Here is a 57,671-nt window from a genome sequence, read left to right as displayed (position 1 = left end):
CGGTGCCGCGGGCCCTGCAGACCGTGGATATGGCTTCTGGCGATGCTGCCACCGCCATCCACCAGCGCTCCGATGTGTGCGCCGTCCCCGCCGCCGGAGTGGTGGCCGAAGCGATGGTTGCTCTCGTCCTCGCCCGCGCTGTGCTGGCGAAATTCGGCGGTGATTCGCTTGCCGAGACTAAGCGAAATGTCGATACTTATACCGAAAGCGTTGCTAAGCGATTGGAGTTCTAAAAACACATGGGAACCCCTCGAGTTGTTCTCGTTGGCCTGCCGGGTGCGGGGAAATCCACCATTGGTCGCCGCCTATCGCGGGCGCTGAACATCCCCCTTGTGGATACTGATCAGATGATCGAGGAGCGCGAAGGCGAGCCGTGCGGCGAGGTATTCTCCCGCCTCGGTGAGCAGAAGTTCCGCGCCCTCGAGGCAGAGGTGGTCGCGGAAGCCCTCGATCAGGACGCCATTGTCTCCCTCGGCGGCGGGGCAGTGGTCACTGACTCCGTGCGCGCCGCACTCGATCATCACTCCGTGGTGTGGATCGATATCTCCGTGGAGGAGGGACTGCGCCGCACCGCCCAGGATTCCTCGCGGCCCATTCTGCAGTCCGAGAATCCGCGCGAGCGCTATCAGCAGCTCTACAACGAGCGCATCGGCTACTACAAGGATGTGGCCACCTTCCGCGTTCGCTCCAATGAGCGCAGCCCACAGCGGGTGGTTGCCGATGTGCTCGCCTATCTCGAGACCGTCTGCGAACCCGAGCCCAGCGTCTAATACCCCGTAGCAAGGACAATCATGCGTTCCATCCCCGTTAACGGCGCCTCTCCCTATGAGGTCGTCATCGATCACGGTATCGCGCCGGCGCTGAGCGAGCTGGTGAGCAGCGCCGCAGACGTCCGCAAGGTGGCGATCATCCATCAGCATTCCGTGGAGCACATCGCGGCGCGGATCGGCGCCGCCCTCAGCTCCGCCGGCATGGAGGTCCATCCCCTGGAGCTGGCCGATGCGGAATCCGGCAAAACCCTCGCCGAGGCGGGGCGCATGTGGGACGAGCTGGGCAGGCTCGAATTCTCCCGCCGCGATGTGGTGGTCTCTGTGGGCGGTGGTGCTTGTACCGACGCCGCTGGTTTCATCGCCGCCTCGTGGATGCGTGGAATCAAGGTGATTCATTGCCCCACCACGCTGCTGGCCATGGTGGACGCCGCTGTCGGCGGCAAAACCGGCATCAATACCGCGGCCGGGAAAAACCTCGTGGGCGCCTTCCACGAGCCCTTCGGGGTCTTCATTGATCTCGACTGCCTCGCGACCCTGCCGCGGGAGGAGATCATCGCCGGGTCCGCGGAGATCATCAAAACCGGGTTCATCCGCGATCCGGAGATTCTCGCCCTCTACGAGTCCGATCCGGCCGCCTGCGTGGACCCCACCGGGCATCTGCCGGAGTTGATTGCTCGCTCTGTGGCGGTCAAAGCCGCCGTCGTCGCGGCCGATCTGAAGGAATCGAATCTGCGCGAAATCCTCAATTATGGCCACACCTTCGGCCACGCCGTGGAACTCAATGAGCAGTTCCGCTGGCGGCACGGCAATGCGGTGGCGGTGGGCATGATGTATGTTGCCGCGCTCTCGCAGATTCGCGGCGAGCTCTCCGCGGCCGAGGTGGAGCGCCACCGCGCGATCATCTCCAGCGTGGGCCTGCCCACCGGCTACAACGGTGCCAGCTTTGAGCAGCTGCTCGCCGGCATGCGCAAGGATAAAAAGAACCGCGGCGGCTCCATTCGCTTTGTTGGCCTCACCGGGGTGGGGGAGACCACCCGGCTAGAGGACACCACCGACGAGCAGCTGCGCCAGGCCTATGAGCAGGTGGTGGCATGGACGTCCTAATTCTCAACGGTCCGAACCTCAACCGTCTCGGCAAACGCCAGCCCGAGGTCTATGGCAGCACGACGCTTGACGACGTCGAGCAGCGGCTCGCCAGCCGCGCCCAGCAGCTGGGCCTCGCGGTGGAGTGCCGCCAATCCAATCACGAGGGCCAGCTCATCGATTGGGTGCATGACGCCGCCGATCAGGGCGCCGCAGTCATCATCAACCCCGGCGGGTTCACCCACACCTCGGTGGCGCTGCGCGATGCCCTCGCCGAGATCGCTGATGGCCACGGCTTCGTCGAGGTGCACATTTCGAATGTGCACGCCCGCGAGCCTTTCCGCCACCATTCCTATCTCAGCCCGATCGCGCTCGGGGTGATCGCCGGCCTCGGGGTGAAAGGCTATGAACTCGCCCTCGAGTACCTAGCGGAGCGCATCACCTAGAGTTGAGCTAGATCCAAACCACCCACGATTTGAGCCGAGAGGGGCCCTGAATAGATGTCTTTGAGCGATACCCGATTCCTCACCCGCCGCCGCGCACTGTCTGCCGAGCTGAACAGCCAGCGCGTCGATGTCATGCTGGTCACCCATCTCACCCACGTGCGCTATCTCTCCGGGTTCTCCGGATCCAATGCGGCACTGCTGGTGAATAAGGATCTCACCGCCAGCATCGCCACGGATGGCCGCTACACCACTCAGATCGCGGAAGAAGTCCCGGATATTGAGGCTGTGTTGGAGCGTCGCTGCGCCACTGGGCTGCTCAAGCGGGTGGAAGGGCATCGCCGCGTGGGCTATGAGGCCGACTATGTCACCGTCTCTGAGCTGGAGGCCCTGGAGAAGGCCTGCCCGGAGGACGTCACCTTGGTTCCGGTCAGCGGCATCATCGAGAAGCTGCGCCTAATCAAGGACGATGTGGAAAAGCAGCGGCTGCGCGACGTCGCGGCGCTGGCCTCCCAGGCCTATCTGGACATGCTCGCCGCCGGCGAGGTGGCCGCGGGCCGCACCGAGCGGCAGGTCGCCGCGGATCTGGAGTACCGGATGCGCATGCTCGGCTCCGAGCGGGTGTCCTTCGATACCATCGTGGCCTCCGGCCCGAACTCGGCGAAGCCGCACCACGGCGCCGGCGATAGGGTGCTCGAGCACGGCGATATCGTCACCATCGACTTCGGCGCCCACGATCGCGGCTTTAACTCGGATATGACCCGCACCATCATCATCGGCGAGGCCAGCGACTTCGCCCGCGAGATCTACGAGGTGGTGCTCAAGGCCCAGCTCGCCGGCGTGGAGGCCTCGCGACCTGGGGCGAAGCTGGTCGATATCGACCGCGCCTGCCGCGAGGTCATCGAGGAAGCCGGATATGGCGAGTACTTTGTGCACTCCACCGGCCACGGTGTTGGCCTCGACGTGCATGAGGCCCCCGCTGCCGCCCAGACCAGCACCCACGTGCTGGAGAAGGACATGACGCTGACCATCGAGCCGGGCATTTACGTTCCCGGCAAGGGGGGCGTGCGTATCGAGGACACCCTCATCATCACCGACGGCCAGCCCGAGATTATTACCAAGGTGAGCAAGCAGCTCACCGTGGTGTAGTCTGGTTTGGTCAAGTACACGCTTTCATATTGTTGAGTGCTCGCGCCGCGCGGCGGCGGGGAAACCTTTCCCGCAGCCGACGTCGTTGGGCGCGGGCCCGAAGGAGCTAAACACGTGGCAACTACCGCCGATTTCAAGAATGGTCTTGTGCTGAAGATTGATAACAAGCTGCAGCAGATTATCGAGTTCCAGCACGTCAAGCCGGGCAAGGGGCCCGCATTCGTGCGCACCAAGCTGAAGGACGTTGTCTCCGGCAAGACCGTAGACAAGACCTTCAACGCCGGCGTGAAGGTGGAGACCGCGCTGGTGGATCGCCGCGACATGACCTACCTGTACAACGACGGCACCGCCTACGTGTTCATGGACGATAAGACCTTCGAGCAGGTCGAGCTGGAGCCGCACCTGATCGGCGACTCCGCCCGCTTCCTGCTGGAGAACATGCCCGTGCAGGTCTCCTTCCACGAGGGCGAGGCTCTCTTCGCCGATCTGCCCGTGGCCGTGGAGCTGAAGGTGGAGCACACCGATCCGGGCCTGCAGGGCGACCGCTCCACCGGCGGCACCAAGCCCGCCACCCTCGAGACCGGCGCCGAGATCCAGGTGCCGCTGTTCCTTGAGACCGGCAACGTGGTGAAGGTCGATACCCGCACCGGCGAGTACCTGTCCCGCGTGAACAACTAAGCACCACACTGCACATGCACGTCTCGCGGACAAGTGCCGCGCGGCGTGCGCATTGTTTTTACTATCAGGAAGTTCTGAGGAGACTGTGACTGACTTCAAGCGGCGGGGAACTCGGTATAAGGCGCGTCGCCGCGCCGTCGATATCCTCTTCGAGGCAGAGGCCCGCGATATCGATCCCGTGGCCTTGGTGGAGGAGCGCGCGACGCTCTCCCAGGACCAGAATGCCGGGGTGGCTCCCATCAAGCCCTATACCCGCGAGATCGTCGAGGGTGTGGCGGTCGAGCTCGATCGCATCGATGAGGTTATCGAGCGCTTCCTCGCCGCCGAGTGGGAACTCGATCGCCTGCCTGCCGTCGACCGCGCCATCCTGCGCGTCTCTGGCTGGGAGCTGCTCTTCAACCCGGATGTGCCGCGCCGCACCGCCGTGGTGGAAGGGGTAGAGCTCGGCAGCGAATACTCCACCCCCGTGGCCTCGCCCTATATCAATGCCGTGCTCGACGCGATGGCGAAGAACCTCGAGGACATCAAGGCCGAGGAACTTCAGCCCGTGGAAGACGCCGCAGATGAGGACACCCTCGACGAGGCTAACGAGACCCTCGAAGGCCCCGTGCCCGTCACGGTCGACGATGAGCAGGCGCCGCTGGACGGTGCGGACATCCCGGCTGAGAGCGATGCCGCCGTAGTGGCTGAGCAGGAACAGGAGCGCTAAGCACTCGCACTGGTCGCTGAGGTTCCTCCTCTTCTCGAATACCGAATACCGCCGAGAACTCCACTGCGTAGTAGCAGAGTTCTCGGCGGTTGTTGTCTGTGTTGGCCCGGTTCTAGGCGCGTGTATCCGGCTCCGTCCACGGCCCGTTGAGTGTGCGGGGTAACCACTCGGGGTTAGGGGCGGGAACGATGGTGGGGGTATCGAGGGTGGTACTCAGCCAGTGCAGCGCGTCGGCAATGTCGTAGCAGCAGCGTAAAACATGCCGCTCCAGGCGGGCGGTGGTGAGCGAGTCCACGAGGAAGGTCGATGCGGTGCCCATGGCGGTGAGCGCCTCGGACTGGCCGAACTGGGCTATTCCGAGCTTCGCGTGATGGCCCTCCTGGTGGTAGCCATTGGCGGCGAGGACGGCGTCGTGGCGCTGCTCGGCGGTATAGGACTCCCGCAAGGCTTCGCTCGCGGAAATGAACATCACCGCCGGGGCGCGCAGATGGGCGTGAAAGACCAAGGGATGATCGGGAAAGCAGAACCGTATTCCGCGGCGCCGATCGATGATGCGGGCGTGGGCGGAGACCGCCTCCACGAGATGGAGATAGTGAACGCTCATCGGGGCGGGCTTTCGATAATCGGCATGGTGGGCAGCCGCAGCATATAGGGGTGGTGATCCACGGTGGTACCACACACATCGGGCAAGAAGTGCTCCATTTCGATGAAGAAGATGTCCACCATCGCCAGGTAGTGATCCACAGCATCGCCCAATTCTTCCGCACTGCACTGGGAGGCATCGGGAAGATGCACCACACAGCCCACACCGAGGGAGGCGTCCTCGCCGGTGAGCATATAGCCGATGGGCTGGATGCGGTTGACGTTCCAAAAGTCCACGAAGTTCGTCAAGCGCTCGAGGGTATCGACGGTGGCCTCCTTGGGCCACATACCGTGCACCGCCAGGGCATCGCGGTAGGGATCGTAGGTGATTTCCACCGCCGCATGGTCGGTGGTGACGAGAAAGGACTCATGGCCGAACCTCACCGGCAGGCGCACACTACGCAACCAGGCATGAACAGCCTCGAAGATGCGTAGTGCTGCGGGATGGGAGCGGCGCGCCACGATAGTGAACTTACTTTTTCCCGAGATCCTGCAGGGCCTTCATGCCGGCAAGAACCAGATCGATGCGGATCTCCAGCGACTCCTGCAGCTGCGCATCGCTCATATAGGCAGAGACAGGGAACTCGGACTCGGTGCGCAGGCCGTGGGTATCGCCGGAGGTGGCGACTACCGCTTTGACCCCGTGCAACCGGGCATTGAAGTGGTTGCAGGCGGCAAACCACGGGCCCTCGAGGGACTCGAGAGGATATTCGGCGCGCACGATCACGGACTGATTGTCCAGCACGGCGATGAAGGTATCGATGTTATTGAGGCGGGCGTGACCCACATCGGGGAAGTCGATGTCTTCCAGCTCCACATCGACACTGGCCAGGGCGTCCTTGACGCGGGCATAGGTGACTGCGTTGAGTTCAGGCACGGCGTGATCCTTTAAGCGTTGTCGTTCTCGGAGGTGGTGGCGGGCGCATCGGCCGCGGGGGCGGACTCCGCCTCGGGGCGCTCCCAGGTGACCAGATCGGGGAAGGAGTTGGCCAGATAGTCGCAGGCGGTGGCCGTGGCGGTGAAGAAGGAGACCACAAATAGCCCCAGCTGGTTATGGGTGTAGCCGCCGGCTTTATTCAGCGCCGGCAAGGCCCGCTGCAGGTGCACTTCCACACCGTCCTCGCTGCCGGAGGCGGCCCCGACATACATGGTGGGTTTGATCTCCAGCACGTTCCACTCATGGGCGGCTTGGAGCAGATCATTGCCCTGATCGGGGCTCGGCTCGCCGCGCCAGCGGGCGTCGAGCAGCAGGGTGCCCTCGTGTACCACGATGCCGATGGCGGCGTCATAGAAGCCGGTGCGAATAGCGCCCTCGATGGCGTCGAACTCGAGGTCCTGTTCGCGTAGCACGGCGGCCACCCGCTCGATAGTGAGGGGCATGAGTAGCTGCTCGTCGGCAGCGGTGTCGGCTGAATCCACTGATTCACTCCTTAAAGAAGGTGATGGGGGATAGGTTGAGATGCGGACAAGGGTTAGGAATCGTCGCCGGAGGTGGCGTCGAAAAGCGTCTCGCCGCCAAGCTCGTGGGCGAAGGTCGCCGCGAGCGTAGGGTGGGTGAAACGGTGGCCCAGCTTCTCAAACTTGGTGGGCACCGCGTTCTGCGAGGTCATGAGCAGCTCCTCGGAGGCGATGGGGCCCATCATCAGCTTGGGGGCAACCGCCGGAATCGGCACCACGAACCTGCGGTGCATCGCGCCCTGGAGGGTCTCGCCAAATTCCTCGGAGCGCACCGGCTGCGGGCCGGTGGCGTTGAAGGGGCCGGACATCTGCGGATCAACGGCAGCGCGGTAATACATGGAGGTGAGATCATCGATGCTCACCCAAGGCAGATAGCCGCCCTCAGTACCCACCTGTGGGGCCAGACCCGCGCCGAAGGCGGCGCGCAACCCAGGCAGCATGCCGCCGCCGGCGCCCATGACCAGCCCGGTGCGAAGATTCACCACGCGCTTTCCGGCCTCGCGGGCCGGAGCGCAGGCCTCCTCCCATTCAGCGACCACATCGGCCAAAAAGCCCTCGCCGCGCTCGGCGGACTCATCCAGCAGCTCATCGCCACGGTCGGGGCCGTAGAAGCCCACCGCGGAGGCGACGATCATGGCGTGGCAGGTCTCCGATGTGGCCACCACTTCCGCGAGACGGCGGGTGGGGGCGACGCGGGAGTGGCGGATCTTATCGCGGTGGGACTCGCTCATGCGGCCGGCGATGGACTCGCCGGCAAGGTGGATGAGCACATCCACACCATCGAGGAGATCCTCATCGGGCAGGGTCGTATGCCAGCGGCGCTGGCCGGGTGTCAGATCCGAGCCGCGTTTGAGCTCGATCACGGTGTGTCCAGCGGTGCGCAGCTGGGCGGCGAGATGGGTGCCCACGAATCCGCCGGCACCGGTGAGCGCAATGGTGAGCGGCTCGGTGGGGGCACCGTCGAGCGCCTGGAACTCCGCTATACGGGTGAGATCCTCCAGCAGCTGGTGCTGCCGATAGGCGAAGGTGGCCTCGAGGAAACTCCCCGGAAGCCGGGTGTGCACGGTATCAGTGATACGGGTGCCGGCCGGGCTGTCGGCGAAGGCGTGTATGTGGCGCCACTGCGAGAGCGCCCGCATGGGGGCGTTGATACACACATCGGTAAATTGGCGTCCCTCGTGGTAGCCGGCGAGATCGTGCTTGGCCACCCATTTCAGGCCTGCTGGCAGGGAAAACTCGGTGGTTCCGGTGGCCAGCGAGCTAGCCTGCTTCACAGGGGTCATGGGTACGAAAGGCGGGGTCAGTCGCACCACCGCACCAGGGCGGGTGTGCCACTGCCAGACTTCTGAGCGGGGGAAGGGAAGAATGTGCTCGGTTGAAATACCCACGTGGGTTGGTGACCTCCTCAAAGCGGCGGCAAGTGTATGAGTGTCGATTATACGGAGACAGCCGGACACTGCCATGAGATTCAGCTCTCGCCTGGTGTGGGACGCGGGGCAGGTGAGCGTCGATAAGCGATAGCCCCGCGGGTGGGGTGAGGGGTGGAGGTCATTTCCTAGTGGCGTGCCAAGGCGAGTGCTAAGCTAAGAAAACGATAAAGTTCATAGGATTCAGTGGCTGCATAGCGACTGCAGTCTCGGTGTCTGAGGGCATCCTTTAACGGACCGCACAGAGAGGCGGGGAAGGAGGTCACGATGGCAACGCAATTAATGAGCGCCGACGATGTCGGACGCACAATTGCGCGCATCGCGCACCAGATTATTGAAAAAACAGCACTTGATGCTGCGAAGGAATCAGCGCACCCCGAGGTGTGTCTGATGGGTATTCCTTCGGGGGGAGTGCCGCTGGCCCAGCGCCTGGCGGCGAAGATTGAAGAATTCTCGGGCGTGGCCGTGAGTGTCGGCACCCTCGATATCACCTTGTACCGCGATGATTTGCGCCACCGTGCGCACCGCGCGCTCAAGCCCACCACCATTCCTGATACCGGCATCGATGACATCACCGTGGTGCTGGTCGATGATGTGCTCTATTCCGGTCGCACCATTCGCGCCGCCCTCGACGCGCTCCGCGATATCGGCCGCCCGCACTGCGTGCAGCTCGCGGTGCTGGTGGATCGCGGCCACCGTGAGCTGCCTATCCGCGCGGACTATGTGGGCAAAAACCTGCCCACGGCCGTCAGCGAGGGCGTGAGCGTATTGCTTGCAGAGATCGACGGCGAGGATGCCGTGGAGATCTCCCGTACGAATCATCCCGGCGAATCCGCCACCACCCGCGAGTAGCGCGCGCCAGCCGCGGCAGCTGCGAACGCCGCCACGGCCTGCACGTGCTGTCGAGAACCTAGTGAGCTAGAGGCTAATGAAACACCTGCTTTCCATCGAGGACCTCAGCAAAGACGAGATCCTGACCATCATGGATGAGGCGGATAAGTTCCTAGAACTGCTGTCTCACCGCGAGATCAAGAAGCTGCCGACACTCCGCGGCCGCACCATTTTCACCCTCTTCTACGAAAACTCCACCCGCACCCGCTCCTCCTTCGAGACCGCCGGCAAGTGGATGAGCGCGGACGTGATCAATATTTCCGCCTCCTCGTCCTCGGTGAAGAAGGGCGAATCGCTCAAGGACACCGGCTTGACCTTGAGTGCGGTGGGGGCGGATGCCATCATCATCCGGCACCCCGCCTCGGGCGCGGCCGAGCAGCTGGCCCGCTGGGTGGCCCCGCAGGGGGAGGGGCCGAGCGTGATCAACGCCGGCGATGGCGCTCACCAGCACCCCACCCAGGCCCTGCTGGATGCGGTGACCATGCGCCAGCGCCTGGGCCGCATCGAAGGCAAGAAGATTGCGATTGTGGGCGACTGCCTGCACTCGCGGGTGGTGCGCTCCAATGTGGATCTGCTCACCACCTTGGGCGCCGAGGTCACCCTCGTCGCCCCGCCCACGCTACTGCCCTTCGGCGTGGAGAACTGGCCGGTGACCGTCTCCTATGAGATGGACCCGGTGCTCGCCGACCAGGATGTGGTGATGATGCTGCGCGTGCAACAAGAGCGCATGAACGGCGGGTTCTTCCCCTCGCATCGCGAATACGCCACCCTGTACGGGATGAGCAAGGCCCGCCTGGCGCAGCTGAAGGACGAGGCCATCGTGATGCACCCTGGGCCGATGCTGCGCGGCATGGAAATCAACGACTATGTTGCCGACGCCCCGCAAACCGCCGTGCTGCAACAGGTATCCAATGGTGTGCACGTGCGCATGGCCGTGCTCTTTACCCTGCTCTGTGGCCAGGGCAGTCCGCGCGAGTAAGTCCCAAAGGAGAAAATTAATGACGACTGAGACCACATATCCTGCCACTGGGGAACTCGCGCCTGTTGCCGAGGGAACCCTCCTCATTCTCAACGCCCGTCCCTATGGCGAGGGCGAGCCGCGCCACCTGTTGATTCGCGATGGCGTGATCGACAGCCTCGACGCCGCCGCCGATACTGCGGCCGATCGCACCATCGACGCCGCCGGGGCGGTGCTGTTGCCCGGGCTGGTGGACATTCACGTGCACCTGCGCGAGCCCGGTCGCGAGGACACTGAGACCATCGCCACCGGCTCCGCGGCCGCTGCCAAGGGCGGGTTTACCGCCGTGTTCACCATGGCCAATACCCAGCCGGTGACGGATCAGCCGGTGATCGCCGAGTCCGTTTGGTTTAAAGGCCAGCAGGTGGGTCTCTGCGATGTTCACCCCGTGGGCTCGATTACCAAGGGGCTGAAGGGCGAGACGCTCACCGAGTTCGGCATGATGGCCAACTCCGCAGCCAAGGTGCGCATGTTCTCCGATGACGGCGTGTGCGTGAATAATCCGCAGGTGATGCGGCGCGCCCTGGAATACGCCAAAGGCCAGAACGTGCTGCTCGCCCAGCACTGCGAAGATGCCCGCCTGACCGAAGGGGCAGTGGCCCACGAGGGCGAGATGGCTGCCCGGCTCGGCCTGCGCGGCTGGCCGCGCGTGGCGGAGGAGTCGATTGTGGCGCGTGATGCGATCATGACCCGCGATTATGGCGCCCGCATGCATATCTGCCACGCCTCCACCGCTGGCACAGTCACGCTCGTGCGCTGGGCCAAGGACTGCGGCATTCCGCTCACCGCCGAGGTCACACCCCACCATTTATTGCTTCACGACGCTCGCCTGCACAATTTCGATGGCCGCGACCGAGTGAATCCGCCGCTGCGTGAGAAGTCCGATACCGAGAAGCTGCGCGATGCGCTGCTCGACGGCACCATCGACTGCGTGGCCACCGACCACGCACCGCACGGCTCCGAGGAGAAGTGCTGCGAATTTTCTGAGGCCAAAAACGGCATGCTGGGCCTTGAGACCTCGCTGGCCATCGTGCACCAGATCTTCGTGGAATCCGGGCTGGCCGATTGGCGCTTCGTGGCCAAGGTGATGAGCGAAAAGCCCGCCGAGATCGTGCGCCTGCCCGGCCACGGCCGGCCCATCGCCGTCGGCGAGCCCGCCAACCTCACGGTGGTGGATCCGCACAGCCCGTGGACCGCCCGCGGCGAGGAGATGGACTCCAAGGCCAATAACACCCCCTATGAGGGCATGGACTTCAACGCCCAGGTCACCCACACCATCCTGCGCGGCACCGTGACCTATCAGCGTCGCTAAGCCACAGCACACTCCCACACCCCAAAAAAACTTCATGGAAAGGCCCTCACACAGTGACTACTGAGACCACCCACTCGGCCACCACGCGGCCCGCAGTGCTCGTGCTCGCCGACGGCAACACCTACCGCGGGCTCGCTTTCGGCGCGGACGGCAACGCCTTCGGCGAGGCCGTCTTTACCACCGCCATGACCGGTTATCAGGAGACGATGACCGATCCCAGCTACCACAAGCAGATGGTGGTGATGACCGCCCCGCAGATCGGTAACACCGGCTGGAACGACGAGGATAATGAGTCCCGCGAGGACAAGATCTGGATCGCCGGTCTGATTATTCGCGATCTCTCCCACACCGTCTCTAATTGGCGGGCCCGCCGCAGCCTCGAGGAGGAGATGATCTCCCAAGGCCTAGTGGGCATTAAGCATGTAGATACCCGCGCCATCGTGCGCCACCTGCGCAACTACGGTTCCATCAAGGCGGGCGTGTTCACCGGCGAGGACGCCCTGCTCGATACCGAGGAGCTGGTGCGCCGCGTGCAGGCCCAAGAAGATATGGAGGGCGCGAATCTCTCGGCCGATGTCTCCATTGCTGTGCCGCAGGTCCTCGAGCCCGAGGGCGAGGTCCGCGCCACCGTGGTGGCCTATGACATGGGCATTAAGTCCAATACCCCGCGCAACCTACTTGCGCGCGGCATGCGCACCGTGCTGGTGCCGGCCAATTACCCCTGTGAGAAGGCCATGGAGTTCCAGCCCGATGGCGTGTTCATCTCCAATGGCCCGGGCGATCCGGCCACCGCAGATGAGATGGTGAGCATCGTGCAGCAGTTCCTGGACAAGGATCTACCGATCTTCGGCATCTGCTTCGGCAACCAGATCCTGGGCCGGGCCTTCGGCATGAACACCTACAAGCTCAAGTTTGGCCACCGCGGCGTGAATATCCCCGTGAAAAACCACGTGCAGGGCCACATCGAAATCACCGCCCAAAACCACGGCTTCGCCCTCGAAGGTGAACAAGGCCAGGAGTTTGCTACCCCCTATGGCCCCGCGCTGGTGACGCATACCTGCCTCAACGATGGCGTGGTCGAAGGCGTGGCGCTGAAGAATGGGCGGGCCTTCTCGGTGCAGTACCACCCCGAGGCTGCCGCCGGCCCGAATGATGCCAACCCACTCTTCGATCAATTCGTGGAGCTGGTTCTTGCGGACATCGCGGCGAAAAAATCCGGCTCCGGCGACGGCCAGAACTAAGCACACCAGGAAGAGAAAGAGGAATACAGACAATGCCCAAGCGCACTGACATCAATCACGTCCTGGTTATTGGATCCGGCCCCATTGTGATCGGCCAGGCCTGCGAGTTCGACTACTCCGGCACCCAGGCGTGCCGCGTGCTCAAGCAGGAGGGGATGCGGGTGACCCTCATCAACTCCAACCCAGCGACGATCATGACCGATCCGGAGTTCGCCGATCACACCTACGTGGAGCCGATCCACCCCGATTACATCGAGAAGATCTTTGAGAAAGAGATCGCCGAAGGCCATCCCATCGATGCCGTGCTGGCGACCCTCGGCGGCCAGACCGCCCTCAACGCCGCGATCGCACTGGATCGACGCGGCAGCCTAGAAAAATACGATGTGGAGCTCATCGGCGCCGATATCCCCGCCATTCAGCGCGGCGAGGACCGCCAGAAGTTCAAAGACATCGTGGCCAAGATCGGCGGCGAGTCCGCGCGGTCGCGCGTCTGCCACAACATGGACGAAGTGCACGAGACCGTCGCCGAGTTGGGCCTGCCCGTGGTGGTGCGCCCCTCCTTCACCATGGGTGGCCTCGGCTCCGGCTTGGCCTTCGACAATGATGACCTCGAGCGTATCGCCGGCGGCGGCTTGGCCGCGTCTCCAGAGGCCAATGTGCTCATCGAGGAATCCATCCTCGGCTGGAAAGAATATGAGCTGGAGCTCATGCGCGATGGCGATGACAACGTGGTGGTCATTTGCTCCATCGAAAACGTCGACGCCCTCGGCGTGCACACCGGCGACTCCGTGACCGTGGCGCCGGCCTTGACGCTGACCGACCGCGAGTTCCAGAAGATGCGCGATCAGGGCATCGCGATTATCCGCGAGGTGGGCGTGGACACCGGCGGCTGTAATATCCAGTTCGCCATCAACCCCACCGATGGCCGCATCATCACCATCGAGATGAACCCGCGCGTCTCCCGCTCCTCGGCGCTGGCCTCGAAGGCCACTGGCTTCCCGATCGCGAAGATCGCCGCCATGCTGGCCATCGGCTATACCTTGGACGAGATCACCAACGACATCACCGGCGAAACCCCGGCCGCCTTCGAGCCCACGCTGGACTATGTGGTGGTCAAGGCTCCGCGCTTTGCCTTTGAGAAGTTCCCCGGCGCCGATGACACGCTCACCACCACCATGAAGTCGGTGGGGGAGGCCATGAGCCTGGGCCGCAACTACGCTGCGGCCACCAATAAGGTGATGCGCTCGCTGGAGAATAAGGACACCGGTTTCTGGACCGCGCCCGATCGTTGTGCCGACGCCGACGCCGCCCTGGAGTCCCTCAAGCGCCCCGTGGCCGGCCGGATGTACGAGGTAGAGCAGGCCCTGCGCGGCGGCAAGACCATCGCCGAGGTCCACGAGGCCTCCGGCATCGATCCCTGGTTCCTCGCCGAGATCCAGCACCTAGTAGAGCTGCGCCAGCAGCTTATCGACGCCCCCGTGCTCACCGAGCAGCTGCTGCGCCTGGCGAAATACTATGGCCTTTCCGATAAGCAGATCGCGGCCCTGCGCCCAGAGTTCGCCGGCGAGACCGGCGTGCGCTCGCTGCGCTGGTCGCTGGGTATTCGCCCGGTGTTTAAGACCGTGGACACCTGCGCGGCTGAGTTCGAAGCCAAGACCCCGTATTACTACTCGGCCTATGAATTCGATGCTGCGGCGGAATCCGAGGTGAGCCCGCAGACCGAGAAGGAGAAGGTGATCATTCTCGGCTCGGGCCCGAACCGCATCGGCCAGGGCATCGAGTTCGACTACTCCTGCGTGCACGCCGCGCTGGAGCTCTCGCGGGTGGGCTATGAGACCATCATGGTCAACTGCAACCCCGAGACGGTCTCCACCGACTACGACACCGCCGATCGTCTCTACTTCGAGCCGCTGACCTTCGAAGACGTCATGGAGGTCTACCACGCCGAGTGTCAGTCCGGTACCGTGGCCGGGGTGATTGTGCAGCTCGGCGGCCAAACCCCGCTGGGCCTGGCCGAGAAGCTGCGCAACGCCGGGGTGCCCGTGGTGGGCACCACGCCCGAGGCCATCGATTTGGCCGAGGATCGCGGCGAGTTCGGCGAGGTGTTGGCCAAGGCTGGTTTGCCGGCACCCGAGTTCGGTACCGCCACCTCCTTCGCCGAAGCCCGCGACGTCGCCGCCCGCATCGGCTACCCCGTGCTGGTGCGCCCGAGCTATGTGCTGGGCGGGCGCGGCATGGAGATCGTCTACGACGAGCAAACCCTCGAGGACTATATCAACCGCGCCACCGAGCTCTCTAATGAGCATCCGGTGCTGGTGGATCGCTTCTTGGATAACGCCATCGAGATCGATGTGGACGCCCTCTGCGATGGCGAGGAGGTCTACCTCGGCGGAGTGATGGAGCATATCGAGGAAGCCGGTATCCACTCCGGCGATAGCTCCTGTGCCTTGCCACCGATGACGCTCGGCGCCGAGGACATCGAGAAGGTCCGCCAGTCCACCGTGGCTCTCGCCCACGGCATCGGAGTCAAGGGCCTGATGAACGTCCAGTACGCGCTGAAAGACGACACCCTCTACATCATCGAGGCCAACCCGCGTGCCTCCCGTACCGTGCCCTTCGTCTCGAAGGCCACCGGGGTGCCGCTGGCGAAGGCTGCCGCTCGCATCATGATGGGCGCCAGCATCGCCGAGCTGAAGGAAGAAAAGCTCATCCCCACCACCCACGACGGCGGCTCGCTGCCCATGGATGCCCCGATCGCGGTGAAAGAAGCCGTGCTACCGTTTACTCGCTTCCGCCGCCCCGACGGCTCCATGCTGGACTCGCTTCTCAGCCCAGAGATGAAATCCACCGGTGAGGTGATGGGCCTGGCCGATAGCTTCGGCGCTGCCTATGCCAAGGCCGAGGATGCCGCCTTCGGCGCGCTGCCCACCTCCGGCACCGTGTTCGTCTCTGTCGCCAACCGCGATAAGCGCACCCTCAACTTCCCGATCCAGCAGCTGGCCAAGCTCGGATTTAAGATGATGGCCACCAAGGGCACCGCCGATATGCTGCGCCGCAATGGCGTCGAATGCGAAGTGGTGGCCAAGGCCAGCCAGGTACGCGAAGGCAGCGAGGAGCTGTCCATCGTGGACAAGATCGCCGCCGGCGAGGTGGATCTCATCCTCAACACACCCGCAGGCTCCGCCGGTGCCCGCCACGATGGCTACGATATTCGCGCCGCCGCCGTGAGCGCTGGGGTGCCGCTGGTGACCACCGTGCAGGGCGTGACCGCCGCTGTGCAGGGCATCGAGGCGATGCGGGACAATGAGCTGAGCATCCTGCCGCTGCAGGAGCTCAATCACGAAAACATCGCAGCTAAGGCGGGGGAGTAAGTGAGCGACTTCGGATCCCAGCTCCACCAGGCCTCCCTCGAGCATGGCCGGCTCTGTGTGGGCATTGACCCCCACCCGGCGCTGCTCGACGCCTGGGGGCTGCCTCGCAGCATCGAAGGGCTGCGTAAATTTAGCTCCACCTGTGTGCGCGCCTTCGCGGGCTCTGTAGCCTTGGTGAAGCCGCAAGTGGCCTTCTTCGAAGCCTATGGTGCCGCCGGCTACACCGTGCTCGAGGAGACCATCAATTCGCTGCGGCAGGCCGGCACCTTGGTGGTAGCCGATGCCAAGCGCGGCGATATCGGCTCCACCATGGCCGCCTACGCGGATGCTTGGCTGCGCCCTGGCTCCCCGCTGGAGGTGGACGCCCTCACGGTCTCTCCCTACCTGGGCTTCGGTGCCCTCGCGCCGGCCCTAGACTATGCGGAGCAGGGCAAGGGGCTATTCGTGCTCGCCGCCACCTCCAACCCGGAGGGGCAGAGCATCCAGCGGGTGGTGAAGCAGGGCGGCCTGTGTGTCGCCCAGCACATCGTCGATGAGGCTGCCGCCTGCAATGCGGCGCGAGCAGCCGCCGGCAGCCCCGGCAACGTCGGCGTAGTCGTAGGGGCAACGCTGCGCGACGCCCTCGATCTCGCGGCGCTCAATGGCCCCATCTTGATGCCTGGGGTAGGCGCCCAAGGAGCCGGCGCGGACGACGTCGATAAGCTCGCACAGGGAATGACACACATGGCATTTCCCAACGTCTCTCGTGGGGTATTGCAGGCCGGTGCAAGCGTGAAAGCGCTAGAAAAGGCCGTTTCAGACTTAGCCGGCCAATTTCCGGGAATCCCCAGCTAGAAGCGTTATCGGGAGAGAGTGCGCGACAAGCCCGCGGCCTGTCACCTTGGCTTTTGTCCAAGTAGTGCTAGACTGATGCGAGCTTCAAGTATTCCGCTCGGCGCACACGTTGTGTCGAGGCGGTTTCCACCAGATAGCCCAAGTAATTAATCGCCTACGAATCGGAGGAACCAACGTGGCCCTTCCCAAGTTGACTGACGAGCAGCGCAAGGAAGCCCTCGCGAAAGCTGCTGAGGCCCGCAAGGCCCGTGCTGAGCTGAAGGAAAAGCTGAAGCGCGGCGGCACCAACCTTAAGGAAGTTCTGGATCAGGCCCAGGACAACGAGATCATTGGCAAGACCAAGGTTTCCGCTCTCCTCGAGGCCATGCCGAAGGTGGGCAAGGTCAAGGCTAAGGAGATCATGGAGGACCTCGAGATCGCTCAGACCCGCCGTCTGCGCGGCTTGGGCGACCGTCAGCGTCGTGCCCTGCTCGAGCGCTTCGGTTTCTCTGAGGACTAATTCAGATGACCGGCGAGAACCCGACGCCCCGCCTCGTCGTTTTAGCTGGTCCCTCTGCGGTGGGTAAATCCACCGTGGTTCATCGTCTGCGTACGGACGTGCCCTCGCTGTATTTCAGCGTCTCAATGACCACGCGTGACCCTCGCCCCGGTGAGGTGGATGGTCAGGACTACTTCTTCGTGTCGATGGAGAAGTTCAATGAAACGATTGCGGCAGGGGAGATGCTCGAATGGGCGGATATTCACGGCGGATTGCAGCGTTCTGGCACCCCAGCGCGGCCGGTCACCGAAGCCCTTGCGGCAGGACGGCCTGTGCTCGTGGAGGTTGATCTACAGGGGGCGCGCAACATCGTGAAGGCCATGCCCGAGGCAACCACCGTGTTCCTCGCCCCGCCCTCTTGGAAGGTACTGGTTGATCGCCTGACCGGTCGTGGTACCGAGTCCCAAGAGATGATTGATCGTCGTCTGGCGACGGCGCGCAAGGAGCTCGATGCGCAAAGCGAATTCGACCACGTGGTGGTCAACGATGATGTGGACGCAGCAGTCGAGGCTATTCACCAGCTTCTCACCGGCCACTAGCCGTCGAGGGTGCCACTCGGACCCGCGGGCGTAGTGGACCGTAGTGGGCAGCATGGTGCAGAGAGAACTTTTACAGATAGCAATCCAGAAAAAGGATGACAGTGAGTAACCAAACCACAGGCAATGAGTCTGTTTTCGATGATCCGGTAGGCATTACCGCACCGCCCATCGACAGCCTTATGAACCATGTGTCCTCCAAGTACGCTCTCGCCATTTTCGCGGCGAAGCGTGCCCGTCAGATCAACAGCTACTACCAGCAGGCGGACGAGGGCGTCTTTGAATTCATTGGCCCACTCGTCACCCCCGAAGCTGGCGAGAAGCCGCTGTCTATCGCCCTGCGCGAGATCGACGCTGGAATGCTGAACCACGAGGAAGGCTAAAGCCTCATCCCTTGATCGGCCTCCGTGTTTGCACGGTTACTGACAGGGGCCAGCTCGACGCTGTCCCAGTCGGCATCACCAACCCAGTACGCCCACACTCACGGTGCGTGCTGGGTTTTGTGCTGTGCGCATCTAACGGCCGTAGGGGTATCGGCTACCCTTGACTCTTATGAGCTCGAGCGAGAAACTCTCCATCGTCGTTGGTGTGACCGGCGGTATCGCCGCCTATAAAGCCTGCCATGTGATCCGTGCCTTCACCGAAGCTGGGCACAGCGTGCGGGTGGTCCCTACCCGCAATGCCCTCAAGTTCGTCGGGGAGGCCACCTTCACCGCCCTGTCCGGTAATCCGGTAGCCACCGACGTGTTTGAGAACGTGGATAAGGTGCAGCATGTGATGGTGGGGCAGCAGGCCGATCTCGTGGTGGTGGTTCCCGCCACTGCTGATTTCCTTGCTCGGCTGCGTCTGGGCATGGCGGATGATCAGCTCACCGCCACCTGTCTCGTGGCCACCTGCCCAGTCGTGGTGGCCCCAGCTATGCATACCGAGATGTGGAACAACCCCGCCACTCGGGAGAATGTCCAGGTGCTGCGGCAGCGTGGTATCGCCGTGATGGAGCCCGCCCATGGTCGGCTCACCGGCTGCGATAGCGGTCCAGGGCGGCTGCCCGAACCGGAGCAGGTAGTGGACTATGCACTCGGTGTACAGGAGGAGGGACGCGCCCCGCAGCGCGATCTCGAGGGCGTGCGGGTCCTGATTTCTGCCGGCGGGACACGCGAGGAGATCGACCCTGTGCGCTTTATCGGCAATCATTCTTCCGGCCGCCAAGGCTATGCCTTGGCCAATGCCGCCGCCCAGCGCGGTGCAGAGGTGGTGCTGGTCGTCGGAGCGGCGGACACGATGGTGGATCCCATCGGGGCGCGGATCATCCGCATTGATTCCGCCGCCGAGCTCCACGCAGCCATGGACCGCGAGGCACAAAAGGCCGATGTGGTGATTATGGCCGCCGCAGTGGCGGATTATCGCCCCGCCCACCGAGCGGAGTCCAAGATGAAAAAGGGCAAGGCCGAGGCGGATCTATCGGTGATTGAGATGACCCAAAACCCCGATATTCTCGCCGGCCTGGTGCAGCAGCGCCGCGATGGCGCTATGCCCGCCGAGACGATCATCGTCGGCTTTGCCGCCGAGACCGGCGATGAGCACACCAGCCCGTTGCAGCTGGGGCGAGAAAAGCTCCGGCGCAAAGGGGTGGACCTGCTCATGGTCAATCACGTCGGCGGTGGCCGCGTCTTTGGCCAAGACACCAACGAGGGCTGGCTGCTCGGCGCCGATGACACGGAGACAGCCGTGCCCGCGGGGACCAAGAACGCGGTGGCGCATCGGATTCTCGATGGGGTCAGCGCGCTTCGGCGCTAGTGCGGCGCAGGAGCGCATATGGAAGCGCGTGCCCTGCATGTATTGCTAAATTAGACCGCTTAGTCTATGTTTGTTGTCTATGACCAGCGCAGCTAAAGATACTCGACTTTTCACCAGCGAGTCGGTGACGGAAGGTCACCCGGACAAGATCTGTGATGCCATCTCAGATACCATTCTCGACGCCATGCTCGAGGTGGACCCGCACTCTCGAGTGGCCGTGGAAACTGTGGTCACTACCGGTTTAGTGCACGTAGTGGGCGAGGTGCGCTGCGCCGGCTATGTGGAGATCCCGCAGCTGGTGCGCACCAAGCTGAAGGAGATCGGTTTCACCTCCTCCGAGGTGGGCTTCGATGGCACCACGTGTGGAGTAACCGTGGCCATTGGCGAGCAGAGCGCCGAGATCGGCTCGGGCGTGGACACCTCCCAAGAGGTGCGTAGCGGTACCTCCCAGCACGATGATGATCACGCGGGCGCTGGCGATCAGGGCCTGATGTTCGGCTATGCCACCAACGAGACGGACGAGTACATGCCGCTGCCGATTGCGTTGGCGCATCGGTTGTCTCGGCGTCTCACCCAGGTACGCAAGGAGGGCATCGTGCCCCATCTGCGTCCGGACGGTAAAACCCAGGTGACTTTCGCCTATGACGAGGCGGATGATCCCAGCCATATCGACACGATCGTGATCTCCACCCAGCACGATCCGGATATCACCCAGCAGTGGCTGGAGGAGCAGCTGCGGGAGCACGTGATTAACTGGGTGATCGCCGATGCAGGGCTGGAGAGCTTCCTCAGTGAGGAGCTCACCGTGCTCATTAACCCCTCCGGCTCCTTCGTGCTCGGCGGTCCGATGGGCGATGCTGGGCTGACCGGCCGCAAGATCATTGTGGACACCTATGGCGGCATGGCCCGTCACGGCGGTGGCGCCTTCTCCGGCAAGGACCCCTCGAAGGTGGATCGCTCCGGCGCCTACGCTATGCGCTGGGTGGCGAAAAATATCGTGGCCGCCGGCTTGGCCGATAAGGCCGAGGTGCAGGTGGCTTATGCCATTGGCCGCGCCGCTCCGGTGGGGTTGTATGTAGAAACCTTCGGCACCGCCAAGCACGGTCTGAGCGATGAGCAGATCCAGCACGCTGTGGCTGAGGTCTTTAATCTGCGCCCGGCGGCGATTATCCGCGAGTTGGATCTCTTGCGCCCGATTTACGCGGATACCTCCGCCTATGGCCACTTTGGTCGCACCGATGTGGACTTCCCGTGGGAGCACACCAACCGTGTGGAGGAGTTGCGCGCCGCAGCGGGGATCTAGACTAGAATCTCCCGCATGGCTACCCACCCGCGCACCCCAGCAGAATCCCTGCCGGTGGCGCGGGTGTTGCCTTTGCTGGGGCTGATTCACCTCGACCGCTACTTCGATTACCGTCTCAGCGAGGCCGATTCTGAGAGCGCCCAGCCTGGGGTGAAGGTGCGGGTGCGCTTCAGCGGGCGGCTGGTGGATGCTATCCTGATCTCTCGGCACGAGACCTCCGAACACCAGGGCTCCCTGCGCTATATCGAGCGGGTGATCTCGCCCGAGGTGGTCTATCCACCCAGCACCCAGGCTCTCGTGGAGAAACTCGCCGAACGCTATGCCGGGTGCCGTTCGGATATGATCCGCGCTGCGGTGCCGAATCGCCATGCCGCCGCCGAGAAAACAGATTTCAGCACCTCCTGGGAGACGCTTGGCGGCGCCGCCGAGCCGGACATGAGCGCCTGGGACAACTATGTGCGCGGCCAGGCGTTTCTCAAGGCCGTGGAGGAGGGCAAACCCGCCCGCATTGCCTGGCAGATCAACCCCGACGGCGACTGGGCCGCCGAGCTCGCCGCCGCCTTGGTGCACACCGTGCGAGCCGGCCATGGGGCTTTAGCGGTGGTGCCGCACCAACGCGCCTTGGATCGTCTCGAGGCCGCGCTGCGCGAGCTGGTGTCGGCGAAACAGATCACCACACTCAGCGCCACGCTGGGCCCACAGGCGCGCTACCGGCGTTTTTTGTCGATCCTGCATGGTCAGTCACGGCTGGTGATTGGCACCCGTTCTGCGGCCTTCGCCCCCGTGCAGGATCTGCGCCTAGCTGCGATCATGTTCGATGGCGATGATAATCTCGTCGATCCGCGCGCCCCCTATTGGCACGCGCGCGAAGTGTTGAGCACCCGTTCCGCACAGGAAAAATGCGCGCTCATTATGGGCGGCTATGCCCGCACTGCCGAGGTGCAGCTCATGGTGGAGCGTGGCTGGGCCTTCGACTGCGCCGGCGAGCGCGGACACATTCGCCAGGCCGCGCCCTTGACCATGGCCACCGGCGCATCCGCCTATGGTGGCGGCGATCCGCTGGCGAAGAGCAGGCGCATTCCCAGCAAGGCCTATCAGGCGGTGCGCGCCGCCGTGGAAGCCCAGCGGCCGGTGCTGGTGCAGGTTCCACGCAAGGGCTATGCGCCTATTCTTGCGTGTCGACGCTGCCGCGCTGCCGCCCGTTGCCGCCACTGCAATGGCCCCCTTGAGCTTCCCGCTACCGGCGATCCCCATGTGGCAGTTTCTCCGCAGTGCCGGTGGTGTGGGCGTATCGACGCCCACCACGAGTGCCTTGAATGTGGCTCCACGGAGATTCGCGCCGTGGTGATCGGATCAGATCGCACCGCCGAGGAACTGGGTCGTGCCTTCAGCGGGGTGCGGGTGGTGACCTCGAGTGGGGACAAGATTGTCTCCGAGATCGAGTCCGGGCCCACCATCGTGGTGGCGACCTCGGGCGCGGAGCCCCGCGTCGTCCGGGGCCGATACGGTGCTGCAATTCTGCTCGATACCTGGGGGCTGCTGAGTAAGCAGGATCTCCGCGCCGGCGAGGAGGCTTTAGCGAGCTGGCTGCGCGTTGGCTCCTTGGTGGACTCTCGGGATAATGATGGCCAGTTGATCGTGGTGGCCGATCAGGATGTGCCCGTGGTGCAGGCGCTCCTGCGCTGGGATCCCATCGGCGCTGCCCACAGGGAGCTGGCCGAGCGCGCTGAGGTAGAGCTGCCACCGACGACCACCATGGCCGTGGTGGATGGCGGCCGCGCCAGCTTGGATCGTTTCGTGGAACTGCTCGAGCTGCCCGAGCAGGTGGAGGTGTTGGGGCCGGTGGATCTTCCCCCAGGAGTGCATTTGCCAGGGGAGTGGGATGAGCGCGCCTTTGGCCCGCCTGAGCGGATGATTATTCGCGGTAGCCTCCCCGCCCAACAGTTGGGGCGGATCTTGAAGGCCGGGCAGATCAAACGCGAGGTCCGCTCGGAGGACCCGCCCTTGCGCGTCCAGGTGGGACCGCTGCGTATCGGCTAGCTAATACATGGAGTCGAGAGGGCAGGGTAGCGGCAGCGCGCCTTGCTCGGGGCCGTCATCACGGCCCTTCCTCGCGGGCCTTCCACCGACACATGCACAGGCGGGCCCGCGCCAGCGTGGCACCGGACCCGCCGTGCAACCGTGGGATCCCCCTCGACTAGCTCGGGTACCTATCCCAGCGGGTTCGGGGTGAGATGACCGAAGCGGTGGGTGGTAATAGACACCGCCTGCTCCAGTAGCAGCGGCAGGAGCTCGCGGCGGCCATCGGAGAGTACCGGCGCTGTGAGCAGGGTCGCGCCCAAGCGCACGGCGTGCTCGCGCATCGCGTCACTCGGCTCACCGAGCACGCGGACCCGCAGCTGCGCTACCTGTTCGCTTTCTTGGGCGCGCAGCCCTGCGGCGCGGGCTACAGCTGTCGCCTCGGCATCGCCGGTGACGACCACGGTGGTGCCGGTGCGTAGTGCGCCGAGGTGAATGCGCAGCAGATCCCGTAACTTCCAGCCAGCGCCGAGGTGCACCTGCAGCGGCTCGAGTAGCGGCCGGTAGCGGAAGATATTGCTCTCGGATTGCAGCCCCGTGCGATCGTGGGTGCGACCAAACTCCCGCTCCCACCAGTACTGATCCGAGTGGGCGGCACGGCGCAGCCACTCCAGATCGGCGGCGTTAAGATCCAGGCGCCCATCGTGGGCGCGTTCTGCGATATCGCGCAGTGCGCGGTTGATGCTCGGTTCGAGGGAGACCGGCGGCACCTCCACTGCCTCGTTTTCGCTCCACACGCCCTGCTGGGCCACGTAGTTCGGGCCGCCGGCCTTGGCTCCCGCGCCGAGGGCGGATTTCTTCCACCCGCCGAAGGACTGGCGTTGCACGATCGCGCCGGTGATACCGCGATTGACATAGGCGTTGCCGACTTCCACATGCTCCACCCAGTGCCGGATTTCCTCCTCGTCGAGGGAGTGGAGCCCACCGGTCAGGCCATAGCCGGTGGAGTTTTGCCACTCGATGGCCTCGTCGAGATCGCGGGCCCGCATGATGCCGAGCACCGGCCCGAAGCATTCGTGGGTGTGATACCAGGAGCCGGGTTGGACGTTATCGCGGATACCGGGGCTCCACAGCGTGCCCTCCTCGTTGAGCTTGCGTGGCTTAATCAGCCAGCGCTCGCCCGGTTCGAGGGTGGTCAGCCCGCGCAGAAGTTTCTCATTGGGTGCTTCGATGAGCCCGTTCATGGTGGTGGAGATATCGGTGCCCACACCCACCTTGAGGGTAGAGACGGCATCAACTAGCTGGTTGATGATGCGCTCGGACTTGCCCGCGCTGCCCACCAGAATGGCAAGGGAGGCGGCGGAGCATTTCTGCCCGGCGTGGCCGAAGGCGGAGTGATAGAGATCCGATACTGCTAGGTCAGGATCGGCGGCGGGGGTGATGATCAGCGCGTTCTTGCCTGAGGTTTCGGCGTTGATCACCATCTCCGGCTTCCATGAGCGGAAGAGCTCTGCGGTATCGGAGGCGCCGGTGAGAATCACCGACTCCACATCCTCGTGCGCGATTAGCCGCTTGCCGGCCTCGTCCTCATCGGCATCGACCAGTTGCAGAATGTCCTCGCCGATACCGGCCTCGCGCAGGGCCTCGACCGCCACCTCAGCACAGCGCAAGGCCTGCGGCGCGGGTTTGATGATCACCGCGGAGCCTGCCGCCAGCGCGGCGAAGACCCCGCCCATGGGAATGGCGATGGGGAAGTTCCACGGTGGGGTCACCACCAATACTGAGTAGGGCGTGAACTGTGCACCGGAGTGCGCGTCGATCGCCCGGGCAGATTCTGCGTAGTAGCGGGCGAAGTCGATGGCCTCGGAGATCTCCGGATCGGCTTGGTCGACAGTTTTGCCAGCCTCATGCGCCGCCACAGAAATTAGCTGTCCGCGGTAGCATCCCAGCGCGTAAGCGGCACGGTCGAGCACCTCGGCTCGCTCCGCACCGGAACGTGCAGCCCACGCCTGATGCGCCTGTTGGGCACGGGCGACAGCCTGATCAATCACCGCAGGATCGGTGATCACGTCAGACACCGGCGCACCTGGATCCTGGGCGAGCGCTGCCAGCGCCCAGGCGCGGTTGGCCGCGAGGGCGGGATCTGTGTCGGGCTCGTTGTGGAAATGCCCGTCATGACCCAGCTGGGTCTCGGTGTTCTCCGCGCGGTTTTGGGTGCGCCGCGCGCTATCGCGCACCTCCCAGCGCTCCCGCACCGCGTCGAGATAGCGCTGCTCTTGCTGCTCTAAGGGGGTGTGGTGGTCGGGCCCTTCGACATCAGGGGCGAACATCGCATAGATAAAGTTCTGCGGCTCGCCGTTTTCCTCCAACCGGCGCACCAGATAGGAGATGGCCACATCGAAGTCTTCCTTGTGCACCACCGGGGTGTAGAGGATGATGCGCCCAGCGTCGCGCTGTACCACGCGGCTTTGGGCTGGGGCCATGCCTTGGAGCATTTCGATATCGAGCTGCCGGCTCACCCCGCGCTTATCCGCCAGCTCGATGGCGGTGGCGAGAGTGTAGAGGTTGTGGCTGGCCACACCGATGCGAATGGCATCGGCGTTGTCCTCAGTCAGCACATAGTCCAGCAGGCGAAGATAGTTGGCGTCCACCTCGGCCTTGCTCATATACGGCGCCTGCGGCCAGTCGTGCAGCTCGGCCTCCACGCGCTCCATGGAGAGGTTTGCGCCCTTGACGATGCGCACCTTAATCGGCGCGCCGCCGTTGGCCACGCGCTCGCGGGCGAAGGTGACCAGTTGCTCCAGCGCGCCCACCGAGTCCGGCAGATAGGCCTGAATCACGATGCCGGTCTCGAGATCGTGGAACTCCTCTTCGGCCATGAGCTCGGTAAAGAGCCGCAGCGTGAGCTCGAGGTCCTTATATTCCTCCATGTCGAGGTTGATAAAGGGCCGATCGGCACGTTCTTGCGCGGCGCGATACAGCGGCCGGATCTTGTCTTTGAGCGCCTCGACCGAGCCCTCAAAGTCCCAGTGATTCAGCTGCGAGACCACCGCGGAGGCCTTAATAGAGACGTAGGTAACCTTCGGATTTTGCAGCAGCTCAAGGGTGCGCTCTAAGCGTCGATCCGCTTCCTTTTCACCCAATACGGCCTCGCCAAGCAGGTTCACATTCAGCTGAAAGCCCTGCTCCGCAGCGCGATCGAGCAGCTTATCCAGCTTCGAGCCCTGGGCATCAAATACCAGGTGGCCCACCATCTGGCGCAGCTTGGCGCGCGCGATCGGCATAGCAACATGCGGCATCGCCGGGGCGAGAAGAGAACCCGCGGTGATCAGCGACTTATTCACCACGCCCATAAAGTCCGGAATCGCGCTCTGCGTGCGCCGCTGCGCATCAAGCGGGCTCGCGAGCCGGTTGAGCTCCCGCGCCGACACCGCATTATCTTCCGGCCGTGCCACCCGATCCACAAAACCCATGGTGAAGTCAATGCCGCCCTCAGAGCGCACCATCTCGGATAAAAGCTCGGTGTTTTTCGCTTCCTTGCTGGTCACCGACGCGTTCTCGGCTTCGCGCATCCACCGTTGCGCCCGCGCAATAGCGCTGTCGGTGATCTGCTCAAGGTCATCATTCAGGCGGATTGGCATGGTGTGCCCCACGTCCTCTCTGTGTGTCGGGTACAAAACACTTGACCGGCATTGGGTGGGCCGCGTCACGCGAGTGGATAGTGGGCCCCAGCGTAGCAGTACGCCCCGCTGTTCTGGGAGGGTTTTTCGGCTTCGCTTATCGACGCCATCTAGCCGCCCACCAGCGCGTAGCCGAGCTGCAGCCGCGCTGCAGGTGAAACTCGGCTTTTGCTATCAACGTGTCCCGGGAGACAGCGCCTCAGGCAAGAGGCGCTCTCGCAGATGGAGAACTACTTGACAATCGTGAACTCCTACGCACCGCTATGGAGCGAGTACAAGGAGGTCGATTCACCTATCACACCACTTGACGTCACCCAGCGCTTCCTAGAGCAATACTTCCTCCAGCTGTGGGGGTACGACGGTGCGGACCTGAAAATGACGCTGGTCAAAAACCATCGCGATACGTTCATCCGAGTAGACGAACAAGGCAACGAAGACCACTCCAAGACCACCTTGTACGGTCAATGCTGACATACATCAGCCACCACGCAAGCGGACTTGCAGACGACACCTACCTCATCGCCGAAGATCATGACCCAACCAACTACGGCACGTATTTCAACTGATCTTCACCTCTATGGGACACGAACAGCACTACGGAATGATAGTTGGAGACTATCCAAGCAGCCCCACACCGATCGAACTGGGATAACATGAAGATTAATTCGCATCCTCAACAACATGCCATGACTAAAGAAGACCTATGCACCGCCACCGGCCTATCCGCAGCAACCATCGCCAAGTTCGCACGTGACGAGAGCGTCACAACCGCCGTACTAGTTAGAATCTGCAACGTACTCAACTGCGATATCGCCGACATTTGCGAGGTCGTCCCGAACAAACAGGAGATCACACAATGATCCGTAATACACGCGAAGACAACGAAACCGTTACCCCGAACGATTTTGAGATCGAACGCCTTCGCACGGCGTTGCCGGAGTATTTCGACAAAGACGGAGCATTCATGCTTGATCGGCTTCAAGAGACTCTAAAGGAAGGCGACGTCAGCATCACCAAGGAAAGCTACGAACTGAAATTCCTCGGCAAATCTTATGCCAAGTACCTAACCTCCACCGCAACCGAAACCGTTGTCGTCCCAGACCTCGACCACAACAGCCAACCGGAGAACAAGAACTCAGAGAACCTCTATATCGTTGGTGACAACCTCGATGCGCTTAAGCATCTTCTTGGCTCCTACACAGGCCAAGTCAAATGCATCTACATTGACCCTCCCTACAACACTGGTTCTGACGGGTTCGTCTATAACGACGACTTTGGATTCACTCCCGAGCACCTTGTCGACAAGATCGGGCTCAGTGAAGACGAAGCAGAGCGAGTCCTCGATCTCCAAGGCAAGTCCTCACGCTCTGCATGGCTCACCTTCATGTACCCCAGGCTCCAACTCGCAAAAGAGCTTCTCACTGACGACGGCGTCATCTTCATAAGCATCGACGACAACGAACAGTCTGACCTTAGGTTCTTGTGCGATGAAGTCTTTGGGGAACAGAGCTTTCTAGCGCAAATATCTGTGAAGAATAATCCTCGCGGACGTCAATCCAATTCTTCAATTGCCCCAACACATGACTACGTCATGGTTTATGCTCGGTTGAGTGAAAATGTGGGGTTGTCTGGACGACCGCTCACCGAAGACGAAGAAAAAGAATTCAATCTCGTAGACGACAATGGAAAGTATCGTCTTTTAGGTTTGAGGCAAAGAGGTGTCGCCTCGCTCAGAGAAGATCGACCAGAGATGTTTTTCCCAATTTATGTGTGCCCTGATTCTCTCGAAGTCTCTTTAGATCCAAAGCCTGGGTGGGTATCCGTAGTTCCTCGAAAGGGCGACGGACGTGACGGAAGATGGATGTGGGGTGAACAGAAAAGTCGATTGGAAAGCGACAAGCTTGTACCTAGGTTCATCGCAAAACGCAACGAATTCGACATCTTTGTCAAGGATTATCTGCGCCGTGGCTCTGGCTTTCAAAGAACGCGCAAGGTATTTAGCATCTGGGATGATAAGAGCTTTAATCAGCAAGTCGGAACTCAAGAAGTTAAAGCCCTGCTAGAAGCGGATGCTGCCAGTTTTCCAAAGCCAACGCCATTGCTGAAACGGATTATTGAGATAGGGATTCGTCCAGGGGACACGGTTGTCGATTTTTTCTCTGGATCCGGAACAACTGCAGATGCACTTCTCCAGTTAAATGCCAAGGACAATGGCGATCGGAAATATGTCATGGTTCAGCTGCCGGAGATTATTGAGCCGACTCAGCGAGCCTACAAGGCTGGCTATCGCACGATTGATGAGATTGGTCGTGAGCGTATTAAGCGTGCGGCGGCGATGATCAAGGATGAGACTGACGCTGATATTGATTATGGGTTCCGTCTGTATCGGTTGGAGGAGCCGTCTGGTCAGGTGTTGGATCAGCTTGAGCGATTCGACCCAGAGGATCCTGGTGCGTTGTTTGCTGGGGACTATGTGTCGAAGTTCGATCTGGATGGGACACCTGGCCATGAAACCGTTCTCGCGACGTGGCTTGTGAAGGACGGCTATGGATTAACAGCCTCCGCTAGGAAGGTGACACTGGCCAACTATGCCCTCGACGTGTGTGGTGATTCCGGATACGTAATTGATGCCGGGTTGACGAGCGATGATGTGGAGGCTCTTGTCCGTATGCTGGAGACTGGCGAGCTGGGTTTGTCTCGGGTTGTGGTGTTCGGTTATTCGATTGATTTCTCGATAATGCACGAGTTGAAGAAGAATTTGGCTGTGTTGAAGTCTGGTAAGACCGTCGCCGTGATCGAGAGGTTCTAGCTGATGCAGATTAGGCTTCAACCCCTCGACCACCAGCAGCGCGCGTTGAACGCGGCCACTGGAGCGTTCACGGATGTTGATTTTAGTTTCGCGTCTCCTTCGGAGGCGAATCCAGTTTTTGACGTTCGCGATCCGCAGATCACGCATAATATTGCCCAACTACAGTCTGGGTCTATTAATGGTGTGGGGGCTGTGCCACGTGCGTGGCGTACCCGCACTGATGACGGGGTGCTGGGTGTGGATATCAAGATGGAAACCGGTACCGGTAAGACGTTGGTGTATACGCAGTTAATGTTCGAGTTAAACCGACTTTACGGGTTCCACAAGTTCATCATTTTGGTGCCGTCGACTCCGATTAAAGAAGGTACCCGCTCGTTTATCAAAGCCGATTATGTCCGCCAGTATTTCGATGACACCTATGGGAGTCGTTTCAAACTGGTTCTTGAGGTGCTCGATCCGCAAAAGCGACGCAAGGGGCGCAAAATGTTCCCTTCGGCGATCTCAAACTTCGTGCAAGCCTCAAGGCTAGCCAAGGGCCACATTAGCGCGTTGTTGATGACCGATGGCATGTTGCAGTCGAAGGCAACCATGGCAACGGTTTATGACCAGTCGGTGCTGGGAATGGCGAGCCAACCCTATGAGGCGCTGGCAATGACACGCCCAGTTGTCATCATCGACGAGCCGCACCGGTTCCGCCGCGAGAACAAGGCATACCAAGTCTTACTTGAGCAGATCCAGCCGCAGGCGATCTTCCGCTTTGGTGCAACGTTCCCGAAGCTCGACAAGTCTGGGGCGACCGATTACAACAATCTCGTGTTTAACCTTGGGTCGGTTGAGGCGTTCAACGAACAGCTCGTCAAGGGCGTGGCGATCCAATACCCGCAAGATAACGGTGGCGAGTCCGTGCGTCTGAAGCTCACCGGCATGTCCCGCTCGAAACCGAAGAGTGCTACGTTCAACAATCTTGACACGGGCAAGTCCATCACACTGCGAGTGGGGGAATCTCTGGGCGATATCGATGGTGACTTTGCAGGCGTCACGGTTGAGGGCGTAGGCAAGACTGAGAACGCGTTGATCAAATCCGGTGTCACGTTGTCGAACGGGCAGATTCTTGCCAAGGGGGATATTTTGGCTAGCCGAGTGTATTCAGAGACTTATCAGAGCTTGATGATGAAGCAAGCACTCGATAATCACTTCGAAGCCGAGTGGGAGAACTTCCGACGTTCCACCAAGGTCAAAACACTCACCTTGTTCTTCATCGACTCGGTTGACTCCTACCGTGGTGAGGACGGGCCAGGGCATCTACGTGCGCGCTTCCACGAACTACTCACTACCAAACTGGAGGAGCAGATCGACAAGCATAAAAACGACACATCCGTAGCAGGTCAAGAGTACGTCGCCTACCTCCAAGCTTCGCTGGCAGACGTAGGGGCGACGAACGGTGGCTATTTCTCAGCGGATAATTCTTCGAGGGATGAGGCGATCCAAGCCGAAGTCGATCAGATTCTGCGAGACAAACAGTCATTGCTGTCATTCACGCAACCGGATGGTACGCCCAATACGATGCGGTTCATTTTCTCCAAATGGACGCTGCGTGAGGGGTGGGATAACCCGAACGTCTTCCAGATCGTCAAGCTACGTTCCTCAGGCTCAGAAATCTCCAAGCTGCAAGAAGTCGGACGTGGCCTGCGTCTGCCAGTGGGTGTGGACGGTACTCGGCTTGCACACGAGCAGTTCTACCTCACTTATCTGATTGACTACACCGAGAAGTCGTTCGCTAACGCACTTATCGGCGAGATCAACGCCGACATTGCCATGGCAACCCCGTCGGTGAAAGAACTCTTGCCCAAGGTCGCTGTAGAGTGCGGTATGAGCGAGGACGATTTGTTCTTCGATCTGTGGTGCACACACAAGCTCATCGACCGGGACTGCAACGTGCTGGAGGGCAAGGAACAAGAACTATTCGACCGCTATCCGCAGTTCAACTTGGGCAGACTCAAGCCCGACAAGGTCGTCACGAACAAGTCCAAAACCAAGGTGGGGATCCGCCCTGGACGCTACGCGGAACTCAAAGACCTGTGGGAGACTGTCAACGCCAAGTACTATCTGCGGCTCGAGGAACTTACCGAGGAGGAGATCGCGGCCTGTATCGACGGCATTTTGGACTCGGGAATCTACACCCCACAAACCGGCCGGTTCACGCAAGAGACGGTCGAGCGTGACGACGATGGCGAGCTGATTGCAAAAACATCAACCAAGGCCGTGTTCTTCATTGATGACACGCTCACCTATGGTGAATGGCTTAAAGGTGCCTACCTGCAAACCTATCTGCCGCTCCATGCGATCAATGCTGGGCTTGTGCGCTACAACGCGAAGCATCCGCTACCAGAGGGCTTCTTCAACAAGGCAACGATGGCTAAGTTCGTCGCGCGCTTCCACGAGTGGATGCAAAGCGAGTTCATCAACCGCTTCTCATATTCACGAATCGACGCGCCACTGGGGGCTACAGCGCTGACCGAACCAGACGGGCAACCACTACGAGACATTGTCCAAGGCAACATCGGTATCTATCGTGATTCCCGCGCGAACGTGCCAGACAAATTCCTCTACGACGCATTCGTCTACGATTCCCCGGAAGAAAAGGACAACATCCAAGACTCCGACGTGCTCGACGAGGTCGTCGTCTACGGCAAGATCCCGAGGCGCTCTATTCGCGTGCCTGTCTATTTCGGCGGCACTACAAGCCCTGACTTCATGTACGTGCTCAAGGGTACAGACGGCAAAATGTCGCTGAACTTCGTCATCGAGACCAAAGACGTCAACGCCCAATCCGACCTACGCGAATCAGAGAAGCTACGGTTCAAGGCAGCCAAAGAGTTCTTCAAATCCATCAGCGACGAGAAAATCAATGTTCAGTTCGCACCACAGCTCAAGCATGATGGCATTGTTTCGCTAATCAAAAAGGTGGTAGAGTCATGATCACGAGGGTCCATATTCGTGGCTACAGAAAGTTCAAAGAGCTAAAGCTCCAGCCTCACCACGAAATGAACATTATTGTGGGAGCAAATGAATCCGGTAAGTCCACTCTTCTAGAAGCTGTCACGATGGCGCTCACAGGCAAATTCGAAGGGGTGGCCGCAAGCGAGGCACTAAACCCCTACTGGTTCAACATGGAACTTCTCGATACTTTCTTCAGCGCGCTCTCGGATACGAAGGCTGGAGATCCACTTCCTTCGATCCCGGAGTTCCGTATCGATATACATCTTAAGGTTCAAGATGGGGATTCCCAGAAGATGCGGGGCATTAACAACATGCTAAGGGAGGAGAGCGTCGGTCTCTCCATTCACGCATATCCCGACCCTGATTATTCGGAAGAGATCGAGCAGTATTTTCGAGCAGAGAATTGTCCCCATATCCTCCCAGTTGAGTACTACCGTCTCGATTGGCGAGATTTTGCCGACCAAGTTGTCTATCGACGCCCCAAGGAACTAGGGGTTGCTCTTATCGACACGCGCACGATTCGTTCCGATCGGGGTATGGATTACTACACCCGTCAGATTGTCGAAGAACGCCTCGATCCTAAAGTGCGCAATCATGTCTCAGTTGAGCACCGTAAAATGAGGGCTTCTCTGGGTGATGGTTTGTTAACAGTGCTTGACGGAGCGTTAGGCACGGACTTTTTCGCGTTTCGCCAGTTGAAACTTGGCATTCAAGTTGACCAGTCGCGCTCATCATCATGGGCAAACACTCTGGTACCTGCGGTAGACAAGGTTCCATTTTCTCAGTCCGGAAAAGGAACGCAGGCTATAGCCAAAACGGTTCTTGCGATGGGAAGGTCGTCTGAGTCTTCCGCCTATCTACTGGTTGAAGAACCGGAGAACCACCTCAGCCATACAAGCTTGCGTGAGCTACTTTCTTACATTTCAGCAGCGCGTGGGGGCCGACAAGTTCTCGTCACCACACACAGCTCATACGTCCTCAATCGCCTTGGCCTAGACCAGCTCGTTCTCTTACACGAGGGCACTGCGCACGCGTTCCAAGAACTGAGCGACGGCACATCAGAGTACTTCAAGAAACTTTCTGGATTCGACACGTTACGACTCGTCCTAGCAAAGAAGGCCGTACTGGTTGAAGGGCCTTCCGACGAAATCGTTTTCAACAGATTCTTTCTCGATAAATACGGTGCTGAGCCCCTCGATTACGGAGTGGACGTCATATCAATAGGTGGAGTCTCGTTCCGTCGAGGATTCGAACTAGCTTCAGTGCTCCATCGGCCACTCGTAGCACTACGCGACAACGATGGCAAGACCCCCGAACACTGGCAGGACAAGATCAAGGACTTCACGAAGCCCAACGAACGCGAGCTCTTTGTTGGCCAACCCAATTTGGGGAAGACACTCGAGTATCAAATAAAGTCGGCGAACAATGAAGATACTCTTAGAACAGTTCTCGAGCTAGACGACAAAACGAACATTTTGGATTGGATGTCGACAAACAAGACAGCTACAGCGCTCAAGATTGCAACTTCGCCGAAAAAGCTGAATCCTCCAAAATACATCGCAGATGCAATCAACTCACTTCAAAGCATCGTGATCAGGACAAGCGAATTATCATGATCCACAACTTCGTTCATGCTTGTGCTGGAGCAGGGAAAACAGAGCTCATCGTCCAAAGATGCGCTAACACGGTGGATCAAAAGAGACGACTGGTCATCACACTGACCGACTCTGGGCAAGAAGAACTCGTTTCACGACTTTCCGCCGCGTGCAGCCAGTCTCAAATGCCAGACGTCATGGGTTGGTACGCATTCATGATAAGACATTACGTCCGACCATATCTCCCCATCCTATTCCCGGACGTGCGCCCTACGGGATTTATCTTTGAGCGTGACCAGCACCCCAAAAACTTCTTCAGATTAGGAGGGATTCGGCGCTATTTTTCCTCGAATGGGTCGATATACAAAGAAACATTGCCCGAGCTTGCAGTGAAGGTCGCCGAAGCTATGCAAGGTGCAGTCGAAAGACGGCTAGGCCGCATCTACGACGAAATAATTATCGACGAAGTGCAAGATATCAGCCGAAAAAGCCTCGACGTCATCGAGCGACTCTTGAGCCAAGCGATACCGCACCTGATCTTGGTCGGTGATGTCAGACAATCCCTGCTTGATAGTGATCAAACGTCATCGAAAAACCGAAGTGCGGATCGTCTTGGGCTCATCTACTGGTACCGGAAGCACGAATCGGCAGGCCTTCTTTCAATCAAAGAGCTACGTGAAACTTGGCGATCTAACCAGAGAATTGCTGACTTCTCAGATCGTATTTTTCCCACCGAACTAGGGTTTGCATCAACGAACTCCAAAAACCAGAAGGTGACTGGACATGACGGTGTATTTCTCGTGCATGAAAAGCACCTTGTGTCATATCTCGAGAAATACCATCCAGTGCCGCTGCGCTACAATAAGTCCTTCGGTACACATCTTACAGGGCTAGATTTCACAAATATACGGAAGGTAAAAGGATTCACTTACGAACGCGTGATTATTTTTCCGACTAATCCGATGTTAAAGTTAATTGCAAGCGGTACGCCGTTGCGTGAAACAAGCGCTTGTGTATTTTATGTCGGTGTAACAAGGGCTAGGGCGTCAGTCGCAATAATTGTCGACGACAAAACTCTGACGAAAAGGCTGCGAGAAAATCCATTTATCCCAATTAGCGTATGGGCTCCAGGTTCTTCCGAACAATTGTCGCTGTAAAAAATTGGACGCTGTCTCAAAACTGTCTACGCTCAACCTTCAACCCAGAAAGGTGGGCGCACAGCCTTGTCCAGTCACTGCCAAATGCTGACCACAAGAAGCCCAAAAACGGAAGGGGGGGACTCCATATAGCCGTAAACGCCTCGCCACCCCTGACCAAGCATTTCGCGTGTTACAGTGGTATTTAACACCGCCAGCACGTACTCGCGTAGGCTCTTGTTTTGTAGCAACGCCTTAGTCCAATGTTCGCTCACGATCACGTGGACGGGTGCGTTCATCTGCCGCTGGATAGCGGCGTTGTTGTCCTTGAAGTAGTCCAGATCGAGGGTGTCGTCTTCCTCGGTGATCTGGAAGGTATCGGCCAGTGCAATGCCTTCGAAGGGGACGAACTCTGGTTCAGGCTCGTCGTTGCGCCGTGCCTTTTCTACCTTGAGGGCGTTATAGGTGGATTCGATATTCACGGCGGCCACATAGTAGACGAGCAACATGATCTCGGTGGCGTGGAGCTCAGTGGCGTATTTACGGGCCAGGTCCTCAGACCGGATGAGTCCAGACTGCAGCAGCCGCACCATGAAGGTACCGGTGCCGGTAAAGGGATCGAGCACATGCACGCCTGGATCGCTCAAGCCCTTGCCGAAGTGTGTGGCAGACAGCTCATTGGCGCTACGTAGGATGAAATCGACAATCTCTACGGGGGTGTAGACGATGCCGAGGGCCTCTGATTGCTTCTTAAAGGCTTTGCGGAAGAACTTTTCGTAGAGCTCCTTGACCACCTGTTGCTTGCCGGAGTCGGAGGTGACTTCGCTGGCTCGTACCCGCACGGAATCATAAAAGCGGTGCAGCGACTCTGTTTCCGCGTTAAGTTTGGCGCCTTCGAGTGCATCGACCATGCGTTGCATCACTCGAGAGACTGGGTTGTGTTGGGCGAAGTCATGCTCGCTGAAGAGCGCGTTGAATACTGGGGCGGTGATCAGATGCTGCGAGAGCATGCTGATGGCTTCTTCGGTGGTGATCGCATCATTGAGGTTGCCTCGCAGACCGGCGAGGAAGTGATCGAACTCTTCCTTTATGCTGACGTCTGCGATAGTTAGCAACTTGGTGATGCGCTGGGTTTGAGATTGAGCGATGGCGGCGACATCGTCTGGCCAGTCTTCCCAGTAGGTGCGGGAGCCAACCTTATCAACCATCTTGACATACATGGCCTCTTCCCACTGCTCGAGGGAGAACAACGCCAGAGTGGATTCAGTGACGCCCTCCTCGCTGCTCGCGGAGTCAGTGGCGGTGTTTGTCTTGTTGATCATCTCGCGGGTGTTGCTAACGTGATCGGCTTCCAAAGGCAGCGCCTCGGCACCGTTTTTTGTCTCAGCGACCAGTGTGTCGGCTGGGGAGTTGAACGCGATGGAGTTGATCTTGGCGTTGAAGCGCTCATCGTGGGCGCGGAGCGCATTGAGGATCTGCCACACGACCTTGAAGCGGGTGTTGTCGTTGAGCGCCTGCGACGGCGATGTGTTCGGGGGAACCGCCACGGGAAGAATGATGTAGCCGTAGTCGTTGCCCTCCTTTTTGCGCATCACTCGGCCCACGGATTGGACCACATCAACCATGGAATTGCGAGGATTGAAGAAGGCTACGGTGTCGAGTGCCGGCACATCCACACCTTCGCTGAGGCAGCGGGCGTTGGTGAGGATGCGAGCCTCATGTTCGTTCATGGTGGACTCCAGCCAGGAAATGCGGGAGTTGCGCTGCATGGCGTTCATCGAACCATCAACGTGTTCTGCGCTGATGCTAAGGTCGATGTTGTGCAGGGCGGCGTCGTCAAGCGCAGAGTTCTCGCGGAGCTGCTCTTGGTGGCTGGCGATCAGCGCGGGGAAAGTGGTGGCAATGGTGGTGGAGGTTTTGATGTCCTTTGCGAAGGCCACGGCGCGGTGCATGGGTGCTTCGGTGGCGCTGAAACCGGCCTTTCCACCTTGGAGCGTGCCAGAGCGTTTGGCTAGGGCATTCCAGACGCCGATCATGGCGGCGGCCGTGGGAGAAACGCTCCGCGATAGCCGCACCATTGGTAGAGACGGGAATCTCCAGATCATAGGATGCGATGTCCTCGGCCTTCTTCGAAACCTTCGAATCAGAGCACACCGCATAAGGCTTGAGGTCCATGCGGGTTTGAGCCAGCCACTCTTTCATGGTCTGGCTCAACAGCGCGATGGACGGCACCAAAAACAACACGCGGGCTCGGCCACCATTGGCCTCGGCGACCCGCTCGGCCAAACGTAGCGAGGTGAAGGTTTTACCGGTGCCGCAAGCCATGATCAGCTTGCCCCGATCGTGGGTTTCTAAGCCCTCCATCACCGCAGCAATAGCGCGCTCTTGATGCGGGCGCGGTTCGAAGGTTTCCTTCTTGGTGAGGTTGATCTCTACCGTGTCGCCAGGGAAGGTGAGATCCCAATCAATAGGGGACTGGGCGATATCCGCCAAGCCGATGCGAGCCGCAGGAATAACCTGATTTTCCAGCATCGACTCTGCATTCTTACTCCACGCATCCTTGGTAGAGATGATCACGCGGTTGGCGAACTGCTCCACACCGGACTCCGTGTGGAAGGAACGCCCTGAGGCCTCAAAGAAGGAATCGAGATGCCTTTTAGACAGCGTGGTGGCATCGTCAAAGAACTTGCACTGGATCGCAGTCCACGTGCCATCCTCGGCACGCTTGGCCACCAGGTCAATGCCGTAATCCGAGCGGCCATTGGTGTACGGCCAATCCAACCACTGATATACCTCCGAATACTCGGTGCTCAGCACTGGATCAGCCTTGATGTAATTGACCATCAACCGCTCAAAGGCATAGCCATAACGGGCGGGATTGGGCTGGTTGGCACGGAGCTGCTCGAGGGCCTCAGCGAAGGTAGACATGAGGACCATTATGGCCAATAGTCTTACCGTTGGGAGAAGGTTTACACCCACAATGGTTCAATTTTGAGACAAAAGGCGGGGTGACTGTGAGCGTCGATAAGTAGCCGCCGAACAGTGATGTAGCCTAAGTCCTAGACACGTGAGGAAGGGAGCGCACATGGCAAGCCTGGACACGCTACTCGCCCCGGGAGCTACGGCATTTCACGGCGAGGCACATGACTGGCAAGAAGCGATACGCTTAGCTGGCCAGTTACTCGAGGACGCCGGTGCGACCACCGCTGACTACACCGCGCAGATGGTACGCAGCGTGGAAGACAACGGTCCCTATATCGTGCTCGCGCCGGGATTCGCCCTAGCGCACGCGCGGCCCAGCGAGGCCGTGACACACTCCGCTCTCGCATGGCTCCGACTAGAGACGCCAGTACGTTTTGGCCACGCCAGCAACGACCCTGTGCATATCGTTGCCGCACTAGCCGCAACAGATTCCAGCGCCCACCTTGAGGCGATGAAGGATTTTGCCAAACTGCTACGCACACGGCGTGAAGACCTAGACAGTGCCGATAGCGAGGAAAGCCTGCGAGCCATTTTGAATGGCGAGGCACACGATGCGCCTAAACCGGCTGGCACCACACCAGTGAGAACAGCTACAGAAGACACGAGACAGCACACCCCTAGCGCCGACTCCGTGCCTTCCAAAGGGAAGATCCTAACTGTGTGCGGTAACGGGCTGGGCACATCACTCTTCCTCAAAAACACCCTCGAGCAGGTGCTCGAAGAGTGGGGATGGGCACCCTATCTCACCGTCGAAGCCACAGACACCATCTCAGCCAAAGGCCGCGCCGGGGAGGCAGACTTCCTGCTCACCTCTGGCGCGATCGCGGCAACCCTCGGCGATGTGGGCGTGCCGGTATATGTGGTCGACGACTTCACATCCACGCAACAAGTAGACACCGCCCTACGCGAGCTCTACGACATCTAGCACTACGACAAGACATCACAAGGCGCGAAAAGGCATAACCGATGAGTTCAGTGACCCAAATAACTCTTGATGTAGCGAACTTCCTCGTCAACGAAATCCTGTCAGTGCCCGCATTCCTCATCGGCATTATCACCGCCGTGGGTTTAGCGGCGATGGGGCGCGGAATCGGCACCGTACTCGGCGGGGCGATCAAAGCCACTCTCGGCTTCCTCCTCATTGGAGCTGGCGCAGGGCTGGTGACCGCATCGCTCGAGCCACTCGGCACCATGATCGCCGGGGCCACAGGTGCACATGGCGTCGTACCTACCAACGAAGCGATCGTGGGAATCGCGCAGGACCAATTCGGCGGGCAAGTCGCGTGGATCATGATTCTTGGATTCGTTGTGAGCCTCTTGCTCGCGCGGTTTACTCCTATGCGGTACGTGTTCCTCACCGGGCACCACGTGCTTTTCATGGCCACATTGCTGGTAATGGTGCTTGCCCCGGCAGGGTATTCCCCGTGGGTGGTGGTGATTGCAGGTGCGTTGCTGTTGGGCATCGTCATGGTCTCTTTGCCGGCCATCGCACACCCATGGACCCGGAAGATCACTGGGGATGACTCGATTGCTATCGGCCACTTTGGCACCGCAGGCTATGTGCTTTCTGGATCCGTGGCCAAGGTCGTGGGCGGGAAGGGACGTAAGCAATCGCCTTCTACCGAAGAACTCAATCTGCCTGAGGGATTGCGGTTCCTGCGCGACTCCATGGTGGCCACAGCACTCTCGATGGCGTTGATGTACGTGGTGCTTGCGGTGCTGTTCATCGCACGGGCTGGAACTGAAGAAGCCTATACCGCATTTCCTGATGGAGCGACGGGGGTGGGGAACTACCTCATGCAATCGCTCACCCAAGGCCTGCAGTTCGGCGTAGCTGTGGCCGTGATTCTCTTCGGTGTGAGGACCATTCTGGGTGAATTGGTGCCGGCATTCCAAGGAATCGCTGCCAAAGTTGTGCCCGGAGCCATCCCGGCGCTCGACGCACCCATCGTATTCCCCTACGCCCAAAACGCCGTGCTGGTTGGGTTCATCTCCTCCTTCCTCGGCGGTTTGGTGGGACTCGGTGTTCTCTCTGCATGGCTCAACCCTGCTTTCGGGGCAGCGCTGATTCTGCCTGGACTCGTGCCGCACTTCTTTACCGGTGGTGCCGCCGGCGTGTACGGCAACGCCGTGGGCGGGCGTCGCGGTGCGGTCTGCGGTGCCTTCGCTAACGGTTTGCTTATCACCTTCCTGCCGGCGTTCCTCCTTGGGGTTCTCGGTGCCTTCGGGGAGGAGAACACCACCTTCGGTGATGCCGACTTCGGCTGGCTGGGACTGCTTCTGGGCTGGTCTTCCCGAGGAGGCGGAGCCATCGGACTGGTGTTCATTGCGGTACTTGGCGCTGCGCTGTTTGGAATTGGCTGGGTATGCCAACGCCGGCTGGTGGATGGTCACTGGAATCCGGCGCCTGGACGTACCGCGGGTGGTGCAGTGGACTCGGCCGTTGGCGGTGCTAGCGGTCAGGAGCGTGCGACTGGTAGTGATGCTCAGAATGAGGCTGCGGGCGGAGGAAACGGGAGGAAGTACCCGAAGATCTTGCCGCCCGAGGGCGCGCCGGTGCCGGTAAAACAAAAGAACGTTTCGGTCGATTGATAATGGGGTTCGAGGGCATGTAGCTCTGCTACGAAAACCGATAGTCGTTCCGAGGCCGTTATGCAGAAATCGTCTACGAAAAGTTGGTTTCGCCTTAGCAATGATCGCGACGTTTCCTCATCTTCGTGTTCTCGAAGTAGGACATGGCCACCGAACGCGGCGAGCTTGTGCCACCAGCCAACCCGCACACCGAAGGCGCGGTGTACCAACCGATCTGGGCCGAGCAGCAGCCGATGAAACTCGACCAGGACCACGCCACGGATTCCGATAACGCCTGGGCCAGCTGCTTCGGTGGTACCACCAAGGCGAAGGATGCTAAAGAGGTGGTAGAAACCGCCGAGCTGCTTTCTGCGTGGGCGAACTCGCGCGGGGTGTGGGACTATGCCCTTCGCCGAGAAGTCCTCGATCGAACCCGCCCGAATACCCGCGCGAAGATCGAGCTGCCCGAGGTAGATCCACGCACCGTCGACCTCGACAGCGTGCTCGTGCCCGGCACCCGGGTGGCGTTTAGCGGCTGCGGCTACAGCAGCGAGGATGAGCGCACAGACAGCGACTTCGAGAAACTCTGCACAGCCCATGATCTGGAGCACCGCTGGGGCGTATCCCGCAAAAAGTGCGACGTTCTCATCGTCGGCGACGCTAGCTCCACCTCCCGCAAAGCCAAGCGCGCCTGCGAGTTTGGTCTCCCGATCATTGATCTCGCGGCTTTCGATAGCTGGTGCGACAACACTACTCAAGCGCCCAGTGAGGCGACTGGGGCTGACGTTGCCACGCGGAAAGACGCCGAGAACGAGACCAGTGCGCACGAGCCTGCATGGGATGGCGACTGGGACAGCGAGTGGGACGATGCCTGGGATGCTGCTCCGCTCAGCGAGATGGCCACGGCGGAGACAGAGCCAGCCACCAGTGCCGCCGATGCGAATACGGACGATGATCCCTCCACCCGTAACGAGAACGCAGGAGAAACAGCCACCCCAGATACACTGCGGCAGCGGGTCCTCAGCCCACAGGAAGCCGCCGAGCTACTCGATAGCGGGGCACGTGTGGCGTTTCGGGGCTCTACCTACGTTCATGGAGAACTCCGGCCACACGGGGCTGTGCTCGATGAGCTATGTCTGCTGCTCGGTTTGGAATATAAACAAGCCGTGTCCAAAACCCGCTGCGACGCGCTCGTGAGCGATGACCTTGATTCGGACGACGGCAAAAACTCCCTCGCCCTGCGCTACGGCACACCGCTCATTCTCGCCCGAGACTTCACCGCATGGGCAGAGAAGAAACTCGATGATGAGCCAGAGCTGATCGATAACGTCGAGGATCTCGACGACGACACATTCCTGGACGCCCTTGCCCGCGGCGAGCTCGTGCACGCGTGGGAGGACAGCGCCCCAGAGTTCACCTACGCCACCACAGCGTGGGACTTCGCCCCAGCATGGGACGCCCTCTCGGAGGCAGAAGACGCACCCGAGGAGGAGACCACCCACGCTCAGGGCACTCACTTCCAAGCAGAACCCGATACGCCGTGGGGAAGCGAGGAAGCACTCCGCGAGGACCCAGCTAGTGCGGACTGGACAGCTGAGAATGCGATGTCTGAGGGGTCGATGTCTGAGCGCATGGACCTTGGCGGCGTCGTACCTAGTGGCGACGCCTCTAGCTCCTCGATGCGCAGCAGCTTCAACAGCGCCACGTCGTTGAGCGGCGAGCAGACCAGCGATACCGATAATGATGACGCCATGGTTGGCAGCCACGGCGGCGCCGACACCCCCGCGGGCAAAGAACCCTTCGCTGCGATGCTCGCCAGACTCCAAGCGGAGAACAACCCCAGCGACACCACGCCTCGATCGCGGTCGCGCCGGGCTGTCTCCGATGAAGAGGACGAGACGCATCAGCCGGCCGAGGCGGAGGGAGACGATAGTCAGTGGACCGCGGAACCCTTTGCTGACACGCTGCGAATGCAGCCCGATACGCACCTGGCCGAGGACAATGATGATGAGGACTCGGACTGGGATGAGTGGGAGGACGAAGCAGCCACTCCTGATAGCGAGGACGACGAGCACGGGCGAGACGCCGACGCCGATGAGGATGCAGATCGGAACGAGTGGAACGCCGGCGGATTCGACAAGGATGACGATAAAGACGATGGCGACGACGCCGTCGTGGAGGGGAAAGAGAAAAAGGAAGAAGCGCCCGAGAAGGACGGTGACGACGAGCCGTACGAGAAGAAGCAAGCCCAGGCCCACGCCGCAGCTATTCCTGAAGAGCAGCAGCGCGCAGCGGAACCCAACGAAACTACGCTCCAACGGCGACAGCGCAAACACAAGTCCGCGTTGAAGCGGATGTGGGCGACGCTAAAGTGGGGGATCGCCATAATGATCATTGGAGTGACTGCCGCTGCGTTTGAGTGGACTCGAGTGCAGGATATCGCCGCTGGCATCTTGATGCTGCTGATTCTGCTCTTCGCTCTGTTCACCCTCCAATGGATCATCCGTTTGTGCGCGCTGGGGGCCGCGAAACTCAGCGCCGATGACTCCACGGAGGAGGCGACATCCCCGCCCGCAGAGAAAGACAACTCTCAAGGACAGTGGGAGAGTGGCGGCGCCTAAGCGCAGCGGCAGGCAGGGGTGAACGCCGCCGTTGCGGCGCTGGGAGGACGGGTCTTATACTCGGAGCTAACAGCAGAGCACGTACCACCGCCCTGCTGGAACTAAAAAACACCCCCACGGTGTTGCAGCACTGTGAGGGTGCCGGGTACATGACCCTAGGTGAAGATCGCTACGGCGAGCTTCACGATAGCGGTCAAGAAGCGTAGAACCTCGGTAGCCAGCGTCAGTTTCTTAGACCGGCTGGCACCGGGGTTTTCTTCGTCTAGACCGGGCGTGCGTTCCGGCGTTGAAGCCAATAGCACCTCCTTTCTCTCGCTGTGATCCTCTCGCCAAGCAGTGCTGCGCGAGGTACTCACGATCGCGCGCGGGTACACCGCGCAGCGACGAAAGAAGCCGTCCCCGTGAGAGGACGGAGCCGAGTGCGATTCTAGCGCGGACACCACTACGTGCGCCCCAGCCGGCCCAGCGCCTGCTCGCTCACGACATCGAGGGGCTCATGCCAGAATGGCGGACATGGGCACGCAGAACATCACCGCGCTTCAGGCGCTGCGCGGGCGTATTCCAGTGGGGGAGTACGCCTTTCCCGGCCCACTGAGAGATCAGTTGGTGGCGGCCATTATGGATGGCCGGAAAACGACCACCACGGGCCTTGTGGTGGAGTACGAGTGCGAGGGCATAGATCCGCTGCAGTTGCTTGGCGGCTATGAGCTGGTAGTTGATAGCGCGGATCAGCCGGTATGTGTCACCCGTACCACCTCGGTGCGGGTAGTGCCCCTGCACCAGGTGGATCTGCAGCACTGCCGCGATGAAGGGGAGGGCTATGACAGTGTGGCCGAGTGGGAGCACGCCCACCGCGAGTTCTGGGAATCGGAGGAATTCTGCGCGGAGCTGGGGGCTGCGGGAGTATCGCTTGGCGCACACACCCCAGTAGTGCTGCTGCGTTTCGAGGTGATCAACCCAGAGGACGTGCTCATCTAGCGGCGCATAACGGGGGTGATCTCGGTTAGAAGACGCTCGTCGGGCACACTGGCAGCTATGTGGTTTGATTCGTGGTTTCCCATTATCCGTGCACTCGCCGTGGGCACGGCCAGCTATGTCACCTTGCTGTTTTTTCTGCGCATAGCAGGGGCGCGCTCGCTGGCGAAGCTCAACGCCTTTGACTTCCTTGTGACCGTGGCCATCGGCTCGATCCTCTCGACCGCGATGGTGACGAAGGATCTCAGCTACGCCACCGGCATTGTGGCTATCGCCATTTTGCTTACGCTGCAATACGTCGTGGCCAAAGTCATCCGTCACTCCACGACGCTGCGCGAGATCGTCACCGCCGATGCGATCGTGGTGGTGCGCGACGGGGTGATGCTCGATGCGGGCATGAAGAAGGCGCGCGTGGGCACGGCCGATATCTACCAGGCGGCGCGCTCGGCGGGCTGCGGTGATCTCAGCCAGATCGCGGCGATGATTGTGGAAACCGATGGCACGATCTCTGTGATCACCACCGATGCTGTGGGCTCCGGCGAGGCGCTCACCGCCATGGATGCGTGGAAATAGCAGCGCGTCACGGCGTTCAGGGCACCCACCGGCGCTTTTAAGTGCCACTAAGCGCAGCTTGGCGCTACTAAGCGTCGCTAAGCGACTTAGGCGCCGAGCTTGCGTACGGAGTTGATCATGGGAATCTGGGCGGGCACGCGGGCGAAGGCGAGTGCTTTGAGCAGCGGCTTTTTATTCCGCCAGTCCCAGGCCATTTTCATATTCGCCGGCCATACCGCCGCCAAGAAGACAGCAGCGGCCGGAGCTACCAGCTTGTTCTGATAGGGGCGCAGGCTGGGTGCGAGAGTGGTGGCAGCAATAGCGCCGGCGAGTGCCAGCTCGGCGACGCCGCTGGCGTAGGTCCACTGGCGCTTGGTGCCGGGCACAGCTGCAGGCACGATGGCATCGAAGTTGTGCGGGTGCACAAAGTGCAGGGTTCCGGCGAGACCAAACACGCTCGCCCACACGCCAGAACGCAGCGGCGAGTTGGGCATGGAGTCGGAGGAACAGCGGCACGGGAGATTCTTAAAACAGCTCACGTGTACCTAGTGTAGGCCGTGCATGTCCGCGTTCAGCGACATGATGGCGCACAGAAGCGCTCCGCCGCCCGCGAGTGACCGCGGGCACGCGAGCCGCCACCTAGGAGACGCTGGTGGACCAGGTATGCACCGGCTCCCCGGATTTCTGGTTGCGGAGATAGGCCTTGAGCATCTGGGTGATGGCCGCGCGCCGCACCGGTGAATCTGGGGTGTTGAGGGAGTCGCTGTGCGTCTCGACGGCGGTGCGTGAGCGTGCGCCCTCGGCCATGATGGTCGCGGCTGCATCGTCGAGGGCGGCCAGCTGCCACGTGGCGCCATTCTGGCGGGTCCGGGCGCGCCCTTCGATAATGCCGAGGTAGCGGTCGATCAGTGCGGGGTCGACGTGCAGGTTCTTCAGGCCCTGTTCGGCCTGGGGGAGCAGATGCTCGGTGACTAGCTCGGAGACGTGGATGGTGCCGAGGGTGGGCCAGGTCATGCTGGCGTAGAGGCCGTTGCGGGCGCCGGCGAAGAAGTTGCGTTCGGCATCCTCGAAGGCCATACGCGACCACACTGGGCGGGTCTGATCGGCGAGGAACTTCACCATGCCGTAGTAGAACGCGGCATCGGCCACGATATCGGCCACCGTGGGCCCGGCCGGCAAGAGGCGGTTCTCCACGCGGATGTGCGCCAACTCGGTATTGGGATCGTAGATCGGGCGGTTCCACCGCCAAATGGTGCCATTTTGCATACTCAGGTAGTGCAGCCCGGGTTTGCCGTCGGTCACCACGGGAGTGCCGGCCTCAAGGCGGTCCTCGGGCAGCAGCGGCGAAAAGTAGCGGACATTCTCCTCGAAGAGGTCAAAGGCGCTAGTAATCCAGCGATCGCCAAACCAGACGCGCGGGCGCACACCCTGATGAATCAGCTCTGGGGTGCGGGTGTCGATGGACTGCTCAAACACGGGGATACGGGACTCGTGCCATAGCTTGTGACCCGCAAAAAGCGGGGAGTTGGCGCTGAGCGCGGTTTGTACGCCGGCGATGGCTTGGGAGGCATTCCACGCATCGGCGAAGCGATCCGGCGCCACCTGCAGATGCAGCTGGATGGAGGTGCAGGTGGATTCGGGGGCGATATCCTCGAATTCCTCGTTATAGGATTCTTGGCGCTCCAGCTCGATGCGGACGAGTTCGCCGCGGGATTCGACGATGCTATTGGACAGCGCCTTATAGCGATTCTCGGGGGTCATCCACGAAGGCCCGCGCAGAAAATCGGTGTTCACACTCGGCAGGGTGCCGACCATCGCTACTTCTGCGCCGGCTGTGGCTGCGGCTTCGCGCACGGTCTCGAGGCGTTTGGTGAGCCCATCGGCCAGCTCCTGCAGTCCCGTGCCCGCGATGGACAGCGGCGGATGATTGAGCTCGACGTTATAGGCGCCGATCTCGGACTGGTACTCATCGGAGAGCTCGGCGAGTACCGCGTCATTGCATAGCGTCGGCTGCATCTTCTCATCCACGAGGTTGAGCTCGAGCTCCAGCCCGATGGTGCCTTCGTTGATGAACTCGGCGTCTTGGAGGTGGCGGTCAAACACCTCCAGATCATCTATGAGTCGTTGGCGATAGCGCGTGCGCTGTCGCGGCGTGTAGGTCTCACTACTTACTGCATCACCCATGCTGTCCCATCATAGTTATAGTTTTTTGAATCTATAGGACATATGCGCTCCCCCCGCTTATCGACGCTTCTCTGTCCCCACCAGCCCCACCCCCCTAGGACACCTCTCGGTGGAGCGTTTAGCAGGTTTACTCAGAAAATGTAGCGTTTTCCCCGCAATGTGGGTACCGGTTAGCTCTGTCACCTGTAAAGAGTACGGGGGTGATGGATCTTAGGGCCCTACGCTGCAGATTCTTCTATGACCTGCGGTGATGAGTGAGCTACCCCACGCTATGTATGTATCTGCACAAAGGTGTAAAAAACGCCTATTCAGTACTCATCGCAGTCAATACTCTCAGGTCTAAGACACCGACCCCACGCCTGACGTGCGACGATGTACCGATATCCGCCGGGCGCCTGCGGCCCTCGACGCGGGATTCGGCCGGCGATCCGGCTACCCGCATTGTGAGGGGAGGTGTGTCGAAAAAACAACGGTGCATACACCTACCGATTCCTGTGGGATGTGGCGATCGCCGGAAGACTGGTCCTTCGCCTCGGGCAGCGCGGCTGCACGGGGCAGGCCTGTCCGGCGGGCCGCGGCTGATCTCGGAGGGCTGTGGGTAGTGCGCCGCATCACCGTCCACTGCGAGTTGTAGAGACGAGACATACGTAATGAAAACTAGGCGAATCACACCCCCGCTCTACGGCCGGAAGCGCCGTGTTGCCATCCGTTCTGGCATTGTGCTTGTGCTTGTTGCACCGCTACTGGTGGCGGCCGCATGGATGTGGTCCATGTGGGATCCCTCGCACTTCCTCGATGAGGTGCAGATCGCCCTAGTCAATGAGGACGAAGGCACCATCCAGGATGGGCAGCAGGTGAATTTCGGCGACGACATTGAAAAAGGGCTGGTGGAGACCAGCTATCTCAATGTGGACTCGATCTCGGCAGAGGCGGCCAGCACGGGGATGAAAGAAAGCGTCTACGTGGCCACCATCTCCATTCCCCGCGATTTTTCGCATCGGGTGGCCACAGTGATTGATGATCAACCCCATCAGGCCGAGGTGGTGATCTCCTATAACGATCACTACGGCACCAATACGCCGCTGCTGACTGCGGGGCTGATCCCCGGCATCCAAGCCGGTATCCAGGCCGGCATCACCGAGGGCTATTCCAGCGAGATCCTCGCGGGCATGAACCAGCTCGGCGACGGCCTTCATGAGGCCGCGAATGGCGCGGTGCAGCTCGACGATGGTGCCGCCATGCTCAAAGATGGCATGGAGCAGGGCATCGATGGCGCCCACCAACTCAAGGACGGCACCACCCAGGTGCGCGATGGCGCCGCCCAGCTCGATGATGGCTTGGCCCAGCTACTCGATGGTACTGGCCAGCTCGGCGATGGCGCCGCCCAGATTGATGCCGGCGTGGGCCAGCTGACCGATAAGCTCATCCCACTGGCGCGCCAGGCCGGTGCGGCCGCCGAGCAGCTACGGCCCATGATCTCGGTACTGCATACCGTGCAGCTACACAAGGAGGCCGCGACGCTCGAGGAGATCGTCGCTGGGCTGGACACTAACAACCCCGAGGGCCTCGCCAATCAGCTGCAGCTGCTGAAAAACGGCACGGCGGAGATGAGCTATAACCTGAATAATCCCCAGGCCCCGTATCTTTCCGGCGTCCTGCAACTCAAGGACGGCACCGGCCAGCTGCGTTCCGGCTCGGTGGAGCTCGACGATGGCATGGGGCAGATGCTCGATGGCACCTATCAGCTTGACGACGGCGTCCGCCAGCTCAAGGACGGCACCGGCCAGCTGCGCACCGGCTTGGTCGTAGGCGCCGCGCAGGCGCCTACGATCAGCAATATCGCGGCCTCCTCGCAGCAGATGGCGGTGCCCGTGGTGTACTCCCAGGACTACCGCAACCCCGTCCAAGAGCTGCAGGATCTTAATGACCCCACCTCCAAGCAGCTCTCCGGTGGCGTGACCTTCATCCTCATCTTGGTCTTCGGCATCCTCATTATGGTGCTGGTGAGCATGCTCGCCCCGCATATTCTGGGTCGCCATTCGGAGCGCCGCCCGCTCTGGCAGGTGCTCAGTGGCTTCGGGCTCGTCGCCGCCGCGAATACCGCGCTGCTCTTCCTGCTCACCTGGTTGGGCACCCTGCTCGGCTTTAGCGTGCAGCATCGCGCCGCCTTCGCCCTCGGCCTGGTGATCCTCGCGGTCAATGGCACCGCATCCTTCCAGCTGCTGCGCATCGCCTTCGGTCGGCTCATCGGCGGCACCCTGGCGCTGGGATTCTTCGCCTACGGCGTCTTCAGCTTCGGTGGCGTCTGGCCCATCCAGCTCACGCCGAAGCCACTGCGCCTGCTGCACGATATCCACCCAATGACCTATGCGCGCAACCTCTTCATCGGTGGCGTGGAAGGCGATACCGGGGCGATGTATCTCAGCGCCGCCTTCCTGCTGTTGACGATGACGGTGCTCTGCCTGATCATCTCCGTTCTCATCCTCCGCTACCGGCAGTGCCCGGCCGTGATGGAGGTCGAGGAGGATAAGGGTCCCGAGCTGCTCGACGCCCGCTAGAGCGGCATCCAAGCGCTCCGTGGCATCGCCCGCGGCGCGCTGGTGTCTCTGCTGTGGACGCATGGGTGAACGGCCTGAACGAAGGTGTCGATAAGCGCAGAAATCACCCCTCCCTGTGTAGCCACGAGGAGGGGTGATTAGAAGTTAAGGGGTGGGGATGAGGTAGAAGCCGGCGTTGCGGGCGACGGAGTAGGTGATGGGTAGGAGATCGAAGCGGTCCCCATCAGCGTAGACGGGCATGTTCGGCATCTCGATGCGGATCGTCTCCGCACGATACTGGTGCACGCCCTCGACGCTGCGGATATTGCCGGTGTAGATGCGCGGGAACTTCTTCGCCACGTTGTAGCGATTCATCCTTCCCAACACCGTGAGGTCCAGAAGGCCGTCGCTGTGGAGGGCATCGGGACAGATCTTCATTCCACCGCCATAGGAGCGGGTATTGCCCACGGCGGCAAGGGTGATCGGCTCGTCGATCTCTAGCGCGCCGTCAAGGTAGATCTTGGACGGGATGGAGTGGAAGTGGAGGAATTCGAGCAGAATCGCCACCACATAGCGGGCCGAGCCCTTAGGCCAGGAGATGGTATTGGTGCGCTCGGTGGCGATCGAGTCGAATCCCTGGGTCACGCAGGTGCCAAAGAAGCGCTCGCGGCCGCTATCGGTGCGCATTACGCCGAGATCGGTTCGCAGACACACCCCGTGGGCGATGAGCTCGGCGGCTTTCTCCGGATCCAGGGGTACGCCATATTCGCGGGCGTGATCGTTCCCCGTGCCCGCCGGAATGATACCCAGCGGCACATCGGTCGTGGCCTGGGCCTGCAGGGCTAGATTGATCAGCCCATCGCCGCCGCAGACCACCAGCGCATCCACCCCAGAGGCCACGGCCTCCTGAGCCAGCTCGGCTGAGGCAGCGGGAGTAGCGCCCGAGATACTCACCACATCAATGCCGAGCTCGTTGAAACGACGCTCTGCAGTGGCGCTCTTCGCCTTCGCCACACCCTTGCCGGCGGCGGGATTGGTCAGTAACGCTACCCGAGAAATCTCTCGTTGGTAGATAGCGATCTCATTCATGGCAGCAGCTTTCCTGGGTTTAAGATGCCGGCCGGATCGAGGTGGCTCTTGATCGCGCGAAGCACTCCGAGGCCCATCTCGCCGACTTCCTTGTCCATGAAGCTCGCATGATCCTTTCCCACCGCATGGTGGTGGGTGATGGTGCCGCCATTATCGGTGATAGCCTGCAGGATTGCGCGCTTGGCAGTGCCCCACTGTTGGAGTGGCTGATCGTTCTGTGCGCCAAGGATGGTGAAATACAGCGAGCAGCCATTGGCGTAGACATGGGAGACGTGGCAGAGCACAAGCGCCACCGAATCGCCATCGCCGAGAGAGGCGGTGACAGCGGCCGTGACGGCCTTCTTCAGGGCTGGCACATTGCTCCACGTGGTGGCCGTTTCGAAGGTTTCACAGAGCACGCCGGCATCGAGCAGGGCATCACGCAGCACAGGCGCGCCAAAGCGGCCCTTTTCCCACTTGCGCACGGGGGCTTCTCCAACGGAGGTAGCACCCATCGATAGCAAGAGGTTGCGGGTCTCCTCATGTCGGGAGGCCACATGCTCGCGGGTGCCCTCGTACATGGTCAGGCACAGGCAGCCGTGCGGGGCGGCGGCTTCGGACTCCCCGATCGCGTCGGTGGAGGTGAGGTTGGTGGCGGATTCGATCTCATCGGAGAGACGAATCACGGTGGGGCCGGTGCCCTGTTGTTCCACCGCCCGTACCCCGGCAACGCCGTGGGCAAAGTCCTCGAAGACGAAGGCCTCGTACTCCTTGGCCTCGGGTATGGGGTGCACCTTCAGCCGCACCTTGGTGATCACGCCGAAGGCTCCCTCGGAGCCGAGGAAGACTTCCTTGATGTCCGGGCCGGCGGCCGAGGCCGGGGCGGCGTCGCCGACGGTGGTGATTCCGGTGGGGGTAACGACCTCCATGGAGGCTACCATCTCATCGAAGCGGCCATAGCCGGCAGAGTTTTGCCCCGAGGAACGGGTGGCGGCAAATCCACCGATGGTGGCATAGGGGAAGGACTGCGGGAAGTGCCCGAGCTGCAGGCCATGCTCGGCCAGGGCGATCTCGGCGTGGGGGCCGGACATGCCCGCGCCCAGGGTGGCCTCGCCGCTGATGGGATCGACGTTTTCGATGGCGTCGAAGCGCGCCAGATCCAGGCTGAGCACGGCATCGAAGTCACCGCGCAGCGGGGAGACACCGCCGACCACGGAGGTGCCGCCGCCGAAGGGTACCACGGCCACGCGCTCATCCGTGCACCACTGCAGGATCGCCAGCACCTCGTCGTTGCTGGCCGGGGCGATTACGGCATCGGGTACATCGATCACGGCATCCTCGCGCCAATCGAGGAGGTCAAAGTAGGACTTGCCGCGGGCCCGCGGGATGCGCTGCTCGCGATCCTGGGTGACGTAGCCGGTGCCGACGATCGCGGCGAGCTGCTGGATCTGCGACTCGCTCAGGGCGGACTCGGTGATCTTCACATCCGGCTGGCTGGGGGCCGGTCGGGGAGTGGTGGAACCGACAACCTTGCTTACCAGCGACTGCAGGTTCGCGCTGAGAGGCTTGGCTTCCTGTTCAGTGCCCCAGATGGAAAAGGACATGGGGGGAGTGGGCAGAGTGTTCATATCGCTCACGCTACAAGCGCATTCGGGGGCCCGAAAGAGGGTGTAGCAGCTAAAAGGCGTCATGGGACGGGGTGTGTAAAGGTGCCTCTGCGTGTAGGGGTGTGTTCTGAACTGGGGTGATATGGCTTCTGGAGATGAGCGGTTAAAAGATGTAAAGCGGAAGTTGTTGACACCCCCGTAGCTGCGTCGGCGAGAATGAAGCCATGGGGATCGATATTGACCAAGCGATTATGCAGGCCGCCCGCGAGCTCGTGCTCGAGGCGGGCATTCGCGGTACCACCATGTCCGCGGTGGCCCGCGGGGCCAAGATTTCGCGCCCCACGCTCTATGCGCGTTTTTCCGGTAAGGACGCCGTGATCAGCAAGCTGCTCACCTACGAATTGATCCAGGTTACGATGTCACTACAGCGGCAGCCTGCCACCGGCCCACAGCTGGTCGAGGCCCTGCTGGATGCGGCACGGATGGTGGCTGTGCACCCCGTGATCACCGTCATCGTGGAGGAAAAGCCCGAGCTGCTGGGAACCTACTTTTTCCGGCGGCTCGGCGAGTCGCAGATCAGGATCATCGCCATCCTCGAGCAGGTGATCCAGCGAGTACAGCAGCAGGCACCGGAGACCATCTGCCAGCGCAATGAACACGCCTTGGCCACCATGTGCTGCTCGATTCTGCAGCACTCCGCATTAAGCTCCCGCATCTTCGCGCCGATTCTTCGCGCGCACCAGCCCAGCAGCACCTGGGACCAAGAATTGAGAATCATCCTAGAAGGGTACGTACTGCCATGAACACTGCTTTAAACGCAGCTCGTCGTGCGGAGGATATTGCCTATCTCAAAGACAACCCCGCAGATATTGATCTCGTGGTCATCGGCGGTGGCATCACCGGCGTCGGTATCGCGCTCGACGCCGTCACCCGCGGCCTGAACACCGTGCTGCTCGAGCGGCGCGACCTGGGTTTCGGCACCTCCCGGTGGTCCTCCAAGCTGGCCCACGGGGGCCTGCGCTATCTGGCCAAGTTCGAGATCGGCATTGCGCTGCACTCCGCCAAGGAGCGCGGCCTACTCATGGAGCACAACGCCCCGCACCTGGTGCGGGCACTGCCGCAGGTGGCCCTGCTGGGCGCAGACACCAACCTGGTACAAAAGGCGGCCATGCGCCTGGGCTTTATCGCCGGCGATATGCTGCGCATCGCGGCCGGCACCAGCTCCGCGGTGCTGCCGCGCTCCCGCTATGCCTCCAAGAAGGAAACCCTCAAGCTGTGTCCCACCGCATCGCAGGAGAAACTCCGCGGCTCCTGGGTGAACTATGACGGTCAGATGATCGATGACGCCCGCATCGTCACCGCCGTAGCCCGCACCGCCGCCGGCGAAGGTGCGCGCATTATCACCCAGGCCGAGGTGGTGCAGGCCCACGGCAGCGGGGTGACCGTACGCGATGTGCTCGACGGCTCCGAGTTCAGCATCTCCGCCCGCGCGGTGGTCAATGCCACCGGTGTGTGGGCCGAGGCAGTGGATCCCGATATCACCATCCGTCCCTCCCGCGGCACCCATATCGTGGTGGACGCTGCCACCCTCGGCAATCCCACTGGGGCACTCACCGTGCCGCTGCCCGGGTCCATCTCCCGCTATGTGTTCCTGCTGCCGCAACAATTCGGTCGCGTCTACATTGGCCTGACCGATGAGGACACCCCCGGCCCGATTCCGGATGTGCCGCCCACTCCGGAGGAGGATATCGAGTTCATTCTCCACGCCATCAACCGCGGCCTAGGCACCGCACTCACCCGCGAGGACGTCATCGGCGCCTTCACGGGGCTGCGTCCGCTCATCGACGCCGGCGGGGATGGCAACACCGCAGATCTCTCCCGCCGCCACAGCACCATCGAGGCCCCCACCGGGCTGATCTCGATCGTCGGCGGCAAATACACCGAGTTCCGCCTCATGGCCGAGGAAGCCATCGACGAGATCCTGCGCCGCAGGGGTCTGCGCGCCGGCCCCTGCCGTACCCACACCCTGCCCTATGTGGGCGCTCCCACCCATCCCGATATGCTGCGGGTCACCGCAGCCGAGCTGGAGGGCCTGCCCACCTCTTTGGTGGAGCGCTATGGCTATGAGGCCCCCACGGTGGTGGCTGCGGCCCCGATCGAACGCCCCCTCGACCGAGTAGCTGAGCTGGATATCACCCGCGCCGAGATCGCCTTCGCCCTCACCCACGAAGGGGCGCTGACGGTGGAGGATATCCTCGACCGCCGCACCCGCATCGGCCTCGTGGAGCGTGATCGCGACGCAGCCTATGACGAAGTGAACAGCATTGTTGAGGCAGTGCATGCAGGACAAGAAAAGGACTAAACCATGACCCTGTCTCAGCGCATCAACCGCATGAGCACCCACGGCATCGCCCGCCTGCTCTCCTGGGCTCAGGTGAATAAGCCCGGGCTGGTGGCCAAGGCCATCCAGCTGGCGATCGCCCGCTCCCACTCCACGAAGAAAGCCGCGGCGCATAGCTCCACCCCGCGCTCTGCGGGACTTGCGGCCGCAGCTCAGGCGGCGGGGGTGCCCGAGCCGGTGCACTTCGAGCGCACCAGCGGCATCGCGGCTGCCTCCGCCATCGCCGCCATCACGCCCGCCCAAGGCGAGCAGCTCGCGCACAACTGCTAGCAGCACCTTATATATGCGGTCGAGACATCACGGCCCGTCCCGCTCTCCTTGAGAGGAAGCCGGGGCGGGCCGCGTGGCGTTGTCGGCGGTAGTGGCCTCTGTGCTCGGCGCGGGGAGGGCTGCTGGCATCAGGGTGGCGTCGATAAGCGTGCACGCCCCGCGCAGTATGCCCGCTGAGAGGGGCGTGGTGCTTATAGTGGGGGAGTTAATTCTGATCTATCCCAGTGAACGTCCAAGGAGACTCTGCCACCATGACCATTCGAGAGGTTCGTTTATTCGGCGATCCCGTGCTGCGCAGCCGCGCCGATGAGATCACCACATTCGATAGCGCGCTGCGCACCCTAGCCGAGGACATGCTCGAGACCATGGAGGAACACCACGGGGTGGGCCTGGCGGCGAATCAGGTGGGGATTCTGCAGCGCATCTTTGTCTACGATTGCTCCCACGAGACCGAGGGCGCCCGCGGGGTCGTCATTAATCCGCGGTGGGAGGCCCTCGATGAGGACACCGAATTAGGTAATGAAGGCTGCCTCTCCATTCCGGGGGTGCACAAGGATGTCGAGCGCGCCGTCCGCATCCGCTGCACCGGGCAGGATCTCGAGGGTAAGGAGATCAGCTTCGAGGCCACGGGGCTGCTCGCCCGCTGTGTGCAGCACGAAACCGATCACCTCGACGGAGTGCTCTTTCTCTCCCGCCTCAGCCCCGCGCTGCGCAAGGAGGCCATGGCCGAGATCCGCGCCTCCGAGTGGTTCTAGCAGCGGCATCGTGTCCCGCTGCACTATGCTTATCGACGCATCACTGCCCATCTTCGCGAGCTTGTCAAAGGACATCCCCTCACCCCATGCGCCTAGTATTTGCCGGCACCCCCGAACCCGCCGTCGTGGCCCTCAGCAGGCTGCTTGACTCCGACCACGAGGTCGTTGCCGTGATCACCCAGCCGGACGCCCGGCGCGGTCGCGGCAAGAAACTCAGTCCCTCGCCCGTCGCGGCCCTCGCCGAGACACGCGGCATCGAGGTGCTCAAACCCGCCACGTTGAAGCACGGCAGTGAGGATGGTGCGGCTGTGCGCCAGCGCCTCGCTGAGCTGGCACCGGACTGTATTCCGGTGGTGGCCTATGGCCAGCTCATCCCCGGCGATATGCTCGATTCCGCCCCACACGGCTGGGTGAACCTGCACTTTTCGGTGCTGCCGGCCTGGCGTGGCGCGGCCCCTGTGCAATCCGCGATTCTGCACGGCGACGACATCACCGGCGCCTCCACTTTCCGCATTGAAGAAGGCTTGGATACCGGCCCGGTGCTCGGCACCCTCACTCAGCGCATCGGCCCGCGCGATAATGCCGATGATCTGCTCACCACCCTCGCCTATGCCGGGGCGGAGCTGCTCGTCGCCACCATGGATGGCCTGGAGGCTGGCGCTATCGAGGCGCGGGCCCAGCAGGGCGAGCCCAGCTATGCGCCGAAGATCAGCACCCAGGATGCCAAGCTGGATCTCAGCCAGCCGGCCATCGCCGTCGACCGCGCCATTCGCGCCTTCACCCCAGCGCCGGGTGCTTGGGTGCTCGATGCGACCGAGAAACGGGTGAAAATCGGCGCCGCCCGTATCGCCGAGGACGCGGATGCTGCGCCCACTCTGGCGCCGGGTGCGGTGGCGCTGACGAAAAAGGCTGTATTCCTCGGCACCGGCACCACGCCGCTAGTGGTGGAGAAAGTGCAACTACCGGGGAAGAAAATGATGGAGGCCACCGCGTGGGCGCGCGGGGTGCAGGCAGCAGACGCAGAAGGGATGCAGTGGCGATGAGTAGCAGTGGTGGATTCCGTTCCCGTGCGAAGAAAGGGTCGCGTTCGACGAAGCGGGGTGCTGACCGTGGCGGGCAGCGTGGCGCGCGGGGCGAGCGCCGTGATCGCGGGTCGGTGGTCTCGCACTCCCGTGATGCTGGGCGCGGGCGTGAGCAACAGCGGCGCCGCGGCGGCCAGCACGCAGCCGGCGGGCTCAGCCCGCGCCAGCAGGTGAAGAACCTGCGGGACAATGAGGTGGATCTGGCGCGTATCGTGGCGCTGCAGACACTCATGGCGGTGCGCCGCGATCAGGCCTATGCCAATCTGCTGCTGCCGAATCTGCTGCGCGAGCAGAAGCTCTCCGGCCGCGACGCCGCCTTTGCCACCGAGTTGGCCTATGGCAGCCTCCGGGCCCGCGGTGTGCTGGACGGGATCGTCTCCCGCGCCGCTGCACGGCCGCTCAAAGACATCACGCCCGAATTGCTCGCCGTCCTGGAATTGGGCACCTATCAGCTGCTTTATACCCGCGTGGAGCCCCATGCGGCGATCGATACCTCGGTGCGCATGGCCCGCGGTTTGGGCCATGAGCGCGCCACCGGTTTCATCAACGGCACCCTGCGCACCATCAGCCGCTCCAGTCTTGAGCAGTGGCTGGATGATGCCGGGCCGAGCATGGGTATCGCCCGCA

The 57,671-nt window shown here is 61.4% G+C and carries 47 protein-coding genes and 1 pseudogene (2 of these 48 running past the window's edge); 37 read left to right on the top strand and 11 right to left on the bottom strand.

Annotated features, from left to right (window positions below; genetic code table 11):
* The 7 genes from aroC to nusB form a co-directional block, all read left to right on the top strand.
* On the top strand, positions 1-233 hold the end of the coding sequence (gene aroC / locus GBB14_RS00990) for a chorismate synthase (protein WP_151528673.1). Its footprint begins 970 nt before the window's first position; the window shows 233 of its 1,203 coding nt (coding positions 971-1,203); its start codon lies off the left edge, out of view; it ends in the stop codon at positions 231-233.
* A gap of 6 nt (positions 234-239) precedes the next feature.
* On the top strand, positions 240-770 hold the full coding sequence (locus GBB14_RS00985) for a shikimate kinase (protein WP_151528674.1): 531 nt from the start codon (positions 240-242) through the stop codon (positions 768-770).
* A 21-nt stretch (positions 771-791) separates the two neighbouring features.
* Positions 792-1,874, top strand: coding sequence for a 3-dehydroquinate synthase (aroB, locus tag GBB14_RS00980; RefSeq protein ID WP_151528675.1), 1,083 nt, complete (start codon positions 792-794; stop codon positions 1,872-1,874).
* The gene (gene aroQ / locus GBB14_RS00975; RefSeq protein WP_151528676.1) at positions 1,862-2,299 is read left to right on the top strand and encodes a type II 3-dehydroquinate dehydratase; all 438 of its coding nucleotides are present in this window, start codon (positions 1,862-1,864) and stop codon (positions 2,297-2,299) included. Before aroB ends, aroQ begins: the two co-directional genes overlap by 13 nt.
* A 54-nt stretch (positions 2,300-2,353) precedes the next feature.
* Positions 2,354-3,445, top strand: a complete 1,092-nt coding sequence (locus GBB14_RS00970; protein ID WP_151528677.1) for an aminopeptidase P family protein — start codon at positions 2,354-2,356, stop codon at positions 3,443-3,445.
* A gap of 114 nt (positions 3,446-3,559) precedes the next feature.
* Positions 3,560-4,123, top strand: a complete 564-nt coding sequence (gene efp, locus GBB14_RS00965) for an elongation factor P (protein WP_151528678.1) — start codon at positions 3,560-3,562, stop codon at positions 4,121-4,123.
* Between the two features lie 85 nt (positions 4,124-4,208).
* Positions 4,209-4,832 (top strand): transcription antitermination factor NusB, encoded by a 624-nt coding sequence (gene nusB / locus GBB14_RS00960; protein ID WP_151528679.1) that lies wholly within the window; start codon positions 4,209-4,211, stop codon positions 4,830-4,832.
* 112 nt (positions 4,833-4,944) lie between these two features.
* Here nusB and GBB14_RS00955 read toward each other — a convergent pair whose 3' ends face one another.
* From GBB14_RS00955 to GBB14_RS00935, 5 genes are read right to left on the bottom strand one after another with little or no spacing between them, the layout of a single operon-like run.
* On the bottom strand, positions 4,945-5,436 hold the full coding sequence (locus GBB14_RS00955; protein WP_151528680.1) for a hypothetical protein: 492 nt from the start codon (positions 5,434-5,436) through the stop codon (positions 4,945-4,947).
* Positions 5,433-5,936, bottom strand: a complete 504-nt coding sequence (locus tag GBB14_RS00950; RefSeq protein WP_151528681.1) for a hypothetical protein — start codon at positions 5,934-5,936, stop codon at positions 5,433-5,435. Before GBB14_RS00950 ends, GBB14_RS00955 begins: the two co-directional genes overlap by 4 nt.
* A 10-nt stretch (positions 5,937-5,946) precedes the next feature.
* Positions 5,947-6,351 (bottom strand): YbjN domain-containing protein, encoded by a 405-nt coding sequence (locus GBB14_RS00945; RefSeq protein WP_151528682.1) that lies wholly within the window; start codon positions 6,349-6,351, stop codon positions 5,947-5,949.
* A gap of 11 nt (positions 6,352-6,362) precedes the next feature.
* The gene (locus tag GBB14_RS00940; RefSeq protein WP_151528683.1) at positions 6,363-6,893 is read right to left on the bottom strand and encodes a YbjN domain-containing protein; all 531 of its coding nucleotides are present in this window, start codon (positions 6,891-6,893) and stop codon (positions 6,363-6,365) included.
* 53 nt (positions 6,894-6,946) lie between these two features.
* On the bottom strand, positions 6,947-8,320 hold the full coding sequence (locus tag GBB14_RS00935) for a TIGR01777 family oxidoreductase (RefSeq protein WP_151528684.1): 1,374 nt from the start codon (positions 8,318-8,320) through the stop codon (positions 6,947-6,949).
* Positions 8,321-8,626: 306 nt separating this feature from the next.
* Between GBB14_RS00935 and pyrR the strand changes: the two genes are divergently transcribed.
* The 12 genes from pyrR to GBB14_RS00875 all read left to right on the top strand — a co-directional run bounded on the left by pyrR (position 8,627) and on the right by GBB14_RS00875 (position 23,240).
* Positions 8,627-9,211 (top strand): bifunctional pyr operon transcriptional regulator/uracil phosphoribosyltransferase PyrR, encoded by a 585-nt coding sequence (gene pyrR / locus GBB14_RS00930; protein WP_151528685.1) that lies wholly within the window; start codon positions 8,627-8,629, stop codon positions 9,209-9,211.
* 76 nt (positions 9,212-9,287) lie between these two features.
* Positions 9,288-10,229, top strand: coding sequence for an aspartate carbamoyltransferase catalytic subunit (locus tag GBB14_RS00925; RefSeq protein ID WP_151528686.1), 942 nt, complete (start codon positions 9,288-9,290; stop codon positions 10,227-10,229).
* A 19-nt stretch (positions 10,230-10,248) separates the two neighbouring features.
* On the top strand, positions 10,249-11,580 hold the full coding sequence (locus tag GBB14_RS00920; protein WP_151528687.1) for a dihydroorotase: 1,332 nt from the start codon (positions 10,249-10,251) through the stop codon (positions 11,578-11,580).
* Positions 11,581-11,633: 53 nt separating this feature from the next.
* Complete coding sequence (carA, locus tag GBB14_RS00915) at positions 11,634-12,821, top strand: glutamine-hydrolyzing carbamoyl-phosphate synthase small subunit (protein WP_151528688.1); 1,188 nt, start codon at positions 11,634-11,636, stop codon at positions 12,819-12,821.
* 32 nt (positions 12,822-12,853) lie between these two features.
* The gene (gene carB, locus GBB14_RS00910) at positions 12,854-16,192 is read left to right on the top strand and encodes a carbamoyl-phosphate synthase large subunit (protein ID WP_151528689.1); all 3,339 of its coding nucleotides are present in this window, start codon (positions 12,854-12,856) and stop codon (positions 16,190-16,192) included.
* The gene (gene pyrF / locus GBB14_RS00905) at positions 16,193-17,026 is read left to right on the top strand and encodes an orotidine-5'-phosphate decarboxylase (protein ID WP_151528690.1); all 834 of its coding nucleotides are present in this window, start codon (positions 16,193-16,195) and stop codon (positions 17,024-17,026) included.
* Between the two features lie 175 nt (positions 17,027-17,201).
* Positions 17,202-17,525 carry an integration host factor, actinobacterial type gene (gene mihF, locus GBB14_RS00900; protein ID WP_018019814.1) on the top strand — a complete coding sequence of 108 codons (324 nt, stop codon included), beginning with the start codon at positions 17,202-17,204 and terminating at the stop codon, positions 17,523-17,525.
* 5 nt (positions 17,526-17,530) lie between these two features.
* The gene (gene gmk / locus GBB14_RS00895) at positions 17,531-18,103 is read left to right on the top strand and encodes a guanylate kinase (protein WP_151528691.1); all 573 of its coding nucleotides are present in this window, start codon (positions 17,531-17,533) and stop codon (positions 18,101-18,103) included.
* Between the two features lie 95 nt (positions 18,104-18,198).
* On the top strand, positions 18,199-18,483 hold the full coding sequence (rpoZ, locus tag GBB14_RS00890) for a DNA-directed RNA polymerase subunit omega (RefSeq protein WP_151528692.1): 285 nt from the start codon (positions 18,199-18,201) through the stop codon (positions 18,481-18,483).
* Positions 18,484-18,652: 169 nt separating this feature from the next.
* The gene (coaBC, locus tag GBB14_RS00885) at positions 18,653-19,897 is read left to right on the top strand and encodes a bifunctional phosphopantothenoylcysteine decarboxylase/phosphopantothenate--cysteine ligase CoaBC (protein WP_151528693.1); all 1,245 of its coding nucleotides are present in this window, start codon (positions 18,653-18,655) and stop codon (positions 19,895-19,897) included.
* 79 nt (positions 19,898-19,976) lie between these two features.
* Positions 19,977-21,200 carry a methionine adenosyltransferase gene (gene metK, locus GBB14_RS00880; RefSeq protein ID WP_151528694.1) on the top strand — a complete coding sequence of 408 codons (1,224 nt, stop codon included), beginning with the start codon at positions 19,977-19,979 and terminating at the stop codon, positions 21,198-21,200.
* 15 nt (positions 21,201-21,215) lie between these two features.
* Complete coding sequence (locus tag GBB14_RS00875) at positions 21,216-23,240, top strand: primosomal protein N' (protein WP_151528695.1); 2,025 nt, start codon at positions 21,216-21,218, stop codon at positions 23,238-23,240.
* A gap of 170 nt (positions 23,241-23,410) precedes the next feature.
* On the opposite strand, the gene GBB14_RS00870 is transcribed toward GBB14_RS00875, so the two are convergent.
* Positions 23,411-26,860 carry a proline dehydrogenase family protein gene (locus tag GBB14_RS00870; protein ID WP_151528696.1) on the bottom strand — a complete coding sequence of 1,150 codons (3,450 nt, stop codon included), beginning with the start codon at positions 26,858-26,860 and terminating at the stop codon, positions 23,411-23,413.
* A gap of 261 nt (positions 26,861-27,121) precedes the next feature.
* Here GBB14_RS00870 and GBB14_RS00865 point away from each other — a divergent pair, with 261 nt between their 5' ends.
* The 6 genes from GBB14_RS00865 (at position 27,122) to GBB14_RS00840 (ending at position 35,460) form a co-directional block, all read left to right on the top strand.
* Entirely contained in the window at positions 27,122-27,370 is a 249-nt protein-coding gene (locus GBB14_RS00865) for a hypothetical protein (RefSeq protein ID WP_151528697.1), read from the top strand.
* 182 nt (positions 27,371-27,552) lie between these two features.
* The gene (locus GBB14_RS00860; protein WP_151528698.1) at positions 27,553-27,759 is read left to right on the top strand and encodes a helix-turn-helix transcriptional regulator; all 207 of its coding nucleotides are present in this window, start codon (positions 27,553-27,555) and stop codon (positions 27,757-27,759) included.
* Positions 27,756-29,708, top strand: coding sequence for a site-specific DNA-methyltransferase (locus GBB14_RS00855; protein ID WP_151528699.1), 1,953 nt, complete (start codon positions 27,756-27,758; stop codon positions 29,706-29,708). The genes GBB14_RS00860 and GBB14_RS00855 overlap by 4 nt, the downstream gene beginning before the upstream one ends.
* Before the next feature lie 3 nt (positions 29,709-29,711).
* A complete protein-coding gene (locus GBB14_RS00850) occupies positions 29,712-32,687 on the top strand; it encodes a type III restriction-modification system endonuclease (RefSeq protein ID WP_151528700.1) in 2,976 nt (991 codons plus the stop codon).
* A complete protein-coding gene (locus tag GBB14_RS00845) occupies positions 32,684-34,324 on the top strand; it encodes an ATP-dependent endonuclease (RefSeq protein ID WP_151528701.1) in 1,641 nt (546 codons plus the stop codon). The genes GBB14_RS00850 and GBB14_RS00845 overlap by 4 nt, the downstream gene beginning before the upstream one ends.
* Positions 34,321-35,460 (top strand): UvrD-helicase domain-containing protein, encoded by a 1,140-nt coding sequence (locus GBB14_RS00840; protein ID WP_151528702.1) that lies wholly within the window; start codon positions 34,321-34,323, stop codon positions 35,458-35,460. Before GBB14_RS00845 ends, GBB14_RS00840 begins: the two co-directional genes overlap by 4 nt.
* Positions 35,461-35,711: 251 nt before the next feature.
* Here the strand turns inward: GBB14_RS00840 and GBB14_RS00835 are convergent.
* Positions 35,712-38,367: pseudogene (locus GBB14_RS00835) on the bottom strand (DEAD/DEAH box helicase family protein); the annotation flags it as partial.
* 157 nt (positions 38,368-38,524) lie between these two features.
* Here GBB14_RS00835 and GBB14_RS00830 point away from each other — a divergent pair.
* From GBB14_RS00830 to GBB14_RS00810, 5 genes are all read left to right on the top strand, one after another.
* Positions 38,525-39,346 (top strand): PTS sugar transporter subunit IIA, encoded by an 822-nt coding sequence (locus GBB14_RS00830; protein WP_151528703.1) that lies wholly within the window; start codon positions 38,525-38,527, stop codon positions 39,344-39,346.
* Between the two features lie 41 nt (positions 39,347-39,387).
* Entirely contained in the window at positions 39,388-41,013 is a 1,626-nt protein-coding gene (locus GBB14_RS00825; protein WP_151528704.1) for a PTS ascorbate transporter subunit IIC, read from the top strand.
* A gap of 143 nt (positions 41,014-41,156) precedes the next feature.
* Positions 41,157-43,613: a hypothetical protein gene (locus tag GBB14_RS00820; RefSeq protein WP_151528705.1), complete on the top strand. Its 2,457-nt coding sequence runs from the start codon at positions 41,157-41,159 to the stop codon at positions 43,611-43,613.
* 513 nt (positions 43,614-44,126) lie between these two features.
* Positions 44,127-44,591, top strand: a complete 465-nt coding sequence (locus GBB14_RS00815; RefSeq protein ID WP_151528706.1) for an ASCH domain-containing protein — start codon at positions 44,127-44,129, stop codon at positions 44,589-44,591.
* Positions 44,592-44,648: 57 nt separating this feature from the next.
* Positions 44,649-45,161 carry a DUF421 domain-containing protein gene (locus GBB14_RS00810; RefSeq protein WP_151528707.1) on the top strand — a complete coding sequence of 171 codons (513 nt, stop codon included), beginning with the start codon at positions 44,649-44,651 and terminating at the stop codon, positions 45,159-45,161.
* Between the two features lie 86 nt (positions 45,162-45,247).
* Here GBB14_RS00810 and GBB14_RS00805 read toward each other — a convergent pair whose 3' ends face one another.
* Both GBB14_RS00805 and GBB14_RS00800 read right to left on the bottom strand, forming a co-directional pair.
* Positions 45,248-45,679 (bottom strand): hypothetical protein, encoded by a 432-nt coding sequence (locus GBB14_RS00805; protein ID WP_225976569.1) that lies wholly within the window; start codon positions 45,677-45,679, stop codon positions 45,248-45,250.
* A gap of 100 nt (positions 45,680-45,779) precedes the next feature.
* Entirely contained in the window at positions 45,780-47,324 is a 1,545-nt protein-coding gene (locus GBB14_RS00800; RefSeq protein WP_151528708.1) for a glutamate-cysteine ligase family protein, read from the bottom strand.
* 650 nt (positions 47,325-47,974) lie between these two features.
* Between GBB14_RS00800 and GBB14_RS00795 the strand changes: the two genes are divergently transcribed.
* Entirely contained in the window at positions 47,975-49,882 is a 1,908-nt protein-coding gene (locus tag GBB14_RS00795) for a YhgE/Pip family protein (RefSeq protein WP_151528709.1), read from the top strand.
* A 144-nt stretch (positions 49,883-50,026) separates the two neighbouring features.
* Here the strand turns inward: GBB14_RS00795 and GBB14_RS00790 are convergent, their stop codons facing one another.
* Both GBB14_RS00790 and GBB14_RS00785 read right to left on the bottom strand, forming a co-directional pair.
* Complete coding sequence (locus GBB14_RS00790; RefSeq protein WP_151528710.1) at positions 50,027-50,950, bottom strand: diacylglycerol kinase; 924 nt, start codon at positions 50,948-50,950, stop codon at positions 50,027-50,029.
* Positions 50,947-52,533 (bottom strand): FAD-binding oxidoreductase, encoded by a 1,587-nt coding sequence (locus GBB14_RS00785; RefSeq protein WP_151528711.1) that lies wholly within the window; start codon positions 52,531-52,533, stop codon positions 50,947-50,949. The genes GBB14_RS00790 and GBB14_RS00785 overlap by 4 nt, the downstream gene beginning before the upstream one ends.
* A gap of 227 nt (positions 52,534-52,760) precedes the next feature.
* On the opposite strand from GBB14_RS00785, the gene GBB14_RS00780 reads away from it, so the two are divergent.
* From GBB14_RS00780 to GBB14_RS00755, 6 genes are all read left to right on the top strand, one after another.
* Positions 52,761-53,339, top strand: coding sequence for a TetR/AcrR family transcriptional regulator (locus GBB14_RS00780; RefSeq protein ID WP_151528712.1), 579 nt, complete (start codon positions 52,761-52,763; stop codon positions 53,337-53,339).
* Positions 53,336-54,898, top strand: a complete 1,563-nt coding sequence (locus GBB14_RS00775) for a glycerol-3-phosphate dehydrogenase/oxidase (RefSeq protein WP_151528713.1) — start codon at positions 53,336-53,338, stop codon at positions 54,896-54,898. The genes GBB14_RS00780 and GBB14_RS00775 overlap by 4 nt, the downstream gene beginning before the upstream one ends.
* 3 nt (positions 54,899-54,901) lie before the next feature.
* Positions 54,902-55,207 (top strand): hypothetical protein, encoded by a 306-nt coding sequence (locus GBB14_RS00770; RefSeq protein WP_151528714.1) that lies wholly within the window; start codon positions 54,902-54,904, stop codon positions 55,205-55,207.
* A gap of 251 nt (positions 55,208-55,458) precedes the next feature.
* Positions 55,459-55,962: a peptide deformylase gene (def, locus tag GBB14_RS00765; RefSeq protein ID WP_151528715.1), complete on the top strand. Its 504-nt coding sequence runs from the start codon at positions 55,459-55,461 to the stop codon at positions 55,960-55,962.
* 86 nt (positions 55,963-56,048) lie between these two features.
* Entirely contained in the window at positions 56,049-57,005 is a 957-nt protein-coding gene (gene fmt, locus GBB14_RS00760) for a methionyl-tRNA formyltransferase (protein ID WP_151528716.1), read from the top strand.
* Positions 57,002-57,671, top strand: partial view of an RsmB/NOP family class I SAM-dependent RNA methyltransferase gene (locus GBB14_RS00755; protein WP_151528717.1) — the start only. The gene runs 917 nt beyond the window's last position; only the first 670 of its 1,587 coding nucleotides appear in the window; its start codon is at positions 57,002-57,004; the stop codon falls past the right edge of the window. Before fmt ends, GBB14_RS00755 begins: the two co-directional genes overlap by 4 nt.

It is taken from the genome of Corynebacterium sp. 51B (assembly GCF_008930785.1).
Lineage (GTDB): Bacteria > Actinomycetota > Actinomycetes > Mycobacteriales > Mycobacteriaceae > Corynebacterium > Corynebacterium megadyptis.
The sequence above is the reverse complement of the archived record's forward strand: the minus strand, read 5'-3'. Positions and strand labels throughout refer to the sequence as shown.

Coding starts and splice junctions, on each gene's coding strand:
- GBB14_RS00860 (WP_151528698.1), top strand. CDS start 27,553: ATGAAGATTAATTCGCATCCTCAACAACATGCCATGACTAAAGAAGAC.
- GBB14_RS00845 (WP_151528701.1), top strand. CDS start 32,684: ATGATCACGAGGGTCCATATTCGTGGCTACAGAAAGTTCAAAGAGCTA.
- GBB14_RS00870 (WP_151528696.1), bottom strand. CDS start 26,860: ATGCCAATCCGCCTGAATGATGACCTTGAGCAGATCACCGACAGCGCT.
- GBB14_RS00850 (WP_151528700.1), top strand. CDS start 29,712: ATGCAGATTAGGCTTCAACCCCTCGACCACCAGCAGCGCGCGTTGAAC.
- GBB14_RS00795 (WP_151528709.1), top strand. CDS start 47,975: ATGAAAACTAGGCGAATCACACCCCCGCTCTACGGCCGGAAGCGCCGT.
- GBB14_RS00875 (WP_151528695.1), top strand. CDS start 21,216: ATGGCTACCCACCCGCGCACCCCAGCAGAATCCCTGCCGGTGGCGCGG.
- gmk (WP_151528691.1), top strand. CDS start 17,531: ATGACCGGCGAGAACCCGACGCCCCGCCTCGTCGTTTTAGCTGGTCCC.
- rpoZ (WP_151528692.1), top strand. CDS start 18,199: ATGACAGTGAGTAACCAAACCACAGGCAATGAGTCTGTTTTCGATGAT.
- GBB14_RS00815 (WP_151528706.1), top strand. CDS start 44,127: ATGGGCACGCAGAACATCACCGCGCTTCAGGCGCTGCGCGGGCGTATT.
- GBB14_RS00840 (WP_151528702.1), top strand. CDS start 34,321: ATGATCCACAACTTCGTTCATGCTTGTGCTGGAGCAGGGAAAACAGAG.
- GBB14_RS00825 (WP_151528704.1), top strand. CDS start 39,388: ATGAGTTCAGTGACCCAAATAACTCTTGATGTAGCGAACTTCCTCGTC.
- aroB (WP_151528675.1), top strand. CDS start 792: ATGCGTTCCATCCCCGTTAACGGCGCCTCTCCCTATGAGGTCGTCATC.
- GBB14_RS00785 (WP_151528711.1), bottom strand. CDS start 52,533: ATGTCCTTTTCCATCTGGGGCACTGAACAGGAAGCCAAGCCTCTCAGC.
- GBB14_RS00925 (WP_151528686.1), top strand. CDS start 9,288: ATGAAACACCTGCTTTCCATCGAGGACCTCAGCAAAGACGAGATCCTG.
- def (WP_151528715.1), top strand. CDS start 55,459: ATGACCATTCGAGAGGTTCGTTTATTCGGCGATCCCGTGCTGCGCAGC.
- fmt (WP_151528716.1), top strand. CDS start 56,049: ATGCGCCTAGTATTTGCCGGCACCCCCGAACCCGCCGTCGTGGCCCTC.
- GBB14_RS00770 (WP_151528714.1), top strand. CDS start 54,902: ATGACCCTGTCTCAGCGCATCAACCGCATGAGCACCCACGGCATCGCC.
- GBB14_RS00955 (WP_151528680.1), bottom strand. CDS start 5,436: ATGAGCGTTCACTATCTCCATCTCGTGGAGGCGGTCTCCGCCCACGCC.
- GBB14_RS00970 (WP_151528677.1), top strand. CDS start 2,354: ATGTCTTTGAGCGATACCCGATTCCTCACCCGCCGCCGCGCACTGTCT.
- GBB14_RS00775 (WP_151528713.1), top strand. CDS start 53,336: ATGAACACTGCTTTAAACGCAGCTCGTCGTGCGGAGGATATTGCCTAT.
- GBB14_RS00800 (WP_151528708.1), bottom strand. CDS start 47,324: ATGGGTGATGCAGTAAGTAGTGAGACCTACACGCCGCGACAGCGCACG.
- GBB14_RS00780 (WP_151528712.1), top strand. CDS start 52,761: ATGGGGATCGATATTGACCAAGCGATTATGCAGGCCGCCCGCGAGCTC.
- aroQ (WP_151528676.1), top strand. CDS start 1,862: ATGGACGTCCTAATTCTCAACGGTCCGAACCTCAACCGTCTCGGCAAA.
- GBB14_RS00855 (WP_151528699.1), top strand. CDS start 27,756: ATGATCCGTAATACACGCGAAGACAACGAAACCGTTACCCCGAACGAT.
- metK (WP_151528694.1), top strand. CDS start 19,977: ATGACCAGCGCAGCTAAAGATACTCGACTTTTCACCAGCGAGTCGGTG.
- GBB14_RS00920 (WP_151528687.1), top strand. CDS start 10,249: ATGACGACTGAGACCACATATCCTGCCACTGGGGAACTCGCGCCTGTT.
- GBB14_RS00820 (WP_151528705.1), top strand. CDS start 41,157: ATGGCCACCGAACGCGGCGAGCTTGTGCCACCAGCCAACCCGCACACC.
- GBB14_RS00865 (WP_151528697.1), top strand. CDS start 27,122: ATGGAGAACTACTTGACAATCGTGAACTCCTACGCACCGCTATGGAGC.
- GBB14_RS00985 (WP_151528674.1), top strand. CDS start 240: ATGGGAACCCCTCGAGTTGTTCTCGTTGGCCTGCCGGGTGCGGGGAAA.
- GBB14_RS00810 (WP_151528707.1), top strand. CDS start 44,649: ATGTGGTTTGATTCGTGGTTTCCCATTATCCGTGCACTCGCCGTGGGC.
- coaBC (WP_151528693.1), top strand. CDS start 18,653: ATGAGCTCGAGCGAGAAACTCTCCATCGTCGTTGGTGTGACCGGCGGT.
- GBB14_RS00790 (WP_151528710.1), bottom strand. CDS start 50,950: ATGAATGAGATCGCTATCTACCAACGAGAGATTTCTCGGGTAGCGTTA.
- GBB14_RS00830 (WP_151528703.1), top strand. CDS start 38,525: ATGGCAAGCCTGGACACGCTACTCGCCCCGGGAGCTACGGCATTTCAC.
- carB (WP_151528689.1), top strand. CDS start 12,854: ATGCCCAAGCGCACTGACATCAATCACGTCCTGGTTATTGGATCCGGC.
- pyrR (WP_151528685.1), top strand. CDS start 8,627: ATGGCAACGCAATTAATGAGCGCCGACGATGTCGGACGCACAATTGCG.